50 protein-coding genes and 1 tRNA gene (2 of these 51 running past the window's edge) are annotated in these 56961 nt (G+C 65.7%); 13 read left to right on the forward strand and 38 right to left on the reverse strand.

The window, feature by feature from the left end; genetic code table 11:
* Both mfd and ACLNGM_RS16000 read right to left on the reverse strand, forming a co-directional pair.
* Positions 1 to 640 carry the start of a transcription-repair coupling factor gene (gene mfd / locus ACLNGM_RS15995; protein WP_416355699.1) on the reverse strand. It extends 2873 nt beyond the left edge of the window, so the window shows 640 of its 3513 coding nt (coding positions 1-640); its start codon is at positions 638 to 640; its stop codon lies beyond the left edge, outside the window.
* On the reverse strand, positions 637 to 933 hold the full coding sequence (locus tag ACLNGM_RS16000) for a succinate dehydrogenase assembly factor 2 (RefSeq protein ID WP_090964568.1): 297 nt from the start codon (positions 931 to 933) through the stop codon (positions 637 to 639). The genes mfd and ACLNGM_RS16000 overlap by 4 nt, the downstream gene beginning before the upstream one ends.
* Positions 934 to 1065: 132 nt before the next feature.
* Here ACLNGM_RS16000 and recG point away from each other — a divergent pair, with 132 nt between their 5' ends.
* Positions 1066 to 3174 (forward strand): ATP-dependent DNA helicase RecG, encoded by a 2109-nt coding sequence (gene recG, locus ACLNGM_RS16005; protein ID WP_416355700.1) that lies wholly within the window; start codon positions 1066 to 1068, stop codon positions 3172 to 3174.
* A 3-nt stretch (positions 3175 to 3177) separates the two neighbouring features.
* Here the strand turns inward: recG and glmS are convergent, their stop codons facing one another.
* The 3 genes from glmS to ACLNGM_RS16020 all read right to left on the reverse strand — a co-directional run bounded on the left by glmS (position 3178) and on the right by ACLNGM_RS16020 (position 7231).
* Positions 3178 to 5004 (reverse strand): glutamine--fructose-6-phosphate transaminase (isomerizing), encoded by a 1827-nt coding sequence (gene glmS / locus ACLNGM_RS16010; protein WP_416355701.1) that lies wholly within the window; start codon positions 5002 to 5004, stop codon positions 3178 to 3180.
* Positions 5005 to 5094: 90 nt separating this feature from the next.
* Entirely contained in the window at positions 5095 to 6447 is a 1353-nt protein-coding gene (glmU, locus tag ACLNGM_RS16015) for a bifunctional UDP-N-acetylglucosamine diphosphorylase/glucosamine-1-phosphate N-acetyltransferase GlmU (RefSeq protein ID WP_416355702.1), read from the reverse strand.
* 43 nt (positions 6448 to 6490) lie between these two features.
* Positions 6491 to 7231 (reverse strand): cytochrome c biogenesis CcdA family protein, encoded by a 741-nt coding sequence (locus ACLNGM_RS16020; protein WP_416355703.1) that lies wholly within the window; start codon positions 7229 to 7231, stop codon positions 6491 to 6493.
* 151 nt (positions 7232 to 7382) lie between these two features.
* Between ACLNGM_RS16020 and ACLNGM_RS16025 the strand changes: the two genes are divergently transcribed.
* Positions 7383 to 7458, forward strand: a tRNA-Lys gene (locus tag ACLNGM_RS16025).
* 19 nt (positions 7459 to 7477) lie between these two features.
* Complete coding sequence (gene mazG, locus ACLNGM_RS16030; RefSeq protein WP_416355704.1) at positions 7478 to 8356, forward strand: nucleoside triphosphate pyrophosphohydrolase; 879 nt, start codon at positions 7478 to 7480, stop codon at positions 8354 to 8356.
* A gap of 33 nt (positions 8357 to 8389) precedes the next feature.
* Here mazG and hflX read toward each other — a convergent pair whose 3' ends face one another.
* The 8 genes from hflX to dusB all read right to left on the reverse strand — a co-directional run bounded on the left by hflX (position 8390) and on the right by dusB (position 18969).
* Positions 8390 to 9721 carry a GTPase HflX gene (gene hflX, locus ACLNGM_RS16035; protein ID WP_416358467.1) on the reverse strand — a complete coding sequence of 444 codons (1332 nt, stop codon included), beginning with the start codon at positions 9719 to 9721 and terminating at the stop codon, positions 8390 to 8392.
* An 84-nt stretch (positions 9722 to 9805) separates the two neighbouring features.
* On the reverse strand, positions 9806 to 10054 hold the full coding sequence (hfq, locus tag ACLNGM_RS16040; protein WP_055885716.1) for an RNA chaperone Hfq: 249 nt from the start codon (positions 10052 to 10054) through the stop codon (positions 9806 to 9808).
* A 183-nt stretch (positions 10055 to 10237) separates the two neighbouring features.
* Positions 10238 to 11614 (reverse strand): Trk system potassium transporter TrkA, encoded by a 1377-nt coding sequence (gene trkA, locus ACLNGM_RS16045; RefSeq protein WP_416358468.1) that lies wholly within the window; start codon positions 11612 to 11614, stop codon positions 10238 to 10240.
* 19 nt (positions 11615 to 11633) lie between these two features.
* Positions 11634 to 12995 carry a sigma-54-dependent transcriptional regulator gene (locus ACLNGM_RS16050; protein WP_294644071.1) on the reverse strand — a complete coding sequence of 454 codons (1362 nt, stop codon included), beginning with the start codon at positions 12993 to 12995 and terminating at the stop codon, positions 11634 to 11636.
* Entirely contained in the window at positions 12995 to 15226 is a 2232-nt protein-coding gene (locus ACLNGM_RS16055; RefSeq protein WP_416355705.1) for an ATP-binding protein, read from the reverse strand. Before ACLNGM_RS16055 ends, ACLNGM_RS16050 begins: the two co-directional genes overlap by 1 nt.
* A gap of 75 nt (positions 15227 to 15301) precedes the next feature.
* Entirely contained in the window at positions 15302 to 16750 is a 1449-nt protein-coding gene (gene ntrC / locus ACLNGM_RS16060; RefSeq protein ID WP_416355706.1) for a nitrogen regulation protein NR(I), read from the reverse strand.
* Positions 16750 to 17892: a two-component system sensor histidine kinase NtrB gene (locus tag ACLNGM_RS16065; RefSeq protein ID WP_090964548.1), complete on the reverse strand. Its 1143-nt coding sequence runs from the start codon at positions 17890 to 17892 to the stop codon at positions 16750 to 16752. Before ACLNGM_RS16065 ends, ntrC begins: the two co-directional genes overlap by 1 nt.
* A gap of 3 nt (positions 17893 to 17895) precedes the next feature.
* Entirely contained in the window at positions 17896 to 18969 is a 1074-nt protein-coding gene (gene dusB / locus ACLNGM_RS16070; protein WP_416355707.1) for a tRNA dihydrouridine synthase DusB, read from the reverse strand.
* A gap of 155 nt (positions 18970 to 19124) precedes the next feature.
* Between dusB and ACLNGM_RS16075 the strand changes: the two genes are divergently transcribed.
* Both ACLNGM_RS16075 and ACLNGM_RS16080 read left to right on the forward strand, forming a co-directional pair.
* Positions 19125 to 20300: a bifunctional 2-C-methyl-D-erythritol 4-phosphate cytidylyltransferase/2-C-methyl-D-erythritol 2,4-cyclodiphosphate synthase gene (locus tag ACLNGM_RS16075; RefSeq protein ID WP_416355708.1), complete on the forward strand. Its 1176-nt coding sequence runs from the start codon at positions 19125 to 19127 to the stop codon at positions 20298 to 20300.
* Positions 20290 to 20817 (forward strand): CinA family protein, encoded by a 528-nt coding sequence (locus ACLNGM_RS16080; RefSeq protein WP_416355709.1) that lies wholly within the window; start codon positions 20290 to 20292, stop codon positions 20815 to 20817. The genes ACLNGM_RS16075 and ACLNGM_RS16080 overlap by 11 nt, the downstream gene beginning before the upstream one ends.
* On the opposite strand, the gene ACLNGM_RS16085 is transcribed toward ACLNGM_RS16080, so the two are convergent.
* From ACLNGM_RS16085 to tpiA, 14 genes are all read right to left on the reverse strand, one after another.
* Complete coding sequence (locus ACLNGM_RS16085) at positions 20799 to 21251, reverse strand: type II toxin-antitoxin system RatA family toxin (protein ID WP_055885700.1); 453 nt, start codon at positions 21249 to 21251, stop codon at positions 20799 to 20801. The two genes, ACLNGM_RS16080 and ACLNGM_RS16085, sit on opposite strands and share 19 nt — an antisense overlap.
* Positions 21252 to 21254: 3 nt before the next feature.
* Positions 21255 to 22220, reverse strand: a complete 966-nt coding sequence (gene lipA, locus ACLNGM_RS16090; RefSeq protein ID WP_416355710.1) for a lipoyl synthase — start codon at positions 22218 to 22220, stop codon at positions 21255 to 21257.
* 43 nt (positions 22221 to 22263) lie between these two features.
* The gene (locus ACLNGM_RS16095; RefSeq protein WP_090964537.1) at positions 22264 to 22524 is read right to left on the reverse strand and encodes a GlsB/YeaQ/YmgE family stress response membrane protein; all 261 of its coding nucleotides are present in this window, start codon (positions 22522 to 22524) and stop codon (positions 22264 to 22266) included.
* A gap of 95 nt (positions 22525 to 22619) precedes the next feature.
* Positions 22620 to 24071, reverse strand: coding sequence for a dihydrolipoyl dehydrogenase (lpdA, locus tag ACLNGM_RS16100; RefSeq protein ID WP_416355711.1), 1452 nt, complete (start codon positions 24069 to 24071; stop codon positions 22620 to 22622).
* A 27-nt stretch (positions 24072 to 24098) separates the two neighbouring features.
* Complete coding sequence (locus ACLNGM_RS16105) at positions 24099 to 24734, reverse strand: SGNH/GDSL hydrolase family protein (protein WP_416355712.1); 636 nt, start codon at positions 24732 to 24734, stop codon at positions 24099 to 24101.
* Positions 24735 to 24756: 22 nt separating this feature from the next.
* Complete coding sequence (locus tag ACLNGM_RS16110) at positions 24757 to 26163, reverse strand: pyruvate dehydrogenase complex dihydrolipoamide acetyltransferase (protein ID WP_416355713.1); 1407 nt, start codon at positions 26161 to 26163, stop codon at positions 24757 to 24759.
* Between the two features lie 215 nt (positions 26164 to 26378).
* Complete coding sequence (locus tag ACLNGM_RS16115; RefSeq protein ID WP_090964529.1) at positions 26379 to 27797, reverse strand: pyruvate dehydrogenase complex E1 component subunit beta; 1419 nt, start codon at positions 27795 to 27797, stop codon at positions 26379 to 26381.
* A gap of 12 nt (positions 27798 to 27809) precedes the next feature.
* On the reverse strand, positions 27810 to 28754 hold the full coding sequence (pdhA, locus tag ACLNGM_RS16120) for a pyruvate dehydrogenase (acetyl-transferring) E1 component subunit alpha (protein WP_244546032.1): 945 nt from the start codon (positions 28752 to 28754) through the stop codon (positions 27810 to 27812).
* 294 nt (positions 28755 to 29048) lie between these two features.
* Positions 29049 to 29375, reverse strand: coding sequence for an FtsB family cell division protein (locus tag ACLNGM_RS16125; protein ID WP_090964525.1), 327 nt, complete (start codon positions 29373 to 29375; stop codon positions 29049 to 29051).
* A gap of 110 nt (positions 29376 to 29485) precedes the next feature.
* On the reverse strand, positions 29486 to 30763 hold the full coding sequence (gene eno / locus ACLNGM_RS16130) for a phosphopyruvate hydratase (protein ID WP_416355714.1): 1278 nt from the start codon (positions 30761 to 30763) through the stop codon (positions 29486 to 29488).
* Between the two features lie 76 nt (positions 30764 to 30839).
* Positions 30840 to 31673, reverse strand: a complete 834-nt coding sequence (kdsA, locus tag ACLNGM_RS16135) for a 3-deoxy-8-phosphooctulonate synthase (protein WP_416355715.1) — start codon at positions 31671 to 31673, stop codon at positions 30840 to 30842.
* 20 nt (positions 31674 to 31693) lie between these two features.
* On the reverse strand, positions 31694 to 33322 hold the full coding sequence (locus ACLNGM_RS16140; RefSeq protein ID WP_416355716.1) for a CTP synthase: 1629 nt from the start codon (positions 33320 to 33322) through the stop codon (positions 31694 to 31696).
* A gap of 108 nt (positions 33323 to 33430) precedes the next feature.
* Positions 33431 to 34042 (reverse strand): preprotein translocase subunit SecG, encoded by a 612-nt coding sequence (gene secG, locus ACLNGM_RS16145; protein WP_416355717.1) that lies wholly within the window; start codon positions 34040 to 34042, stop codon positions 33431 to 33433.
* Positions 34043 to 34128: 86 nt separating this feature from the next.
* On the reverse strand, positions 34129 to 34884 hold the full coding sequence (gene tpiA / locus ACLNGM_RS16150) for a triose-phosphate isomerase (protein WP_416355718.1): 756 nt from the start codon (positions 34882 to 34884) through the stop codon (positions 34129 to 34131).
* A gap of 167 nt (positions 34885 to 35051) precedes the next feature.
* Between tpiA and ACLNGM_RS16155 the strand changes: the two genes are divergently transcribed.
* From ACLNGM_RS16155 to lexA, 6 genes are all read left to right on the forward strand, one after another.
* Positions 35052 to 36938 (forward strand): SurA N-terminal domain-containing protein, encoded by a 1887-nt coding sequence (locus tag ACLNGM_RS16155; protein ID WP_416355719.1) that lies wholly within the window; start codon positions 35052 to 35054, stop codon positions 36936 to 36938.
* Entirely contained in the window at positions 36935 to 37960 is a 1026-nt protein-coding gene (trpD, locus tag ACLNGM_RS16160) for an anthranilate phosphoribosyltransferase (protein ID WP_416355720.1), read from the forward strand. Before ACLNGM_RS16155 ends, trpD begins: the two co-directional genes overlap by 4 nt.
* 2 nt (positions 37961 to 37962) lie before the next feature.
* A complete protein-coding gene (gene trpC / locus ACLNGM_RS16165) occupies positions 37963 to 38763 on the forward strand; it encodes an indole-3-glycerol phosphate synthase TrpC (RefSeq protein ID WP_416355721.1) in 801 nt (266 codons plus the stop codon).
* Positions 38760 to 39242 (forward strand): cyclic pyranopterin monophosphate synthase MoaC, encoded by a 483-nt coding sequence (gene moaC / locus ACLNGM_RS16170; protein ID WP_416355722.1) that lies wholly within the window; start codon positions 38760 to 38762, stop codon positions 39240 to 39242. The genes trpC and moaC overlap by 4 nt, the downstream gene beginning before the upstream one ends.
* A complete protein-coding gene (gene glp / locus ACLNGM_RS16175; RefSeq protein WP_416355723.1) occupies positions 39239 to 40459 on the forward strand; it encodes a gephyrin-like molybdotransferase Glp in 1221 nt (406 codons plus the stop codon). Before moaC ends, glp begins: the two co-directional genes overlap by 4 nt.
* Positions 40460 to 40551: 92 nt before the next feature.
* Positions 40552 to 41208, forward strand: a complete 657-nt coding sequence (gene lexA / locus ACLNGM_RS16180; RefSeq protein WP_416358469.1) for a transcriptional repressor LexA — start codon at positions 40552 to 40554, stop codon at positions 41206 to 41208.
* Here the strand turns inward: lexA and ACLNGM_RS16185 are convergent.
* Positions 41162 to 43420, reverse strand: coding sequence for a ComEC/Rec2 family competence protein (locus tag ACLNGM_RS16185; RefSeq protein WP_416358470.1), 2259 nt, complete (start codon positions 43418 to 43420; stop codon positions 41162 to 41164). The two genes, lexA and ACLNGM_RS16185, sit on opposite strands and share 47 nt — an antisense overlap.
* Positions 43421 to 43655: 235 nt before the next feature.
* Here ACLNGM_RS16185 and gltX point away from each other — a divergent pair, with 235 nt between their 5' ends.
* Together gltX and gltA are read left to right on the forward strand one after the other, a co-directional pair.
* Entirely contained in the window at positions 43656 to 45077 is a 1422-nt protein-coding gene (gene gltX, locus ACLNGM_RS16190) for a glutamate--tRNA ligase (RefSeq protein ID WP_416355724.1), read from the forward strand.
* A gap of 139 nt (positions 45078 to 45216) precedes the next feature.
* Positions 45217 to 46506, forward strand: coding sequence for a citrate synthase (gltA, locus tag ACLNGM_RS16195; RefSeq protein WP_090964504.1), 1290 nt, complete (start codon positions 45217 to 45219; stop codon positions 46504 to 46506).
* Between the two features lie 21 nt (positions 46507 to 46527).
* Here the strand turns inward: gltA and lpxB are convergent, their stop codons facing one another.
* The 10 genes from lpxB to frr form a co-directional block, all read right to left on the reverse strand.
* Positions 46528 to 47703, reverse strand: a complete 1176-nt coding sequence (gene lpxB, locus ACLNGM_RS16200) for a lipid-A-disaccharide synthase (RefSeq protein ID WP_416355725.1) — start codon at positions 47701 to 47703, stop codon at positions 46528 to 46530.
* Positions 47700 to 48569, reverse strand: coding sequence for an LpxI family protein (locus ACLNGM_RS16205; RefSeq protein WP_416355726.1), 870 nt, complete (start codon positions 48567 to 48569; stop codon positions 47700 to 47702). Before ACLNGM_RS16205 ends, lpxB begins: the two co-directional genes overlap by 4 nt.
* A 5-nt stretch (positions 48570 to 48574) precedes the next feature.
* Entirely contained in the window at positions 48575 to 49384 is an 810-nt protein-coding gene (lpxA, locus tag ACLNGM_RS16210) for an acyl-ACP--UDP-N-acetylglucosamine O-acyltransferase (RefSeq protein ID WP_416355727.1), read from the reverse strand.
* Positions 49381 to 49845 (reverse strand): 3-hydroxyacyl-ACP dehydratase FabZ, encoded by a 465-nt coding sequence (gene fabZ, locus ACLNGM_RS16215; RefSeq protein ID WP_090964498.1) that lies wholly within the window; start codon positions 49843 to 49845, stop codon positions 49381 to 49383. The genes lpxA and fabZ overlap by 4 nt, the downstream gene beginning before the upstream one ends.
* Positions 49823 to 50890: a UDP-3-O-(3-hydroxymyristoyl)glucosamine N-acyltransferase gene (gene lpxD / locus ACLNGM_RS16220; RefSeq protein WP_416355728.1), complete on the reverse strand. Its 1068-nt coding sequence runs from the start codon at positions 50888 to 50890 to the stop codon at positions 49823 to 49825. Before lpxD ends, fabZ begins: the two co-directional genes overlap by 23 nt.
* A gap of 19 nt (positions 50891 to 50909) precedes the next feature.
* Entirely contained in the window at positions 50910 to 53327 is a 2418-nt protein-coding gene (gene bamA, locus ACLNGM_RS16225; protein ID WP_416358471.1) for an outer membrane protein assembly factor BamA, read from the reverse strand.
* A gap of 201 nt (positions 53328 to 53528) precedes the next feature.
* Positions 53529 to 54668 (reverse strand): RIP metalloprotease RseP, encoded by a 1140-nt coding sequence (gene rseP, locus ACLNGM_RS16230; protein ID WP_416355729.1) that lies wholly within the window; start codon positions 54666 to 54668, stop codon positions 53529 to 53531.
* A gap of 160 nt (positions 54669 to 54828) precedes the next feature.
* Positions 54829 to 55680, reverse strand: a complete 852-nt coding sequence (locus tag ACLNGM_RS16235) for a phosphatidate cytidylyltransferase (protein WP_416355730.1) — start codon at positions 55678 to 55680, stop codon at positions 54829 to 54831.
* 4 nt (positions 55681 to 55684) lie between these two features.
* Positions 55685 to 56413, reverse strand: coding sequence for an isoprenyl transferase (locus ACLNGM_RS16240; protein WP_416355731.1), 729 nt, complete (start codon positions 56411 to 56413; stop codon positions 55685 to 55687).
* A 44-nt stretch (positions 56414 to 56457) separates the two neighbouring features.
* Positions 56458 to 56961, reverse strand: partial view of a ribosome recycling factor gene (gene frr / locus ACLNGM_RS16245; protein ID WP_055885618.1) — the 3' portion only. Its footprint extends 54 nt past the window's final position; only the last 504 of its 558 coding nucleotides appear in the window; its start codon lies beyond the right edge, outside the window; its stop codon occupies positions 56458 to 56460.

Raw genomic sequence — 56961 nt, forward strand, 5'->3', positions numbered from 1 at the left:
TGCGCTGGCCGGTGGTCCGCTGGCTGGCCGGATCGAAGCTGCGGATCGATTCCAGCGTATCGCCGAAGAAATCGAGCCGCAGCGGCTCGTCGTCGCCCGGCGCGAACAGGTCAAGGATGCCGCCACGTACCGCGAATTCGCCGCGTTCGCGGACCGTGGTCTGCCGCTCGAAGCCGCCACGCTGCAGGACGCGGACGATGTGATCCATCGAGATGCGGCCGCTCGCCTTGGCCGAGATCGTCTCGTCCTGCAGCACCTTCAACGGCGGCATCTTCTGAAGCAGCGCGTTGGCGCTCGTCAGGATGATCGCGCGATGCGGGTCCTCCCGCAAGGCGCCGATCGCTGACATGGCCGACAGGCGACGTGCGGCCGCTTCCGACGACGGGCCCACCCGATCGTAGGGCAGACAGTCCCAGGCCGGCAGCGTCAGCACGGGCAGATCGGGCGCCACGAAGCGCAGCGCGTCTTCCAGTTCGCCCATCCGGTTGCCGTCGCGCATGACGAAGACGATGGGCTTCGAACCGCCGCGGTGGCGCGCGATTTCGGCCAGCAGGAACGGCTCGTAGCCATCCAGCACGTTGCCGATGCGAAGGCCGCCGCCCTTCTTCAGCTGCTTCTGAAGGACCGCCGCCGAACTCACGCCTGCGCCTCATCGTTCAACTCGTAGTACGATCGGATGCGGCGGAAGACCGGCGTGTCGTAGTTCGCCGGCGTCTCGGACGAGCCGGTCAGCCACGAGAAGAGATCGCGGTCGGGCGCCTCCATCAGGTGTTCGAACACGCCGAGCTCCTCGTCATCGAGCTTGTCGATCTCGGCATCGGCGAAGCGGCCGAGGACGAGGTCCATCTCGCGCGTGCCCCGGTGCCAGGACCGGAACAGCGCCTTGCGGCGGCGCGGGTCGAGGTCGGAGGAGGATCGCGTCGTGCCGGTCATCGCATCAGCCCGTCTTGTGAACAGAGATCGGGCCGGACGCCTGTCGCGCCCTTCCCGCTGCGATCCGATATAGGCGCCGGAGCGGGCGGTGTCAGCCTATGCGAGCGGGAGAACAGACGATAAACACCGCCCATGCGCCCTGCCGAACTCGATCCGCTTTTTGCCTCGGTCTCCACCGTTCAGGGTGTGGGCCCCAAACTGTCGAAGCTTCTCGACGGGCTTGTCTCGCCGCCAGGGGCTCAGGACGGCGCAAAGGTGCGCGATCTCCTGTTCCATCTGCCGAGCGGCGTCATCGACCGCCGCCGACGCGAGACGATCCGCGGCGCGCCGGATGGCACGCTGGTGACGCTTGAGTTGAGGATCGACCGCTACCAGTTTCCATCGCGCGAGGCGCGCAACCAGCCGACGCGCGTCATCGCCTTCGACGCGACGGACGAGATCGCCCTCACCTACTTCCGCGCCCAGCCGCAGTGGCTGGAGAAGCTCCTACCGCTCGGCGAAACGCTGCTCGTCTCGGGCAAGGTCGAGCGCTTCAACGGCCGCGCTTCGATGGTGCATCCCGATTTCGTCGGGCGGGCGGAGGATGCGGCCTCTCTGCCGCTGGTCGAGCCGGTCTATCCGCTCACCGCGGGCCTCTCGGGCAAGGTGCTGCGTCGGAGCGTCGACAGCGCGCTCGAGCGGCTGCCGACGTTGGCGGAATGGATCGAACCCGGCGTCTTCAAACGTGAAGGGTTCCCGACGTTCGCCGACGCCCTCGTCCAGCTTCACCGACCCACCGATCCAGCCGATCTCGCGTCTGACAGACCGGCTTTTCGCCGCCTCGCCTATGACGAACTTCTGGCCAGCCAGATGGCATTGGCGCTCGCGCGGGAGCGCGCACGTCGTAAGCCCGGACGCTCGCTGGGGGACGGCGGCGCGGTACGGGCGAGAGCCGACGCGGCCCTGCCCTTCGCGCTAACCGAAGGTCAGCGGCAGGTGCTGGCCGAAATCCACGCCGACATGGCCAAACCCGTGCGCATGCTCCGCCTTCTCCAGGGGGACGTCGGCGCCGGCAAGACCGTGGTTGCGCTCTTGGCGATGGCAGCGGCCAAGGAGTCCGGCGCGCAGTCGGCCCTGCTGGCGCCGACCGAAATCCTTGCGCGTCAGCATTTCGCCGGTCTCGCCCGCTACTGCGAGGCAGCCGGCCTGTCGATCGTCCTCCTGACGGGTCGTGACAACGGTAGGGTGCGCACGGCCAAGCTCGAAGCCATCGCCAACGGCGAGGCCGATATCATTGTCGGCACGCATGCTCTGTTCCAGGACGATGTCGCCTACCACGATCTCGGCCTCGTGGTCGTGGACGAACAGCACCGCTTCGGCGTCCACCAGCGCCTCAGCCTGACGCGAAAGGGCCGCGCGCCGGACCTTCTCGTCATGACCGCGACGCCGATCCCGCGCACGCTGGTGCTCGCCGCCTTCGGCGACATGGACGTCTCGCGCCTTCACGGAAAGCCGGCCGGCCGCAAGCCGATCACGACGGTTGCCGTTCCCTTCGAGCGGCTGGACGACATCGTCTCGCGTGCCCGCCAGGCGATCGAGGAAGGCGACAAGCTCTACTGGGTCTGCCCGCTGGTCGAGGAAAGCGACAAGAGTGAACTGACGGCGGCGGAAGAGCGCGCCGAAGTGCTGCGCCAGTTCTTCGGCGATCGCGTCGGCCTCGTTCATGGCCGGATGAACGCCGAGGAGAAGGACCGCGTGATGGCCGACTTCAAGTCGGGCGCGACGCGGATCGTCGTCGCGACGACGGTCATCGAGGTTGGCGTCGACGTTCCTGACGCCTCGATCATCGTGATCGAGCATGCCGAACGGTTTGGCCTGTCGCAGCTTCACCAGCTCCGCGGGCGGGTCGGGCGTGGCGACAAGGCCTCGTCCTGCGTGCTTCTCTACAAGGCGCCTCTCGGCGAAACGGCCAAGGCTCGCCTCGCCGTCATGCGCGAGAGCAACGACGGGTTCCGCATCGCGGAGGAAGACCTGCGCCTGCGCGGCGAAGGCGACCTCCTCGGCACTCGGCAGTCGGGCGTCCAGAGCTTTCGCATCGCCCGGTTGGAGGAGCACGCCGATCTTCTGGAGATCGCACGCGACGACGCGCGGCTGCTTCTTGCGACCGACAAGGACCTTGCCTCGCCCCGCGGCCAGGCGATCCGCAACCTCCTCTACCTCTTCGGCAAGGACGACGCGATCCGCCTCCTGCGCGCAGGGTAGGCGCTACTCGACGGTCACCGACTTTGCGAGATTGCGCGGCTGATCGACGTCCGTCCCCATCTGCACGGCCGTGTGGTAGGCGAGCAGCTGCAGCGGCACGCTGTAGACGATCGGCGTCAGGATTTCCGGCATTTCCGGCAACAGGATCGTGTGAGCGTTGACGCCCTTGCCGGCATCCGCACCACGCTCGTCGGTGAAGAGAATGATCCGCCCGCCGCGCGCGGCGACCTCCTGCATGTTGGAGACCGTCTTCTCGAACACGCGATCGTAGGGCGCAACGACGATCACCGGCATCGTCTCGTCGATCAGCGCGATCGGCCCGTGCTTCAGCTCACCTGCCGCATAACCTTCCGCGTGTATGTAGCTGATTTCCTTGAGCTTCAGCGCACCCTCCATTGCTAGCGGGAAGGAGAAGCCCCGGCCGAGGAAAAGCGCATGACGATAGGTCGTCATCTCGCGTGCCAACGCCTCGATCTCGTGCTCGACATGCAGCGCAGCGTTGACCATCCGCGGCGCCTCGGCCAGCGCCTGCGTGAGTTCCGCCTCCTGCTCGACCGACAGGACGCCGCGCTGCACGCCCGCGCGAACAGACAGGGCCGCCAGCGCGGTCAGCTGGCAGGTGAAGGCCTTGGTCGAGGCGACGCCGATTTCGGGCCCCGCCAGCGTCGGGAGTGCCGCGTCGGCCTCGCGCGCGATCGTCGACCCTTGCACGTTGACGATCGCCGCCGTCTTCAAGCCCTCGGCCTTGGCATAACGCAGCGAGGCCAGCGTATCGGCCGTCTCACCCGACTGGGATACGAAGAGCGACAGATCGACGTCGCCAAGCGGGCTTTCGCGATAACGGAACTCCGACGCCACATCGAGGTCGCAGGCGATCCGGCCGTAGCGCTCGAAATAGTAGCGTCCGACCATGCCGGCGTAGTACCCCGTGCCGCAGGCCGAGATCGCCATGCGACGGACGTCGGCGAAGTCGAGGTCGGCGCCGGCGGGTATGCGCGTGCGCCCCGTCGTCATGTCGACGAAGGCCCCGAGCGTGTGACCGATCACCTCGGGCTGCTCGTAGATTTCCTTCTGCATGAAATGGCGATGATTGCCCTTGTCGACATAGTGCTGCTTGCCGACCGATCGGCGACGCGGGCGCTCCACCGGACGGTTGTCGGCATCGAAGATCTGGGCGCCCTCGCGCCCGATCACGGCCCAGTCACCATCTTCGAGATAGCTCACCTCGTCGGTGAAGGGCGAAAGCGCGATGGCGTCCGAGCCGAGGAACATCTCGCCCTCGCCATAGCCGATCGCGAGCGGCGGGCCCGAGCGGGCGGCCATGACGGTGGACGGATCGTCCTCGAACATCACGGCGAGCGCATAGGCGCCGGTGATGGACTTCAGGAGCTTCTCCATCGCCTCACGGCGACCGACGCCCTCGCGCCGGTAGCGCGCGAGGAGATGCGCAACGACCTCGGTATCGGTCTGGCTTGCGAAATGCGCGCCCTCGGCCTGAATGTCGCGCTTCAGTTCGGCGAAGTTCTCGATGATGCCGTTGTGGACGACAGCAACCCCATCGGCGAAATGTGGATGGGCGTTGGTCTCGTTGGGCACACCATGCGTCGCCCAACGAGTATGGCCGATGCCGATTGTGCCGGCCAGCGGATCATCGGCCAGCCTGGCCTCGAGGTTGCGCAGCTTGCCCTCGGCGCGTCGACGATCGAGCGTCCCGCCATCGAGCGTCGCGATCCCTGCCGAATCGTACCCGCGGTACTCCAGCCGCTTCAGCGCCTCGACGAGCCGCAGCGCCACGGGCTCCCGACTGACGATCCCGATGATGCCGCACATTGTCAAAGCCCTCGATTCGATCAAGCCCGGAGCTTAGCACGCTGGGCTCATCGCCATGTTAATGCTTTGGTTGAAGTCGACGACGGCCCGTCAGGTGCGGCCTGCCTTGCGAGCCGCGTTGCGCGCGTTGATCTCCGCGCCGCGCCCGGCCTTCGTCACCTGCCGCCCTCGCCCGATGGCCAAAGCCTCGTCCGGCACATCCTCCGTGACGACGCTGCCCGAGCCGACATAAGCGCCGTCGCCAATCACGATCGGCGCCACCAGCGACGAGTTCGATCCAATGAACGCGTCCGCGCCGATCGCCGTTCGGTACTTATTGAAGCCATCGTAGTTACAGGTGATCGTTCCCGCACCGATGTTGGACCGCGGCCCGACCGACGCGTCGCCGAGATAGGTCAGATGGTTCACCTTCGCGCCCTCTGCGAGCTTGGTGTTCTTGGTCTCGACGAAGTTACCCACCCGAGCCTTGGGTTCGATCTCCGTGCCCGGTCGCAGACGTGCGAAGGGTCCGATCGAGACATCCGCACCGATCCGCGCCCCTTCGACATGCGAGAAGGCATGAATCACGGTGCCCGCAGCGATCGAGACGCCCGGACCGAAGACGACGTTCGGCTCCACCACGACATCGGCCTCGATCTCCGTATCCGCCGAGAAGAACACGGTCTGCGGCGCGACCAGCGTGACGCCGGCCGCCATCATCTCGGCGCGGCGTCGCTCCTGGAAGAGGTGTTCGATGCGAGCGAGGTCGGCTCGCGTGTTGACGCCCAGCGTCTCGACCTCGTCGGCCAACACCACGCGCACACCGAGACCATCGGCCCGCGCGATCTCGACCACATCGGTCAGATAGAACTCGCCCTTGGCATTCGCATTTCCGACGCGCTCGAGAAGCGAGAGCGCATGCCGTCCGTCGAGCGCCATGACGCCGCTGTTGCAGAGGCGCACGCGCCGCTCCTCGGCGGTAGCATCCTTATCCTCTCGGATCGCCAAGAGCTGGCCGCCATCGAGAAGCAGCCGCCCGTAGCCGGCGGGATCGTCGGCCTCGAAACCAACGACGCAGACGGCAGCGCCATCGGCCAGCTGGATGCGCGCGCGGCGCAGCGTCTCGGCCGACAGGAGCGGTGTGTCGCCGAACAGGACGAGCACGTCGTCGTAGCCTTCCGCGATCGCCGCGCGCGCGGCCAGCACGGCGTGAGCGGTGCCGAGGCGCTCCGTCTGCTCGAAGCTTTGCGCGGGATGGCCAAGGGCGTTGCCGAGCTTGGTGACGGCCTTGGCGTCGCGGCCAACCACGAGGGCCACGGCGTCCGAGCCCGCATCTGCCGCGCTCGCCAGCACGTGAGCGACCAGCGCCCGCCCCGCGACCTCGTGCAGGACCTTGGTCCGACGTGACTTCATGCGGGTGCCTTCGCCAGCCGCCAGGACCACGGAAAGACAGGTTCTTGTCATGGATCGTTCTCCGGCCGGCTCCCAGGGCTCGGCGTCGATGGGGTCAGCCGATTTGCTGGAAGGCAGGGAAAGTCTCGAGGAGCCAGAAGGCCATGGCCTGCATACCCCCGGTCAAGAACAGGATGCCGGTGAGGACGAGGAGACCGCCCATCACCTTTTCGACGGTTCCCAGATGCGACCGGAAACCCTGCAGCGCACGCAGGAAGGCGCCCGAGAACATCGCCGCGAGAAGAAACGGAATGCCAAGCCCGAGCGAATAGACCGCAAGGAGACCGGCACCGCTGCCGATGGTCTGCGTCGAGCCGGCGACACCGAGGATCGCTCCGAGGACGGGCCCGATGCAGGGCGTCCAGCCGAAGGCGAACGCCAGGCCCATCGCGTAGGCGCCGAGGAGACTGCCGCGCTCGGAAGGCGCCTGAAACCGTGCCTCGCGCGAAAGGAAGGCGATGCGGAAGACGCCGAGGAAGTTGAGACCCATGGCGATGATCGCAAGCCCGGCGACGATGCTCAACCAGTCGAGATTGGTCCGCAGGAGATAGCCGATCGAGCTGGCTCCCGCCCCAAGCGCCACGAATACGGTCGAGAAGCCGAGCACGAAAAGCGCGGAAGCTGCAACGATCCGCCCCTGCCCTCGTACGGACACCCGCGAGGTCTGGCGCAGATCGTCCACGGAGACGCCGGCCATATAGCAGAGATACGGCGGCACCAGCGGAAGAACGCATGGGGACAGGAACGACAGGGCGCCTGCCACGAGTGCTGCCGAGAATGTCGGATCGGGAAGCAAGGTCGGCGGTACTCGTCTCGTGTTGCGGCGTCGATTTGTCCTGTCCTATCGCAGCGTCGAAATGCGGGCAAATGCGGGTTCGGCCGGTTGACCCGCCGGGTTCACCTTTCTATGGTCCGCCAGCTTTCAGCCGCGATCCTCGATCGCGTGCGAGCGCGTAGCTCAGTTGGTAGAGCAACGGACTTTTAATCTGTAGGTCCTGGGTTCGAGTCCCAGCGCGCTCACCATTCTCTGCCCGGTGATCCCATGCAGCCCTCCCGCGATATCGCGCGCCTCGTCGAGATCATGGCCGCCCTGCGGGACCCGACGACAGGCTGTCCCTGGGACATCGAGCAGTCCTTCGATACGATCATCCCCTACACGATCGAGGAAACCTACGAGGTCGTCGACGCGATCGAGCGGCGCGACGCACAGGATCTCAAGGAGGAACTGGGCGATCTTCTGCTTCAGGTCGTCTACTACGCGCAGATGGCATCGGAACTTGACCTCTTCCGCTTCGAGGACGTGGTCGAGGGAATCACGAACAAGATGATCCGACGGCATCCGCATGTGTTCGGCGACGCCGAGGCGCGCTCGGCCCGCTCCGCGAAGGGGCAATGGGAACGGATCAAGGCGGAGGAGAAGCGGGAGCGACGCGAAGCCCGCGAGAAGGCTCGTGCGGCGTTTCCGGCTGACGCAGCTTTCGGTGAATGGACGCCGGGTCGCGAAGAGACCCTGAACGGGCTCTTGGATTCGGTGCCAGGCGCCCTGCCCGCCTTGGCGCTTTCCCGCAAGATTCAGGAAAAGGCTGCGACCGTCGGCTTCGACTGGACCGAAGCCGCGCCGATCCTTGCCAAACTGCGCGAGGAGACGGACGAGTTCGAGGAGGCGGTTGCAGGCGACGATCCCGATGCGCGTGAGGCGGAACTCGGCGACATCCTCTTCACCGTGGTCAATCTCGCCCGTCGCTACGACATCGACCCCGATGCCGCGCTTCGCCGCACGGCGGCAAAGTTCCGCGCACGCTTTGCTGCGATGGAAGCCGAGGCCGTGCGGGAGGGACGAACCCTCGCCGAAATGAGTCTCGACGATCAGGAAACGCTGTGGCAACGCGCCAAGGGCTCGGAGAACCGCGGAAAACGCTAGGGACGAAAGGCCGCCGCCTCTCGTCCCTTCTCTTCAGTCCTCGACCTCTTCCATCATCGGCAGACCCTCGATCTGCACGTCCGGGTGTCGGTGCTTCAGACGCAGGAGATCGGAGCGAGCCGCCCGGGTGAGATCGATCGACAGCTGGACGCTGCCGTCTTCCAGGTCCTCGCGCTCGCGCACGACGCTGTTGTCGTAGATCCAGGGCAGGATGCCCAGCGCATCGGCGGGCACCGTCAGCGACACCGGCTCGGCAAGACCCGCAATCCGGCCCTCGATGTCGGCCAAGAGCGCCGACACGTTCTCACCCGTCAGCGCCGAAACGATGTGAACCGCCTGCCCGCGCGGATGCGACGCGGCCGAAAGCTCCACCTGCGCACGTGCCTGCTCGTCCAGCTGATCGGCCTTGTTCCAGACCTCGATGACGTGTTCCGGGTCGTCGGCGTCGATCTCGAGATCGGCGAGGATCTTGCGCACGTCCGCCGCCTGGGCCCCGGTATCGGGGTTGGCGATGTCGCGAACGTGCAGCACGATGTCGGCCTCGACCACCTCCTCGAGCGTCGCACGGAACGCGGCCACGAGGTGCGTCGGCAGATCGGAGATGAAGCCGACCGTGTCGGAGAAGATGACCTCGGTACCGTGCGGCAGGTTGATCCGACGAAGGGTCGGATCGAGCGTCGCGAACAGAAGGTCCTTCGCCAGCACCTCGGCGCCCGTCACCTTGTTGAAGAGCGTCGACTTGCCGGCGTTGGTGTAGCCGACGAGCGCGATGATCGGGTGCGGCGCCTTCTTGCGCTTGGCGCGATGCAGCGAGCGCGTGCGGCGAACCTGATCTAGCTCCTTCTCCAGGCGCTTGATCTTCTCCTGCAGCTGACGCCGGTCGGACTCGATCTGCGTTTCGCCGGGGCCGCCGAGGAAGCCGGCACCACCGCGCTGACGCTCGAGGTGAGTCCATGAGCGGACGAGGCGGCCACGCTGGTAGTTGAGGTGCGCGAGTTCGACCTGAAGTCGGCCCTCCTTCGTCCGCGCGCGCCGGCCGAAGATCTCGAGAATGAGGCCCGTCCGGTCGAGAACCTTGGCGTTCAGTTCCTTCTCGAGATTACGCTGCTGCACGGGCGTCAGCGGATGGTCGACGATGACGAGACCGATCTTCTCGGCCGCGATCAGACCGGCGAGTTCCTCGACCTTGCCCGAGCCGATGAGTGTCGCGGGCTGGATCTTCGAGACGGGCACGATGCCGCGGGCGACGACGTCGAGTTCGATCGCCAGCGCAAGGCCTTCCGCCTCGACCAGCCGCTCCTCGTCACCGCGTCGGACGGCCTCCGACGCGTCGTCGGCCGGATTGCGCTGTCGTACGACCGGCACGAAGACGGCGGCACGTGTGGGGACGCGCTCATGCTCGATCGGCGTGCGGGGTTCGTGCTCGTGTTCTTCGGTGTATTCGGTCAATCAGACCTTCCTGTCCTCGTCCCCGCCGTCGTTCATGTTGACGGGCTGGGACGGCATGATCGTGGAGATGGCGTGCTTGTAGACGAGCTGCGAGTGGCCGTCGCGACGCAGGAGCACGCAGAAATTGTCGAACGAGGTCACGACCCCGGTCAGCTTGACGCCGTTCACGAGGAAGATCGTCAGCGAGATCTTCTGCTTGCGGACGGTGTTGAGGAAGAGATCCTGAAGGTTCTGCGCGCGTTCGGCCATCGGGCTGTCCTGTTCTTGTTCTTGCCGTGCCCGCGCCACCAAGGCGCGAACGGACGGAAATCGCGGTCCACGAGGACGCGCCGCCGCCGAAGGTTGTCCTTCAGCAGGACGACGCGTTCAATACGGCTTGATCGTTCGTGTGAACCGAGACGGAGATAGGTACCGCGGCGTTGCATCGCCACATCAGAAGAACTCAAGGCTGACGCGAAAAAACTGTTCGACCTGCCGCACGGTGTCGGATCGCACGAACAGGACCACGCGATCCTTCGGCCGGATGCGCGTCTGGCCGGTCGGACGGATGAAGACGCCGTTTCGGGTGATCGCGCCGATTCGCATGCCGTCGGGGATGTCGAGATCGCGCAGCGGCTGCCCGACCAGCGGAGACGTCTCGAGCGCCTCGGCCTCGATGGCCTCGGCCATGCCGTTCTGCACCGAGTGCACGGCGCGAATGCGACCCCGGCGAACATGCTGGAGGATGCGCGAGGTCGTGACGGATCGCGGGTTCAGCACCGCATCGATCCCGAGGTGCTTGGCGAGATCCTGAAAGGTCGGGCTGTTGATCAAGGCCAGATTCGATTTTGCCCCGAGGCGCTTGGCCATGGCGGAGCTCAGCACGTTGATCTGATCGTCGTTGGTCAGCGAGACCATGAGATCGGCGTCGCCGATCTCGGCCTCCCGCAGGATCGCCGGGTCGAGCGCGCTGCCCTGGAGGACGATCGTGCGTTTCAGCTTGTCGGCGACGTTGAGCGCCCGGCCCGGGTCGGCTTCCACAAGGCGCAAACGCGACGCGAGATTGCGGCTTTCCATCTCCATCGCGACGGTCATGCCGACATTGCCGCCACCGGCGATCACGATGCGGCCGACGTCCGGCTCCTCGTGGCCGAAGATCGTCAACGTCCGACGGACCTGCGACTGCTCGACGATGACATAGGCAAGATCGCCCGCGTAGAGAATGTCGACGGCGTTGGGGACGAAGATCGCCCCGTCCCGCAGAATGCCGACGACGGTCGCGCCGAGATCCGGGAAAAGCTCCGACAGTTGGCCGAGCGGCGTCCCGAGCACGGGGCATTCCTCGCCGCATTCGATCGCGATCAGCGAGATCGCACCTTCCGAGAAGCGCACCGTATCGACCGCGCCCGGCAGCGCGATGCGCCGGAGCACCATCTGCGCGACCTCGACCTCGGGCGAGATCACGACGTCGATCGGCATGTGGTCCGTCGAGAACAGGTCCTGCCAGTGCGGTTGGAGATAGGCCTGACTGCGGATGCGGGCGATCTTGGTCGGCACGTTGAAGAGAGAGTGGGCCACCTGGCAGGCAACCATGTTGACCTCGTCATGGAGCGTCACGGCAATCAGCATGTCGGCTTCCGCCGCGCCGGCCTCCGCCAGCGTATCCGGGAACGCGCCGTGCCCGACGATGCCCTTGGCGTCAAGGTTCTCACGGATGTTGGCGATGAGCGCCTGCGACGTGTCGATCACCGACACGTCGTTCCTCTCGGCCGAAAGGCTCTCGGCGATGCCGTAGCCGACCTGACCGGCGCCGCAGATCACGATCTTCATGGGCATGGTCGGCGCCCGCCTAGATGCCGAGCGACTTCAACTTCCGATGCAGCGCCGAGCGCTCCATGCCGACGAACTCGGCCGTACGCGAGATGTTGCCGCCGAAGCGGTTGATCTGGGCGACGAGATACTCCTTCTCGAACACCTCGCGCGCGTCGCGCAGCGGCAGCGCCAGGATGCGCCCGTCCGACTGGCTCGGCGTGCGCGGCAGCATGTCGCTCACCTCGTGCGGCAGCATGTCGGCGGAGATCGCCTCGGCGCCGTCCTGCCGCGACAGGATCATCAGCCGCTCGATATTGTTGCGAAGCTGCCGGATATTGCCCGGCCAGTCGCTCGACTGGAGGACGGCCAGCGCCTCCGGGCTGAGGGCCTTCGGGCGGATGCCCGTCTGCTCGCCGATCTGCTTCATGAAGGCGTCGATCAGAATCGGGATGTCCGAACGCCGGTCCGCCAGCGGCGGCACGGAAATCGGCACCACCGCGAGGCGGTGGAACAGATCCTCTCGGAACGAGCCTTCGGCCATGAGCGATTCAAGGTTCTGCGAGGTCGAGGAGATGATCCGCACGTCGACCTTGACGCGCTTGGCCCCGCCGACGCGCTCGAACGTCTGCTCGGTGAGGACGCGCAGGATCTTGTTCTGCGTTTCGCGCGGCATATCGCCGACTTCGTCGAGATACAGAACGCCGCCATGCGCCTCTTCCAGAGCGCCGACCTTGCGCTCCATACCGGGCGGGGTCTCGGTGCCGAAGAGTTCGACCTCCATCCGGTCCGGCGTGATGGCAGCCGCGTTCAAAGCGATGAACGGACCCTTGGCGCGGGCGGACGCGGCATGGATGGCGCGCGCGACCATCTCCTTGCCGGAACCGGAAGGCCCGAGGATCATCACGCGGCTGTTGGTCGGCGCGACCCGCTCGATCGTCGCGCGCAGCTGGTTCATCGGGTGTGACTTGCCGAGAAGGTCCGGCGAGTCGCTGGAGCGGCGCTTCAGTTCCGAAACCTCGCGCTTCAGCTTAGAGGTCTCCAGCGCGCGCTCCGCGATCAGCACCAGACGGTCCGCCTTGAAAGGCTTCTCGATGTAGTCGTAGGCACCGCGCCGAATGGCCGAGACGGCGGTCTCGATGTTGCCATGGCCGGAAATCATGACGACCGGGACCTCCGGGTGCTGGGCGCGGATCGCATCAAGCACGTCCAACCCATCGAGACGGCTCCCCTGCAGCCAGATGTCGAGGAAGATCAGGCGCGGCACGCGGTCGGCGATCGCCTGCAGCGCCGCGTCCGAGTTGCTCGCCATGCGTGTCTCGTAGCCCTCGTCGTCGAGAAGGCCGGCGACGAGCTCGCGGATGTCGGCTTCGTCGTCAACGATGAGGATATCCGCTGCCATCAGTGTTCACCGTGTTCTTCTGAGTTCGTCGTCGGGGCGGTCTTGGACGTGTCGTCGGCAGGAAGGCGGATGCGGACCAAGGCGCCGTGGTCGAAGTTCGGCGCATCGTCGAGCGCGATCGTGCCGCCGTGCTCCTCCACGATCTTGCGCACGATCGCCAGACCGAGCCCCGTCCCCTTTTCGCGGGTCGTCATATAGGGCTCGAGAAGGCGATCTCGATCCTCTTTCGGGAAACCGAGGCCATTATCTTCGATCTCCACGACGTTGGTTCCGTCGCTATCGAAGGCGTGCACGACGATGCGGCCCGCATGGTTCTCCATCGGCTCCATCGCCTCGACGGCGTTCTTCACGAGATTGCCGAAGGCCTGGGACAGGAGGCGAAGGTCGTAGGAGCCCATCAGCGGCTTGTCGCCGAAGTCGCCCTCGATCGTGATGCCCTGCGCGGCGAGTTCGCGCATGAAAACGGCTTCCCGAAGCGCTTCGCGCAGGTCCCGATCCTCGAGCGTCGGCTTCGGCATACGCGCGAACTGCGAGAACTCGTCCACCATGCGACCGATGTCGGCGACCTGCCGGATGATCGTGTCGACGCAGCGGTCGAAAATCTCGCGGTCGGTCTCGATGAACTTGCCGTAGCGGCGACGGATGCGCTCAGCCGAAAGCTGAATCGGGGTCAGCGGGTTCTTGATCTCGTGCGCGATGCGCCGCGCGACATCGGCCCAGGCCGAGGAACGCTGGGCGTCGACGAGATCCGTGATGTCGTCGATCGTCACGACGCTCGCGCTGACGCCGGCCTCCTCCTCTTCAGAGGTCACGCGAACGTCGAGCGTGCGCTCGCGGTCGCGCACCCGCTGCTTGATCTGCTCCTGATGCTCGCGACGGCGCGAATGACGTGCCGCGGCATAGACCTCGCTGAGCGCCGGCAGAACCTCCTCTAGCGGCCGTCCGACGACGTCGCTTCCGCGGATCGACAGGATGCGCTCGGCAGACGGGTTCAACATCGAAATCTCACCGCGCCGGTCGACGCCCATGACGCCCGCCGTGACGCCCGACAGCACAGCCTCGGTGAAGCGGCGCCGCTCGTCGATCACGTCTTTCGCGTTGACGAGTTCATGTCGCTGGCTGCGCAGCTGCCGGATCATGTTGTTGAACGTGTTTGACAGCGAACCGACGTCGCCGTCCGAGATGCGCACCGGCACGGACACGCCGAGATTGCCCTCGCTGACCTCGTCGGCCGCCGAAATCAGAAGGCGGATGGGGCGAACCAGGCGGTCGGCCACACCGATGCCGGTCCAGATCGCCGAGAGGAGCACGATCAGCGTGATACCGAGGTAAAGGAGGGCGAAGGCGATCTGCAGGCCGAAACGGTTGTCGGCGAGGCTGGAATATTCCGCGGTGCGCTCGCGCATCAGCCGCAGCGCGCCGATCACCTCCGGATCCACGACACGGATCGTGTAGAGGTAGACGTCGCCGAACTCCCGCAGGCGCATCACCGCGCCGACAAGGTTCGTGACGCCGGGCGGAATGAAGACGAGGTTGCCTTCGGCCGCCTGCTGCAGCGCGTCCGTCGGCGGCACCGGCAGCGGACGCTCCACGGGAATATCGGCCCGCAGGAACGGCGTGCCGTCGCCATTCAGGAGTTGCGCCCCGAGAAGCGAGCGCCCCCGCGCCTGCTCGGTCAGGAGGTCCTGGAACCCGGTCCGGTCGAGATTGAAGAGTTGCCGCTGTCCGCGCAGTTCCTGCGCCATCGACAGGGTCGAGCCCTGCAGGTTGCGGGCGTTCTCGTTGACGTAGGCTTCGGCGACGTTGATCGACGAGTCGATGATGGTGCGGGTGCGGATCTCGAACCAGCGGTCGAGGCCGAGATCGAGGGTGATGCCTGCCACGATCGCGACGAGCAGCGCGGGCAATGCCGCGACGATCGAGAAGAGCAGCACGATGCGCACATGGAGGCGTGACGCTGCCTTGCCGTGGCGTCGCGCCTTCGTCATCCGCACGACCTCGCGCGCGATGAGGACGCAGAGAAGCAGGACGAAGACGCCGTTGACGAGGGTCGCCGTCTTGACCACCGCGGCAGTCGGCGCAATCGGCGTCAGCCCCATGAGGACGACGAAGGAGATCGCGCCCGTCACGAGAGCGCCGATCACTGCAAGGATGCCCGGCACGAGCATGAACCGACGGCGTTCGCCGAGTGCGGGAATCTCCCCGTCCATCGTGGTCGTCTGCGCTGCCATCAGCCACCCGTGATCAGATCACGTGGCAGTCTTGCAACGCAATGTGTCTAGAATGCAACGAGCATTTGCAGAAAATTAGCGGATCGATCGAACGATCGAGATGTCGAGATCGCGAATCTTCTTGCGCAGCGTGTTGCGGTTCACGCCGAGGAGATCAGCCGCCTTCACTTGATTACCCCGCGTGGCCGCGAGGGCCGCTGCGATCAGCGGATACTCGACCTCGCGCAGAATGCGGCCGTGCAGCCCGGGTGGCGGGAGCTCGTTGCCGAACGAGCCGAAATACTCGAACAGATAGCGCTCGACGGCGGCCGAAAGGTCGATCGGCTTCGAACTGTCGCCATCGCCACCGATGGGCCTCGACTGCTCGCTGGCCAGCTCGTGCTCGGTGATCTCGGCGGTAATCTCGTCCTGCGGGTAGAGGGCACTGAGGCGCCGCACGAGGTTTTCGAGCTCGCGCACGTTTCCCGGCCACGAATAGCGCCGCATCACGTCGAGGGCCCCGGAGGTCAACGTCTTGCGCGACAGGCCTTCCTTCTGGACGAGGCCGAAGAAGTGGTTCGTCAGATCAACGAGATCCTCGATACGCTCGCGCAGCGGCGGCAGACGCAGCGGTACCACGTTCAGCCGATAGAACAGATCCTCGCGGAACAGACCGCGCTGGATCAGCTGACGGAGGTCCTTGTTCGTCGCAGACACGATACGCACGTCCGTCGCGATCGGCGTGCGCCCGCCGACGACCGTATATTCGCCCTGCTGCAACACGCGCAGAAGCCGTGTCTGCGCTTCCATCGGCATGTCGCCGATCTCGTCGAGAAAGAGCGTCCCACCCTCGGCCTGCTCGAAACGGCCGCTTGCCCGCGCCTGAGCCCCCGTGAACGCACCCTTCTCGTGCCCGAAGAGCTCCGACTCGATCAGATCGCGCGGGATTGCCGCCATGTTGATCGCGACGAAGGGACCTTTGCGACGCCGGCCGTAATCATGGAGCGCGCGCGCGACGAGCTCCTTGCCGGTGCCCGACTCGCCGGTGATCGTCACCGTCAGATCCGTCTGCATCATGCGCGCGAGCGCGCGGTAGATGTCCTGCATGGCTGGCGAGCGACCGATCAGCGGGATCGTCTCGCCACCGTCGTCCATCGCCTTGTTGCGCGCCTCGGCCTTCGGCTCGGCCAGCGCCCGACGCACGATGCTGACGAGTTCGGTCAGGTCGAACGGCTTTGGAATGTAGTCGTAGGCGCCCTTCTCCGACGCCTGGATCGCCGTCATGAACGTGTTCTGCGCGCTCATGACGATGACCGGCAGATCGGGCCGCGTGTTGCGGATCTTCGGCAGGACATCGAACACGTTGCCGTCAGGCATCAGGACGTCGGTGACGACGAGATCGCCGTCCCCGGCGCTGATCCAGCGCCAGAGCGTCGCGATGTTCGACGTGACGCGCACCTCGAAACCCGCCCGCATCAGGGCCTGCGAGATGACCGTGCGGATCGCCGCATCGTCGTCTGCAACGAGAATCTGGGAGGTGGCCATCAGCGCGTTCGCCTGCGTTTCGGGGTCGTTCCGTCGGTGTCGGGAGCATCCGGCTCCGTCCAGGCCGGCATCAGCACGCGGAAGATCGTGTGTCCGGGATACGAGTCGCACTCGATCACGCCGCCGTGGTCGCGCACGATCTTCGCGACCAGCGCGAGACCGAGGCCGGTGCCGTTTGGCTTGGTCGTGATGAACGGATCGAAGATATTCTCGCGGATGTCGTCCGGCACGCCGCCGCCATTGTCCTCGACGACGAACTCGAGCGGCAGCGTCATGCGGGTGCGCGCGCCCGGCACCGACAGGCGCACGCCGGGTTTGAAGGCCGTCGACAGCTTGATTTCGCCGTCCGGCCGCCCACCCACCGCCTCACTCGCGTTCTTCACGAGGTTGATGAAGACCTGGACCAGCTGGTCGCGATTGGCGAACACCGAGGGCAGCGAAGGGTCGTAGGCTTCCGTGATGCGGATGTCGCGCGCAAAGCCGCTCTTGGCCAGCGTCTTCACGTGCTCCAGCACCGAATGGATGTTGACGGCCGACCGCTCGACCGGTCGCTCGTCAGAGAAAACCTCCATCCGGTCGACGAGCTTCACGATCCGCTCGCTCTCGTCCTGGATGAGCTGCGTGAGAATGCGGTCCTCGTCGCTCGCTTCCGCCTCCAGAAGCTGCGCCGCGCCCTTGATACCCGACAACGGGTTGCGGATCTCGTGCGCGAGCATCGCGGCAAGCCCCGTCACCGTGCGGGCCGCGGAACGATGGGTCAGCTGCCGGTCCATCTTGTCCGCCATCGACCGCAACTGGAACATGACGAGCACGTGGCCGGGCGGATCGCTGAGGCCGGAGACATAGACGTCCACCAGCCGATCCATGCCGAGGCGCGGCGAGGACACGTCGACGCGATACTCGCTGATCCGCGAATTCTCGCTCTTCACCTGCTCGATCAGACCGAGCACCGGGCTGTCGTGCGGGACGAAATCCGCAAGACGGCGCTTGGCGAGATGCGAGGCGCTCGCCGAAAAGAACTGCTCGGCGTCAGAGTTGGCAAAGGTGAAGCGGCCGCTTTCGTCAAGCGCGACGACCGGATGCGGCAACGCGTTCAGAAGCGCGAACTGATCGAGCGGCGGGGCGGATGCAGAGGACGTCATCGATCAGGCAGCCTGGCGGAGGGACGCGGAAAGATCCGGCTCGACGTCGCTGAGGGTCGCAGCGCCGAGGAGGCTTCGCAGGCGAGCGCGGACGAGCGCCGGGTCGGTCGCCCGCATCAACTCGGCCCGGTCGCTCGCAAGACGCGACGCAGCGGCCGCCTCCCATCGATCGAGATACCAGCCGAGATGCTTGCGGGCATGGCGCAGGCCGGCCTGCTCCCCGTAGAATTCGAGCATCGAGTCGTAATGCGAGACCGCGAGATCGGCGAAGCTTTGCTGCATCTGGTTGCAGTCAAGGTGACCGCCGACGAGGGCGGGAAACCACGGCCGCCCGCAGACGCCCCGTCCGATCATCGCGGCATCGGCCTCGCTTGCGTGCAGCATCGAAGAGAGATCGGCGACGGACTGTAGGTCGCCGTTCGCCACCACAGGGATCGTCACGGCGCGAGAGACGGCGGCGATCGCCGGCCAGTCCGCCTCCCCGGTATAGAACTGGTCTCTTGTCCGCCCGTGGACCGTCACCAGCCTGACGCCTGCCCCCTCGGCACGCACGGCGAGATCGGGTGCGTTGAGGCTCGATCGATCCCAGCCCAGACGCATCTTGAGGGTCACGGGCACCGAGCCGGCACCCGCGACCGTCGCCTCGATCAAACGCAGCGCTTGATCGAGATCGCGCATCAGCGCGGAGCCCGACAGCCCGCCGACGACCTTCTTCGCCGGACACCCCATGTTGATGTCGATGACGTCGGCCCCTTCGGCCGCCACGATCTCGGCGGCCTTGCGCATCGCGGACGCCTCGCGGCCCGCCAACTGAACGGCATGAAGTCCGAGGCCATCGGCGCCTGCGCGCTGCCGGCTGTCGGCATCGTTGCGGATCAGTTCCCCGCTCGCCACCATCTCCGAATACACCACTTCCGTTCCGAACGAACGGACGAGACGTCGAAACGGGACGTCAGTGATACCCGACAACGGCGCGAGAAAAACGCGCGAGCGAATCGAGAGCCTGCCTAGCGACAGGTCACCGGGATGCGCCGCAAGGCGACGGTTCGAGATCGGAAGATCATCCGGACAGCACATTGAAACAGCATATCGCCATGTGCTCAAAAGACAATCAAAATGAGTGTGCAAAGCAACGCCATGCTGCATTGCAAATCCGACGGTGCTGCGCTCTTGCCCCCTGCTGGCGGATGTGCTGACCACTGTCGGTGGAACGGTTCGAATTCGGGTGGTTAATGAAAGTCGCAGCGATCCTTGTTGCCGCTGGCCGCGGGTCGCGCGCGGGGCTGACGCCCTATGGACCGAAACAGTATTTCGACCTCGGCGGACGCCCCGTCCTGTGGCGAACCGCGGAGCGTTTCCTTTCGACGCCCGGCATCGGGCCGGTGATCGTCGTAATCCACCCCGACGATCACGCCATGGCCGGCCGCGCTCTCGACGGGCTACTCGATCGCGTTCTTCTCGTGGAAGGCGGTGCGACACGGCAGGCATCGGTGCGTTGCGGTCTCGAGGCCCTCGCCGAGGTCGCTCCCGAGATCGTCCTGATCCATGACGCCGTTCGCCCCTTCGTTTCCTCCGATGCGATCCAGCGGGTGGTCGCGGACATCGATCCGAAGACCGGGGCGATCCTCGCCCTCCCCGTTGTCGATACGCTGAAGCGCTCGGACGGCGATCTCATCGACGTCACGGTCGACCGGTCGGGTCTGTTTGGAGCCCAGACGCCGCAAGGGTTTCCTTACGGCCTGATTCGCGAGGCGCATACGAAGGCCTCGCGTGACACGAGGACGGCCTTCACGGACGATGCCTCGATCGCCGAGTGGGCCGGCATCCCGGTCCGCCTAGTCCCGGGGGACCCGGAGAACGTCAAGCTGACCCTGGCGCGCGAGTTGACTCTGGCCGCCGAGCGATTCCGAGGAGAACCCGCGATGATCGATGTGCGTACCGGCAACGGATACGACGTCCACAAGTTGGTGCCGGGCGATGGGGTGACGCTGTGTGGCGTCTTTATCGAGCACGATCAGGCTCTTCTCGGACATTCCGATGCCGATGTCGGCTTCCATGCGCTGACTGACGCGCTGCTTGCGACCTGCGGCGCAGGCGACATCGGCACCCACTTTCCACCGAGCGATCCGCAGTGGCGCGGTGTCGCCTCGCGCATCTTCCTCAAACGCGCGGTCGAGATCGTGGAGGGGCACAAGGGACGCATCTGCAACGTCGACGTCACCCTTATCTGCGAGGCACCGAAGGTCGGCCCCCACCGCTCCGCCATGGTCGAGGTCATCGCCGATGTGACCGGGCTCGAGGCCGAACGGATCTCGATCAAGGCGACCACCAACGAGACGATCGGCTTCATCGGCCGGCGCGAGGGGATCGCCGCGATCGCAACGGCGAGTGTCGTCTATGGCCGATGAGAACGAGTTCCGTGACCGGCTGGATGCCGTCGCTGCGCGCATCGTCGAGAAGGCGCTGGCGCACAGTCTGACGATCGCGACGGCAGAATCCTGCACCGGCGGGATGGTCGCTGCCGCGATCACCGAGATCGCCGGATCGTCCGCCGTATTCGGGACGGGCTTCGTCACCTACTCGAACGCGGCGAAGGCGCGTCTTCTGAAGGTGCCGACCGATCGGCTGGAGAGATTCGGCGCCGTTTCGCGCGAAGTCGCCGAGGCCATGGCGGAAGGTGCCCGGCGCGAGGCTGGGTCCGATATCGCCGTGTCCATCACAGGCATCGCCGGACCGGGCGGCGGCTCGGACCTCAAGCCGGTCGGGCTCGTCCATTTCGCCTGCGCATCGAAGCTTGGGACGGTCCACGTCGAACGACGGTTCGGGCCGCTCGGTCGCAGCGTGGTACGCCAGGCTAGCGCGGCCACGGCGCTGGAACTGATCGAGGAAACCCTCGATCGCCTGGCTCAGGCCGAAGCCGGATAGACCTTGTTCGCCCGCTCTTCGAAGGCTGTGGCAAAGCGCCGGAAGGCGTAATCGAACATCGAGCCCATCAGGAGACCGAGTGTGCGGCTCTTGAACTCGTAGTCGATGAAGAACCGCACCTCGCATCCATCCGGATGGGGCTCGAAGTTCCAGCGGTTCTCGAGATAGCGGAACGGGCCGTCGACATATTTCACGTCGATCTGCCGCTCGGCCGGCTTCAAAAGAACCTGCGATGCGAAGGTCTCGCGGATCAGCTTGTAGGCGACGGTCATGTCGGCGATCAGCAGCGTCTTGCCGTCGCGCTCGCGGCGCGAGCGAACGACAAGGCTCTGGCAGAGTGGCAGAAACTCCGGATAGCGCTCGACGTCGGCCACAAGGGCGAACATCTCGTCGGGAGAGTGCCGGACGACGCGGGCGTTTTCGAACTTCGGCATCGTTCAGGCTGCGACCTTCGCAAGACGCGCCGCCTTGAGGCGCTCAAAGTCCTCGCCCGCATGGTGCGACGAACGCGTCAGCGGGCTAGAAGCGACGACGAGGAACCCCTTCGTGAGACCGACGGTCTCGAACGACTTGAACTCTTCGGGCGTCACGTAGCGGATCACCGGGTGATGCTTGCGCGTCGGCTGCAGGTATTGGCCGATGGTCATGAAGTCGACGTCCGCGGATCGCAGGTCGTCCATCAGCTGCAGAACCTCGTTCCGCTCCTCGCCGAGACCGACCATGATGCCGGACTTGGTGAAGATCGTCGGATCGAGTTCCTTGACCCGCTGCAGGAGCCGGATCGAGTGGAAGTAGCGCGCGCCGGGGCGAACCGTCAGATAGTTCGACGGCACGGTCTCGAGATTGTGGTTGAACACGTCCGGCCGAGCCGCCACGACCTTCTCCAACGCGCCGGGCTTGCGCAGAAAGTCCGGCGTCAGGATTTCGATCGTCGTGCCCGGCGCCGCGGCTCGGATGGCCTCGATTGTCTCGACGAAATGCTGCGCCCCGCCGTCGGCAAGATCGTCGCGATCGACCGACGTGATGACGACGTGCGAAAGCCCCATGCTGGCGACGGCACGTCCGACGCTCGCCGGCTCGTCCTTATCGAGAGCATGCGGCAGGCCGGTGGCGACGTTGCAGAACGCGCAGGCGCGCGTGCAGATGCCGCCCATGATCATGAAGGTTGCGTGCTTCTTCTCCCAGCACCCGCCGATGTTGGGACAACCCGCCTCCTCACACACGGTGACGAGGCGGTTGGATTTCACGATCTCGCGCGTTTCCTGGTAGCCGGCCGATACAGGCGCCTTGACGCGGATCCAGTCTGGTTTGGGGAGCACCGCCGTATCAGGGCGATGCGCCTTTTCGGGATGCCGAGGCCTTGCGGCGCCGGCGGGGCTACGTGCGTCGAGGATCGTGACCATTGACCGTCATTTAAGCTCGGTTCGACGGTCACGCAATCGCGCGTTAGATGCGACGACCGCGAACCGCCCGGAAGATAAAGATCAGCAGGCAGGCGCCGATGAAACCGACGATCAGGTACTGGATCGAGAAGCTCGCACCAGCCTGAAGGTCGAAAGCGCCGAGAATACCCAGCAGGAAGTTCAGGAAGACGGCCCCGACGATCCCGAGGATGATGTTCAGGAAGACGCCCATGTTGCTCTTCATGACCATCTCTGCGAGCCATCCGGCGATACCGCCAACGATAATTGCAGCGAGCCAACCCATACGTATCTCCTACGGTACAAATACCGAGAGTTGAGATAGTGCGGCGAAAATGTGGACAAGACCTCTTGTCGCAGCTCGCTGCAATTTTCGCGCAATTACATATGGATTACCTTTCCGTAGGCATCGAGAACGCTCTCGTGCATCATTTCCGACAGCGTCGGATGCGGGAACACCGTGTGCATCAGCTCTTCCTCGGTGGTCTCGAGACCCATCGCGATCACGAAGCCCTGGATGAGTTCGGTCACCTCGGCGCCCACCATGTGCGCGCCGAGAAGCTCGCCGGTCTTGGCGTCGAACACGGTCTTCACCATGCCGTCCGGCTCACCGAGCGCGATCGCCTTGCCGTTGGCGAGAAAGCGGAACCGACCGACCTTGACCTCGCGTCCCTCCTCCTTCGCCTTCGCCTCCGTCAGGCCCACCGAGGCGATCTGCGGCTGGCAGTACGTGCAGCCGGGAATCTGGGTGCGCTTCATCGGATGCGCGTCCATGCCCTTGATCTTCTCGATGCAGATCGTGCCTTCGTGCTCGGCCTTGTGGGCGAGCATCGGGGCGCCGGCGACGTCACCGATCGCATAGACGCCTTCGACATTGGTTCGGCCGTAGGGGTCGGTCTTGACAAGGCCGCGCTCGACGGTGACGCCGACGCCCTCAAGGTTGAGCCCTTCCGTGTTGCCCTGCACGCCGACCGCCGAGATCAGCTTCTCGGCCTTCAGGACCTGGCTCTTGCCGCCCTGCTCCACCGTGACCTCCACGCCGTCCGCGGTCTTGGAGACCTTCGCCACTTTCGCGTCCGAAAGGATCTTCATCCCCTGCTTTTCAAACTGCTTGCGTGCGACCGCCGCGATCTCGGCATCCTCGACTGGCAGGATCTGTGGGAGCAGCTCCACCACCGTCACGTCCGCCCCCATCGTGCGGTAGAAGGATGCGAACTCGATGCCGATCGCGCCCGAGCCCATGACGATCAGGGACTTGGGCATCGCCTGCGGCTTCATCGCCTCGAAATAGGTCCAGATGCGCTCGCCGTCGGCCTCGATGCCCGGCAGGACGCGCGGCCGGGCGCCGGTCGCGACGATCACGTGCTTGGCTTTGTAGGTCCCATGCCCGAGGACGCCCTTCGGCACCGGGTTCTGCGGCTGAACAGCCGGCTTCGTCGGCTCTCCGACCTCGACCTCGACCGGGCCACCCTTGCCGGCCTTCGTCAGCTTGGCCTGGCCCCAGATCACGTCGATCTTGTTCTTCTTCATCAATCCGGCGACGCCGCCGTTCAGCTGAGCGGACACGCCGCGAGAACGCTTCACCACCGCCGCGATGTCGAAATCGGGCTTCTGGATCTTCAGGCCGTAGTTGTCGCCATGCTCGGCGTAATGGAACACCTCGGCCGAGCGAAGCAGCGCCTTGGTCGGGATGCAGCCCCAGTTGAGGCAGATGCCACCAAGATGCTCGCGCTCGACGACAGCCGTCTTGAAGCCCAGCTGCGCGGCACGGATCGCCGCCACGTAGCCGCCCGGCCCACCGCCGATGATCAGGATGTCATAGGTATCGGCCATCGTGGTTCTCCGTCGAAAAGGTTGGCGCTAGATCAGCGACGTCAGCGTCTGCGCGATTGCCTCGCCGAGCGCTCGGGTGTTTGCAGCGTCCAGATGCACCCCGTCGAGCGGAGTGGCGACGCAATGATCGGATGCGGCGACGTGATGGCACCCGGTCGCAGATGCGACGCGGGCGTAGGCGTCCTTAAACCGGCGCGATTCGTCGATCGCATGTCCAAACATCGCGTCGAAGTCGGCATCCGGCGTCGCGACCAGCGTTGGCGGCGAGACCAGAACGATCTCCCGGACCCGGAAGCCGAACGAGGACGGAAAGCTGCGGGCGACCTCAACCAGTCGTCCGATACCGAACGCGGCCTCTGCTGCACGGCCGCCGCCCGTGTGCTTCTTCAGATCGTTCGAGCCGAGCGCGATCACGAGGACGTCGACCGGCTCATGCGTCGCAAGGACGGTCGGCAGGATGCGGGCGCCATTCCGGTCCGCCGGCGCCAAGTGGTCGTCATAGGCCGTCGTGCGTCCGTTCAGTCCCTCGGCGATGACGCGAACCGCATCGCCTAGCCGCGCGCCGACGACGCTCGGCCACCTGTCCTCGAACCGATGACGGCCGGGGCCGGCCGCGTCGTAGCCCCAGGTCAGGCTGTCGCCGTAACAGAGAACGGTCTTCACGGGCGCGTCTCCCGAGGCGCGCTCAGACGAGCATGCTCATCGGGTTCTCGATGAAGCGCTTGAAGGCCGAGATGAGCTCGGCTCCGAGCGCGCCGTCCACCGCACGATGGTCGGTCGAGAGCGTTACGGTCATGACGTTGGCAACCGTCACTGCGCCGTTCTTGACGACCGCTCGCTCCTCGCCCGCGCCGACCGCAAGGATCGTCGCATGCGGCGGATTGATCACGGCGGAGAAGTCCTTGATGCCGAACATACCGAGGTTCGACACGGCGGTCGTGCCGCCCTGATACTCCTCGGGCTTCAGCTTGCGGGCACGAGCACGCTTGGCGAGGTCCTTCATCTCGTTGGAGATGGTCGACAGCGTCTTTTCGTCGGCCTTGCGGATGATCGGAGTGATCAGGCCGCCCTCGATCGACACGGCGACACCGACGTCGGCGTTGCGGTGCTTCAGCATGGCGCTCTCGGTCCACGAGACGTTGGCGTCCGGCACGGCGACGAGCGCGCAGGCCATCGCCTTGATCACCATATCGTTGACCGAGAGCTTGTAGGCCGGACGCTCGCCCGCATCGGTCTTCACGTTCGGCGCCGCGCCGTTCAGCTGCTTGCGCAGCGCCAGGAGTGCGTCGAGCTCACAGTCCACCGACAGGTAGAAGTGCGGCACGGTCTGCTTCGATTCCACCAGCCGCTTGGCGATGGTCTTGCGCATCCCGTCGTGCGGAATCCTCTCGTATGAGCCCTCGGCAAAGAGCTTGAGGATCGCATCGTCGTTCGCCGGCTTCGGTGCGGCCGGAGCGGGTGCCGGCGCGGCGGCGCTGGGAGCCGATGCGGTCTGTGCGGATGCCGGCTTCTGGGCGCCTCCCTTGGCCACGCTCTCGATATCGGCCTTCACGATCCGGCCGTGCGGACCGCTGCCCTGCACGGAGGACAGTTCGACTCCCTGCTCCTTGGCCAGACGCCGGGCCAGCGGCGACGCGAACACGCGGCCGCCCTGCGTTGCCCGCGAACCGCCGGGCGATTTGGCAGACGATCCGCCCTCGCTTGCCGATGCGGTCTCGGCCGCGCGCTCGTAGCCGCGCTTGTCCGCATCCTTGGCCTCGTCCGTCGAGCCCTTCACGGCGGCATCGGCCGAAGGCGAACCGGAAGCCGCGGCGCTCTGCCCGCCCGAGGCGGCGGCCGATGCATCTTCGCCTTCGGCTGCGAGGATCGCGATGACCGCGTTGACCTTCACGCCTTCGGTGCCCGCCGGCACCACGATCTTGGCGACCGTCCCCTCGTCGACCGCCTCGACTTCCATCGTGGCCTTGTCGGTCTCGATCTCCGCGATGACGTCGCCGGAGGAGACCTTGTCGCCCTCCTTCACAAGCCACTTCGCGAGGTTGCCCTCTTCCATCGTCGGCGAGAGGGCCGGCATCGTGACGTTGATCGGCATCGGCGAACGTCTCCTCAGTCGCCCATTCGACGGGCATCGATAGGTCTCGGCGCCATGACCCACTGCGCGAGCGGGCGTACGGCCGGCATCAAGGTTGCCTGTGCGGCTGCCACGTCAAGCGGCCATGTATGCCGCAGCGCGGCAGAGGGGACGGGCAACGGGTCCGTCCCGATGGGTGAAAAGCCCGGCACCCGCGGCACCGGGCACCGACCGCCTCAGCGGTAGCAGACGGCCTTCACCGCCTCGACGACTTCCTTGGCCGACGGCAGCGCGAGCTTCTCGAGGTTTGCCGCGTACGGCATCGGTACGTCCTTGCCGCAGACCTTGAGCACGGGCGCGTCGAGATGATCGAACGCACGCACCATCAGTTCCGAGGCGATGTGCGAGCCAACCGACCCCTGCGGCCAGCCTTCCTCGACCGTGACGCAGCGGTTGGTCTTCTTCACCGAGCGGACGATCGCATCGATATCCATCGGACGGATCGTGCGAAGGTCGATGACCTCGGCGTCGATGCCTTCCTTGGCCAGTTGTTCGGCCGCCGCGACGGCATAGGTCATGCCGATGCCGAAGGAGACGATCGTGACGTCCTTGCCCTTGCGGTGAACGCGGGCCTTGCCGATCGGAACGGTCCAGTCGTCGGTATCGGGCACCTCGAACGAGTGACCGTAAAGGATCTCGTTCTCGAGGAAGACGATCGGGTTGGGATCGCGGATCGCCGACTTCATCAGACCCTTGGCATCGGCCGCCGAGTAGGGCTGGATGACCTTGAGACCCGGAATCTGGCTGTACCAGGCGGCGTAGTCCTGGCTGTGCTGCGCCGCGACGCGCGCTGCCGCGCCATTCGGGCCGCGGAACACGATCGGGCATCCCATCTGGCCGCCCGCCATGTAGAGCGTCTTGGCCGCCGAATTGATGATCTGGTCGATCGCCTGCATGGCGAAGTTGAACGTCATGAACTCGACGATCGGCTTCAGGCCGGCGAACGCCGCGCCGACGCCCATGCCGGCGAAGCCGTGCTCGGTGATCGGCGTGTCGACGATGCGACGCGCGCCGAACTCGTCGAGAAGGCCTTGGCTGATCTTGTAGGCGCCCTGATACTCGGCGACCTCCTCACCCATCAGGAAGACGGTATCGTCGCGGCGCATCTCCTCGGCCATCGCCTCGCGGAGCGCTTCGCGCACGGTCTTCGTCACCATCTTGGTGCCGGCCGGGATTTCCTCGGCGAACTCGCCGTCGACATCCTCGGGCTCCGGGTGCGACATGCCCTGCGCGGGCACGGGAGCTGGCTTCGACTTGTCGCCATCGGACGATTCCGGCTTCGCCTCTGCGGGCGCGGCTTCGGCGGCCGGTGCGGCCTTCGGCGCGGACGCCACGGCGTCGTCGGCGCTCTCGCCGTCAGCCAGGAGGATCGCGATCGGGGTGTTGACCTTTACGCCCTCGGTTCCGGCCGCGATCAGGATCTTCCCGATCTTGCCCTCGTCGATGGCCTCGACCTCCATGGTCGCCTTGTCGGTCTCGATCTCGGCGATCACGTCACCGGGGGCGACGCTGTCGCCTTCCTGCTTGACCCACTTCGAGAGGGTGCCCTCCTCCATCGTCGGAGACAGGGCGGGCATCAAGATTTCGGTCGGCATGCGCCCCTCCCCTTACTTCGAAGCCTGCGGAACGGCGTCCGCATAGATGTCGGTCCACAGTTCCGAGACATCCGGCTCGGGATCGTTCTGGGCGAATTCGGCAGCGTCGGCCACGATGTCACGCACTTCGCGATCGACGGCCTTCAGATCGTCCTCGGAGGCGTTGTGCGCCTCCATCAGCCGCTGACGGACCTGCTCGATCGGATCAGACTCGGCACGCATCTTCTGCACCTCGTCGCGGGTGCGGTACTTCGCGGGATCCGACATCGAGTGGCCGCGGTAGCGGTAGGTCAGCATCTCGAGGATCATCGGCCCCTCGCCGCTGCGGCAATGCTGGATCGCGAGGTCGCCGGCCGCCTTCACGGCGCGAACGTCCATGCCGTCGACCTGGATGCCCGGAATCTTGAACGACAGGCCGCGGTGCGCGAAGTTCGTTTCGGCCGAAGCGCGGTTGACGGACGTGCCCATCGCGTAGCGGTTGTTCTCGATCACGTAAATGACCGGGAGCTTCCAGAGCGAGGCCATGTTGAAGCTCTCGTAGACCTGGCCCTGGTTGGCCGCGCCGTCGCCGAAATAGGCAATCGCGACCGAATCGTTGCCGCGGTAGCGGTTGGCGAAGGCGAGACCCGTTCCGAGAGAAACCTGCGCTCCGACGATGCCGTGGCCGCCGTAGAAGTGCTTCTCCTTCGAGAACATATGCATCGAGCCGCCCTTGCCCTTCGAGTAGCCGGAGCGGCGACCCGTGAGCTCGGCCATGACGCCGCGCGATTCCATGCCAGTGGCCAACATGTGACCGTGGTCGCGGTAACCGGTGATGACCTGGTCGCCCTCCTTCATCGACATCTGCATGCCGACGACCACGGCCTCCTGGCCGATGTAGAGATGGCAGAAGCCGCCGATGAAGCCCATGCCGTAGAGCTGGCCGGCCTTCTCTTCGAAGCGGCGGATCAGGAGCATGTCGCGATACGCGCGAACGTCCTCATCCTTGGTGAAGTCGACGGGCGCTGGCGCGGTGTACTGCTTCAGCGTCTTCTCGATCTCGCCAGCGCCGGGAGCCTTCGCTTCGCCGTCGCCGCCGATCCCTGATTTCTTGAGTGCGGCCATTTCGACTCCCATCCCTTGACGCCCCGAGTCCGGCGGGCAAGTTTTGGGCAAGTATATGGACAAGATGCAGGCACGCAAGACGCGGCCCGCTCCTTAACCAGCGTGACGTTAATTCGCGCCGCGGTGTCTCAATTAACCTGTTACAAGTTAATCCTCGACGCCTGTTTTGAGGAGGATCGTCACTTCGTCCCCGTTCGACAAGTTCAGGGAGCGTCGGGCACGTTCGTCGATCATGTCGCGTTCGAGCGTGCCGTCGCTGAGAAGACGAACCCGGGTCTCCAGCGCTTCCCGGGTGTCGACGATTTCCACGTAGACCGCCTGCTTGCGGGCCAGTTCCTCCTTCAAAACGACACTGGCTTCCGTTCCGTAACGTCCGCTCTGCGCGTGGAATACGAAGTAGGCGAGGCACGGCAGGGTGATAGCGGGGACGATCAGCTGGGACAGACGCGATCTGCGCTTTTGCTTCGTATGCATGACGAGGGTCTCCGGAACGGAGCGACCCTAGACCTCAGCGATTTACATCTCGTTAAGCGTAACGATTGCGAGAGACGAAAAGGGGCGCCGGAGCGCCCCTCGATGATCACTCAACGGTGCCGCAGGATCGAGCGGCCGGCGTAGACCGCTTGGTCGCCGAGCTCCTCCTCGATGCGCAGGAGCTGGTTGTACTTGGCGAGCCGGTCCGAGCGCGCCAGCGAACCGGTCTTGATCTGCCCGCAGTTGGTGGCGACCGCGAGGTCGGCGATCGTCGAGTCCTCGGTCTCGCCCGAGCGATGGGACATGACCGCCGTATATCCAGCGCGATGCGCGACGCTGACGGCGTCGAGCGTCTCGGTGAGCGTGCCGATCTGGTTGACCTTCACCAGGATCGAATTGGCGACGCGCTTCTCGATGCCCTCGCGCAGGCGAGCCGAATTGGTAACGAACAGATCGTCGCCGACCAGCTGGACGCTGCCGCCCACCTTGTCGGTCAGGCTCTTCCAGCCAGCCCAGTCGTCCTCCGCCATGCCGTCCTCGATCGAGATGATCGGATAGGCCGCCGAGAGTTCGGCGAGGTAGCCGGCCATCTCGTCGGCCGACAGCTTCCGCTTCTCGCCTTCGAGGTCGTAGACACCGTTCTTGAAGAACTCGGTCGAGGCGCAGTCGAGGGCGAGATAGATGTCTTCGCCCGGACGGAAGCCGGCCTTCTCGATCGAGGCCATCACGAAGTCGAGGCCGGCCTTCGCCGACTCGAGGTTCGGCGCGAAACCGCCCTCGTCGCCGACATTGGTGTTGTGACCGGCAGACTTCAGCGCCTTCTTCAGCGTGTGGAACACCTCGGCGCCCATGCGCAGGCCTTCGGCGAAGGTCTCCGCGCCGACCGGCATGATCATGAATTCCTGGAAGTCGATCGGGTTGTCCGCATGCGCGCCGCCGTTGATGATGTTCATCATCGGAACCGGCAGGACGTGGGCGCTGGCACCGCCGACATAGCGGTAGAGCGGCAGGCCGGCGGCGTCCGCCGCGGCCTTGGCGGTGGCGAGCGAGACGCCGAGGATGGCGTTGGCGCCGAGGCGGCTCTTGTTCGGCGTGCCGTCGAGCGACTTCAGGACGGCGTCGATGCGGATCTGGTTCTCGGCCTCGAAGCCGACCAGTGCCTCAAGAATGTCGGTGTTGACGGCCTGCACGGCCTGCTGCACGCCCTTGCCCCCATAACGCTCGTCGCCGTCGCGCAGCTCGACCGCCTCGTGCGCGCCGGTGGAGGCGCCGGAGGGTACCGCCGCACGGCCCATCGAGCCGTCTTCCAGCACCACGTCGACCTCGACGGTCGGGTTGCCGCGGCTGTCGAGAATCTCGCGCGCGATGATATCGATGATGGCGGTCATGTTCCGTCCCTTGGCTCTGGCAAAACGCCGGGTTGAGACGGCCGGCCCGAACAGGCGCCGGCCGGAATGCTTTGTGTCAGGAGTTCTTGGCGACCGCGTCGAGATCGCGCAGCCGCTTCAGGAGCTCGGGCATGTCGTCGAGCGCGACCATGTTCGGCCCGTCGGACGGCGCGTTGTCTGGATCCTCGTGCGTCTCGATGAAAAGACCGCCGACGCCGACCGCGACGGCCGCGCGCGCAAGGGTCGCCACGAAACGGCGCTCGCCGCCCGACGAGCCGCCCTGCCCGCCCGGCTGCTGCACCGAATGCGTTGCGTCGAAGACGACGGGCGCCCCGGTCTCGGCCATGATCGGCAGAGCCCGGAAGTCGCTGACGAGCGTGTTGTAGCCGAACGACGATCCGCGCTCGGTCAGGAGCACGTTGGCGTTGCCGCTGCCCGTCACCTTTTCGATCGCATGGCGCATGTCCCAAGGCGCAAGGAACTGGCCCTTCTTGATGTTCACGACACGGCCGGTGTGGGCCGCTGCCACGAGAAGGTCGGTCTGGCGCGATAGGAAGGCCGGGATTTGCAGCACGTCGCAGATCTCGCCGACCGGTTCGCACTGCTCGGCCGTGTGAACGTCGGTCAGGACCGCCACGTCGAACTGTGCCTGGATCTCTTCGAACACCGGCAGCGCCCCTTCGAGGCCGATGCCGCGCCGGCCCTCCCGGCTCGTCCGGTTTGCCTTGTCGAAGCTTGCCTTGAACACGTAGCCGATCCCGAGATCGCCGGTGATCCGCTTCATGCGTTCGGCGATCATCAGCGCATGATCGCGGCTTTCCATCTGGCAGGGACCGGCGATCAGCGAGAACGGCTTGTCCTGCGCGAACTCGGCGCCCCGAAGACGGATGGTGGAGTTCGGAGCCAGCATGGTCGGCCTTTCGATCGGGGTCAGAGCAGACGCGAGCGTTCGATCGCCGCGGCGATGAACGAGGCGAACAGCGGGTGCGGCTCGAACGGACGCGACTTCAGCTCGGGGTGATACTGCACGCCGATGAACCACGGATGATCGGGCAGTTCCACCGTTTCCGGCAGCAATCCGTCCGGCGACATGCCGGCGAAGATCATGCCCGCACCCTCCAGCCGATCACGATAGGTGCGGTTGACCTCGTAGCGATGACGATGGCGCTCGGTGATCGTGGTTGCGCCGTAGATGTCGGCGATGCGCGAGCCGGGCGCCAGCGACGCCTCGTAGGCGCCGAGACGCATCGTGCCGCCGAGATCGCCCTCGGACGCCCGCTGCTCCAACTCGTTGCCGCGCATCCACTCGGTCATGATGCCGACGACCGGCTCCGAGGTGGGCCCAAACTCGGTCGACCCGGCTTCGGCGACGCCGGCCAGCGAACGCGCCGCCTCGATCACCGCCATCTGCATGCCGAAGCAGATGCCAAAGTAAGGAACGTCACGCTCGCGGGCGAAGCGCGCCGCGCTGATTTTGCCCTCCGAGCCGCGCTCGCCGAAGCCGCCGGGAACCAGGATACCGCCGACCTTTTCAAGGTAGGGCGTCGGGTCTTCCTTCTCGAAGACCTCCGATTCGATCCAGTCGAGATTGACCTTCACGCGGTTGGCGATGCCGCCGTGCTGAAGCGCCTCGATCAGCGACTTGTAGGCGTCCTTCAGCCCTGTGTACTTGCCGACCACGGCGATCGTCACTTCGCCCTCGGGGCGCGCGACGTTCTCGACCACCTGCAGCCAGCGCTCGAGCTTCGGCTTCGGCGCCGGGTCGATGCCGAAGGCGGCCAGCACCTCGGTGTCGAGGCCCTCGTTGTGATAGGCGATCGGCACGTCGTAGATCGTCGCGACGTCCAGCGCCTGAATGACTGCGCTCTCCCGGACGTTGCAGAAGAGGCTCATCTTCCGACGCTCCTCCTTCGGGATCGGACGATCGGCGCGCACGAGGAGGATGTCCGGCTGAATGCCGATCGAGCGCAGTTCCTTGACGGAATGCTGCGTCGGCTTGGTCTTCAGCTCACCGGCCGTTGGAATGTAAGGCATCAGCGTCAGGTGCACGTAGACGGCGCCGTTGCGCGGCAGATCGTTGCCGAGCTGGCGGATCGCCTCCATGAACGGCATCGCTTCGATATCGCCGACCGTGCCGCCGATCTCGCAGAGCACGAAATCGTACTCCTCGTTGCCTTCCAGAACGAAGTTCTTGATCGCGTCCGTGACGTGGGGAATCACCTGGACGGTCGCGCCGAGGTAGTCGCCGCGGCGTTCCTTGGCGATGATTTCCTGGTAGATCCGGCCCGTCGTGATGTTGTCCATCCGGTTCGCGGAGCGACCGGTGAAACGCTCGTAGTGGCCGAGGTCGAGGTCCGTCTCCGCGCCGTCGTCGGTCACGAAGACCTCGCCATGCTGCGTCGGGCTCATCGTGCCCGGATCGACGTTCAGGTAGGGATCGAGCTTGCGGAGCCGAACCCTGTAGCCACGTGCCTGCAGCAACGCGCCGAGGGCCGCCGATGCGATCCCCTTCCCCAAGGATGAAACCACGCCGCCGGTGATGAAAATGTATCGCGCCATGGGCCTTCCCGATACTCGCTCAAGCAGGATTCGACCAGTCCCCTTGTGGTCGAAATGAAAAAGGGGCGCCGCAGCGCCCCTTGGGGTGTTGCCGTGCAGAGCCCAGCACTACTGCGCGGGCTGGGCCGGCGCCGTCGTCGCAGGAGCCGACTGATCGGTCGCGGTCGCACCGGCCGGCGGCGTCTCGACGGGCGGGACCGTCGGCACCTCGGCAGCAGCCGGCGACTGCGGAGCCGGGTTCGCCGGGATCGTCGCCGAAGCCGCGCCGGTCGGCACGCCCTCAGTGTTGGCCGGGGCTGCGGGCGTCGTCGCGGGCGCGGTCGTCGTCGGTGCGGTCTGAGACGCGCCCGACGGCACGTCGACCGGGGCGCCGTCCTGCTGCTCCGGCAGTCCGCCGAGCTGGTCGAGCAGCGAACCGCCCGCCGCTCCGCCCGCAGCTCCCGGAACCGCCGGAGCCGTCTGCGAGGGAACGCGGTCGAGGATGTCGAGGCCGTTCGAGCCGTAGCGAGCCAGAAGCGCAAGGGACAGCGACGTGATGAAGAAGCCCGTCGCCAGGATCGCGGTCGTGCGCGTCAGCATGTTGGCTGCGCCACGGGCCGTCATCAGCCCGCCGCCGCCGCCGCCCATGCCGAGCGCACCGCCTTCGGAGCGCTGCAGCAGCACGACGACCACGAGGGCCAAGACAATCAGGAGGTGGATGACGATCAGAACGGTCTGCATGGCCTCGAGGCGCAATCTCTCACAAGTTGCGCGTCTTCTATAGGAGGCTTTCGCGTATTCCAACCGCTTTCGGCAGCGGCGGAGCGTCAGCCTCGCGCGGCACGGCAGATGGGCAGGAAGTCCGAAGCCTTGAGGCTGGCGCCACCGACGAGCGCTCCGTCGACATCGCCAAGCGCGAGTAGCTCGGCCGCGTTGAACGCCTTCACCGACCCGCCGTAGAGAATTCGCATGCCATCCGCAGTCTCGGGATCGAAGCGATCGGCGATCCGACCGCGGATGAAGGCATGGGTCTCGCCGATCTCGGCTACCGTCGGTGTGCGGCCGGTGCCGATCGCCCAGACCGGCTCGTAGGCCACGACGGTGTTCGCCGGCGTGACGCCGACGGGCAGCGAGCGCTCGATCTGGTCGGCGAGTACGTCGAGAGTCCGGCCTGCGTTCTTTTCCGCTTCGGTCTCGCCGATGCAGATGACCGCGACGAGGCCCGACGCCCAGGCGGCCTCCGCCTTGCGCGCCACGAGTTCGCTCGCCTCGCCATGGTCGGTCCGACGCTCGGAATGCCCGAGGATGACGTGGCTGGCGCCTGCGTCCTTCATCATGGCCGCCGAGACGTCGCCGGTATGGGCGCCGCTTTCCTTCGCATGCGCGTCCTGGCCGCCGATCGCGACCGTCTCGCCGGCGAGTTCTGCAGCCCTCGCAACGAGGATCGCCGGCGGGCAGATCAGGACCTGCACCCCGTCGACCGGGTTGGCGGCGAGATCGGCCACCATCGCGGACAGTTCATCCAGTGCCGCGCGCGAGCCGTTCATCTTCCAGTTTCCCGCGATCAGCGGCGTTCGGCTCATGTGTTCTCCCGATTCGTTGGCACGGATCGTTTCCGCTGCGCTCGTGACGAAGGTGCTAGCGGCACGCGCGAGGCGAAATCAAGCGCGACGTCACCGGCGCCACGCTTTCCTTCCTCTGCCAAAATGCCTATTGCCCTGACGCAAAGAACAAATTCGGGAGACGGGTGATGATGAGTCAGATGCGGCGCGGCGCGTCGAGCTGGGTGGCCAGACTGTTTCTGGGCGCGTTGGCCGTCAGCTTCGTCGGCTGGGGCATCACGGACGTCCTGCGCAATCGCGATGGCGGCAGCACGATCCTGACCGCCGGCGACACGCGCGTTTCCGTTCCCGATTTCCAGCTCGCCTATCGCCAGGGCCTCAACCGCCTTTCGCAGCAGTTGCAGCGTCGCCCGAGCACCGAAGAAGCGGAAGCGTTCGGCCTCGATCAGGCGGTGCTGTCACAGCTGACCGCCGGTGCCCTTCTCGACGAGCAGGCCCGCCGCCTCGGCGTCGGCGTCTCCGACGACGGATTGATCCAGCTCATCCAGAACGAGCCGGCATTCAAGGACCAGTCCGGAAATTTCTCGCGCAACACGATGCGCGCAGTGCTGGCGAACGCGCAGATCACCGAGCAGTCCTACCTCGAGGACCTGCGCGGCAGCGCGACGCGTAACCAGCTGATCGCGCCGCTCTCCGACGGCGCGTCCGTTCCCGCCGCGTTCGTCGAGGCGCTCGGTGCCTATAACGGCGAGCGTCGCACCGTGAACTTCATGCGCCTGACGCCCCCGCCGGTCGACAGCGTCGAGGCGCCGACCGACGAAGCGCTCGACGACTTCTATACGCAAGGCCAGGACGCCTACCGCGCCCCCGAGTATCGCGGCTTCTCCTTCCTGTCGCTTTCGCCCGCCGCGCTCGCCGATCCTGCCGCCATCACGGACGACGCGATCGCTGCGAGCTACGAGGCCAACCGCGCGCGCTACACGACGCCGGAGCGCCGTCAGGTCGAGCAGATCGTGTTCGCCGACCGCGCGTCCGCAGATCGTGCCATGCAGGCGATGGCGTCCGGCACGAGCTTCGCGGATGCGGCCACCGCGGAAGGGCGTCAGGTCGCCGACCTCGGCCTTGTGCCACGCTCCGCCATTCCCAATGCGACGCTCGCCGATGCAGCTTTCTCGGCCACCCTGAATACGCCGACCGCCGTGGTCGACGGTCCCTTCGGCCCCGTCATCATGCAGGTCCGGGAGATCGCGCCGGAAGTCGTGCGTCCGCTCGACGAGGTGCGTGACGAGGTGCGAAACGCCCTCGCGCTGGAGGCGGCGAACTCGAAGGTTACAGACGCCTACAACGCGATTTCGGAGGCGATGCAGAACGGCGCGCCGCTGGCCGAGGCCGCGCAGCAGGCCGGCTATGCGCTACAGACGGTGGCGCCGGTCGACGCCTCCGGCAACCCGGCCGACGCGTCCGCTGCCCCGGATCTTCCGGCAAAACCCCAGCTTCTCGCGGCCGTGTTCGCGGCCCAGCCCGGCATGCCGCCGCAGCCGGTCAACTACCAGGGCAACAACTACGTCTTCATCGAACTCGGTGACGTCGTGCCCGCACGAGACCGCCCCTTGGCCGAAGTGCGCGATCGCGTCGTGGCGGACTGGAAGGTCGACGAAGCGGAGCGTCTGATGACCGACCGGGCCGAGGCGTTGGCGGAGCGGGTCCGAGGTGGGCAGTCGCTTGCCGACGTCGCAGCGGCGGAAGGCCTCACGGTGGAAACGGCAGCTGCCATCACGCGTGAGAGCGGCCGCGCCGAGATCGGCGAGGCGGCGACACGCGCCGCCTTCTCCGGTCCGCAGGGTACGGTCGCCGAAGCGCCCGCGCTCGAGTCCGGTCAGGCGGTCGTCCTACAGGTCACGGAGGTCGCCGACGCCGCTGACCCCGCTGCGAACGTCCCCGCGCAGGCGCGCCAGTCGCTGGACGAGACGATGCGCGAGGATCTCTTCCAGAGCTACGTCGCCTACCTCCAGGGATCGATTCCGGTGTCGCTGAACAACGCCGCCCTCCAGCAGGCGAAGGTGGCAGTGCGATGAGCGCCGGCCTGAAGCCGCTGATCGGAAAGGTCGCGGGTGGCGAGGCGCTCTCGCGCGAAGAGGCGCGCGAGGCGTTTGGCATCCTCATGTCCGGCGAGGCGACACCCTCGCAGATCGGCGGTTTCCTGATGGCCCTGCGGGTTCGCGGCGAGACCGTCGATGAGATCGCCGGTGCCGTCGACGTCATGCGCGCCAACATGGCGCGAGTGCGCGCGCCGGCCGAGGCGGTCGACATCGTCGGCACCGGGGGCGATCGTGCTGGCACCTACAACGTCTCGACCTGTGCGGCCTTCGTGGTGGCCGGATGCGGCGTGCCTGTCGCCAAGCACGGGAACCGGGCCCTGTCGTCGCGCTCGGGTTCGGCCGATGTCCTCGCGGCGCTTGGCGTTGACGTCGACCTGACGCCCGGGGAGATTTCGAAGGTCGCCGAGCGCGCCAACCTATGTTTCATGTTCGCGCCGACCCATCATGCGGCGATGCGCTTCGTCGGCCCGTCGCGCGTCGAACTCGGCACGCGCACCATTTTCAACATGCTTGGACCGCTTGCCAATCCCGCCGGCGTTCGCCGCCTTCTGGTAGGTGTCTATGCCGCCGAGTGGGTTCGGCCGATCGCCGAAGCCCTTCTGGCGCTCGGCACGCAGGCTGCATGGGTCGTGCACGGCAACGGTCTCGACGAGATCACGAATTGCGGTCCGACGACCGTCTGCGAGATCCGTGACGGGTCGATCCGCGAGTTCACGATCGAACCGGAAGCGTTCGGCTTCGAACGCCGCCGCCTCGCCGATATCGTCGGCGGCGATGCCATTGAGAACGCCGCCGCACTTCGATCCGTCCTAGCGGACGAGCCAAGCGCCTATCGAGACATCGTGCTTCTGAACGCGGGGGCTGCACTTGTCGTCGCAGACCGCGTTGCGAATCTGGCAGAAGGGCTGGTCATGGCGCGGGACTCGTTGGCGAGCGGGCAGGCGCGGGATGCACTTGACCGGCTGGTCTCCGCAACGGGCAGCGCGAAGGGAGCCTGACGATGTCCGATATCCTGGCGAAGATCGAAGCCTACAAGCGCGAGGAGATCGCAAAGGCAAAGGCGAGCGTTTCGGCTAGCGAACTCACCCGACGCATCGCCGCCGGCCAGCCGCCGCGCGATTTCACGTCGGCCATCCGCAGGAAGCACCAGGCCGGGGACTTCGCGCTGATCGCAGAGGTGAAGAAGGCCAGCCCCTCGAAAGGACTGATCCGGGAGGATTTCGATCCCGTTTCACTCGCGGAAGCCTACGAGCGGGCTGGCGCCGCCTGCCTCAGCGTGCTGACGGATGCACCGTCCTTTCAAGGTGCTCCGGAGTTTCTGACCGCCGCCCGGAACGCGACCACCCTGCCCGCCCTGCGCAAGGATTTCCTGTTCGACACCTACCAGGTGCTGGAAGCGCGAGCGTGGGACGCGGACGCGATCCTGATCATCATGGCGTCGGTCGACGACGCCCTGGCTGCCGATCTGGAGGCTGCGGCCGACGATCTCGGCATGGCGGCGCTGATCGAAGTGCATGACGAGGCCGAGACGGAGCGGGCCTTGAAGCTCCGCTCGCCGTTGATCGGCGTCAACAACCGCAACCTGCGAACCTTTGCGGTCGATCTCGCTGTGAGCGAGAGGCTGGCGGGCATGGTGGGTAGCGACCGGATTTTGGTGGGCGAGAGCGGCATCGGTGGCCACGAGGATTGCCGTCGGCTGCATCGCTCGGGAATTTCCACCTTCCTGATCGGCGAGAGCCTGATGCGACAGGCGGACGTCGAGGGTGCCACGCAGGCGCTTCTGACGGGCGCTGCGGCATGAGCGGCGATCGCCTGACCCATCTGGACGAAGCCGGCAACGCGGCGATGGTCGATGTCGGCGCGAAGGATGCGACAGTCCGCGAAGCCACCGCCGAAGGGTTGGTGCTGATGGCGGCCGAGACGCTGGACATGATCCGCTCCGGCTCGGCAAAGAAGGGCGATGTTCTCTCGATCGCGCGCATCGCCGGCATCATGGCGGCCAAGCGCACGCACGAACTCATTCCCCTCTGCCATCAGCTGCTGCTCGAGAAGGTGTCCGTCGATCTGGAGATTCAGGCAGCGCTTCCCGGCATCCGCGTTACGGCGAGCGCACGCGTGACCGGCAAGACCGGCATCGAGATGGAGGCGCTTACCGCTGTCTCCATAGCGTGCCTCACGATCTACGACATGGCCAAGGCCGTCGATCGGGGCATGTCGATCACGGCCATCCGTCTCATCGAGAAGACGGGCGGGCGTTCGGGACACTGGTCGGCCTCATGACGCTGGTTCCGTTCGACGAGGCCGTTGAACGGCTGCTTCGCAATGTCAGCCCTGTCGACGGTATCGAAGCCATCGCGATCGAAGACGCGTGTGGACGCGTCCTACCCGCCGACCTCCACGCGCGCCGAACCCAACCTGCGTTCGATGCTTCCGCGATGGATGGGTACGCGGTGCGTGCGGCGGACCTGACCGGCCCCTCTCCGGTTCTGAAGGTCGTCGGGGAATCGGCGGCGGGGCATGCCTTCTCCGGCAGTCTGTCGACGGACGAGGCGGTGCGCATCTTCACCGGCGCGCCGGTCCCCGATGGTGCGGATGCAGTGGTCATTCAGGAGAATACGGATCGACCCGCTGAGTCTAAGGTCCGCATTCTGGAACGCGTCGAGCCCGGGGCGCACATTCGCCGCGCTGGCAACGATTTCCGCCTCTCCGACGTCCTCGCGCCAGCCGCGTCCCGGCTGACACCCGCTGCCTGCGCCCTCGCGGCAAGCGGCGGCTATGGAACGATCGAAGTCCGGCGACGGGTGCGTGTCGCCATCGCGGCCACGGGCGACGAACTGGTTCCTCCGGGCACGCCGGCGGGACCCTCGCAGACCGTCGCATCCAACACGCTGGCCATCTCGATGATCGTTCGCGTGATCGGTGGCTCTGTCATCGACCTCGGGATCATCCCCGATCGCCGGGACGATCTCGCGTCGGCCATCGAGCGGGCCCAGAACGCAAGGGCCGACATCCTGGTGACCGTCGGCGGCGCATCGGTGGGCGACCACGATCTCGTCGGACCGGTCCTCACCGAAGCCGGTGCCACGCTCGATTTCTGGCGGGTCGCAATGCGGCCGGGAAAACCGTTGATGGCTGGCTCGCTGGGCCCTATGCGCATCCTTGGTCTACCGGGAAACCCAGCGTCCAGCCTCGTCACCGCCGAACTGTTCCTGCGCCCGCTGATCGAGAAACTGTCCGGCGCCGCTCCCGTCAGTCGCCGGAGACGCGGCATCCTTGGGCTCGACGTCAAGGCCAACGACAAGCGGACGGACTTCCTGCGCGCCCACATCCAAATCGACCCCGCCGGCTCGCCATGCCGCGTCGTGCCGCTGCCTCGGCAGGACTCCTCGCTTCTCTCGGTTTTCGCGCGTGCCGACGCTCTCCTCGTTCGCCCGGCCTTCGCGCCGGCTGCCGTCGCAGGCGAGCCGTGCGAGTACGTTATGCTGACCACCGGATGATCCTTGCAGAACACAAACGGAACAGCTAGGTTTGTTCAGGTTTTGTTTCGAGGAATCGTCCCATGCTGACGCGCAAGCAGCACGAGCTTCTGATGTTCATTCATGAGCGTCTGCAATCGGTGGGCGTCCCTCCGTCCTTCGACGAGATGAAGGACGCCTTGGATCTCCGTTCGAAGTCCGGCATCCACCGCTTGATCACGGCGCTCGAGGAGCGCGGCTTCATCCGGCGCCTACCAAATCGGGCGCGGGCGCTGGAGGTGGTGAAGCTGCCGGAGTCCGCAGCCAAGGCGGCGGCCGCGCCGCCTGCCTCCCGTCCGTCCAACGTGGAGCCCTTGTTCAAGACACCGCGAGCCGTCGAACGCGACGTTTCCTCCGTGCCGGTCATGGGCCGCATCGCAGCCGGTGTTCCGATCTCGGCCATTCAGCAGAACACGCACGACATCGTCGTGCCGCCCGAGATGCTTGGATCCGGCGAACATTACGCGCTGGAGGTCAAGGGCGACTCGATGATCGAAGCCGGCATCCTGGATGGGGATACCGTCGTGATTCAGCGCAGCGAGTCGGCGAGCGCTGGAGAAATCGTGGTCGCGCTCGTCGATGATGAGGAAGCCACGCTGAAACGATTTCGCCGCAAGGGCGGCATGGTGGCGCTCGAGGCCGCCAATCCGGCTTACGAGACGCGTCTGCTGGGCGCTGATCGGGTCAAGGTCCAGGGGAAACTGGTGGGGCTGATCCGGCGCTATCACTGACAGCGCGACGATCCTCGGCGCGGCCTGTCGTTTCGGCCGTCGCGCTGTCCGATTTGCGCCAGTACTCAGGCCATGCCGCGAAGCGATGGCGGTTCCAGGCCTGCGGCTCGGTCGGTATGGAGTGGCGCATTTCGATCGTTGCGTCAGAGGCGCGGGAGATCGCGAGAGAGCCGGTTCGGCGCAGGGTCCTCAACGTGACCAGTCGGGCATCGCCGGTCCGGCAGGCGTTCGCCCGGACAGCCCGCGCCATGATGGCGATATCGCTGTCGCGGCAGACGTCGTCGAGCTTCTGATAATCATCGCTCCACGCGATCCGCAGTCCGGACCGGGTTAGTCCGCGACAGATGCCGTCTTCGCATCGGAATGCTCCGGCGCTGGAAAGATTGGACGTCACGGCGCCGTCCGTCGTTGGGGCGGACACCAAGCTAGTCCGGCTGTGACTTGCCCGCTGTCCCGGCTCGGTTTGCAACGCGCGTCGCCACTGGTCCCAGACGAAGGTGGATGGTCGTGGCTGGACGGAGTGCAGTTGCCCGTCCCTATCGATCAAAGCGAGTTCGCGACCGTCCTCGAAGAGCAAGAGCTCCGGAGCAGGTCCGGGACGCAAGAGCGCAAAGCCGATGGCAATCGGCGCAAGCGCGAACCAGCGAAGTCCGCTGGCGGAAAAGGAGACGATGAGGATCGCGGCCGAAAAGCAGATGAGTGCTGGGCCGCTGATCAGGCCGGTCGGATAGTCCGGAAACGCGTCGGCGAGATAGGCAGCCAGGGCGAAGACGAGGTCGAGGCCCCACCCCATCGCCTTGAGGGGAAGAACGTGAAGGCCGAACGGCATGGCCAGCACGGCCAGCATCGCAAACGGCATGATCCAAAAGCTGAAGAAAGGCGTCGCCACGATGTTGGCGATGAGCGAGAACGGAGCGCCGCGCTGGAAGTGGTAGATCGCGTACGGCGCGGTAGCGGCGCCGGCAATCAGCGACGACATCGCCATCCCCAGAAGAATGAGGCTCAGCCATCGGATCGACAGGCCTTCCCTACGCTGGCCCTCGTTCCGCCGGGACTGCCATCGAGCGTAGGCGCCATATGCGCCGATCAATGCTGCCGTTGCCGCGAAGGACATCTGAAAGGTGGCTGTCGGTACGACATGAGGCGACAGCGCGATGACCACGACCGCAGCGATGCAGACGTTTCGCAGGGTCAGTGCAGGCTGATCGAGAAGCACCGCGCCCAGCATGACCGCGATCATGACGAAGGAGCGCTCCGTTGCGGCGTTGTCGCCGGCGAGAAGGAAGTAGAAGCCGGTCCCTACGAGGGCAACGACCGCCGCCAGTTTCTTGATCGGCCAACGGAGAGCCATCGGCACGACGGTCGCGAGGCCGAGGCGCGTGACGAGAAGGAAGAAACCGGCGACGAGCGCCATGTGAAAGCCGCTGATCGACAGCACATGCGCCAACCCCGTGACGCGCAGATCCTCGTTGATCTCCTCCGGGATTCCGGCTCGCTCCCCGGTCACGAGGGCCGAGGCGACCGCACCTGTCGCGCCCGGAAGGACGGCCCGAATTGTCTCCCCCATAGCAAGTCGCAGCGTCGCGATGCGGTCCGAGATCGACGGGTCGCGCAATGCGCCCGGTGGTGCCGGCGCGCCGAGCGAGAACCCGTAGGCGCCCAGCCCCCCGAAGTATGACCCGAAGGCGAAATCGTGCGCACCGGGATAGGCCGGCCCCGAAGGTGGACGCAGGCGCACGAGCCCTCGATAGGTCGAGCCGATGGGCAAGGGCTCGTGTCGGCTCGAAACAACGATCCGCGCGCGCTCCGGCGGTCGTGAGAGGACCGGGCGTTCTGTCGATTCGATTTCGACGATGTATCGATAGCGACCGCGGTCGTCCTGCTCCCGCGCCAACACCGGCCCGGCGATCCGCACCGTCGCCTCGCCCGAGAAAAGCGTCGTCTCGGTGCGGGCGCGCTCCGCGATACAGGCGGCGAAGCCCGCCGCAAGACCGAGCCCGACGACGCCGCCGACACGGAACGAGCGTGCCATTCCTGGCAGAGCGAGCGAAAGGGCACCGACGCCCGCGAGAAGCGCGATCGCCGCGAGACCCGGCTGGAACGTCGTTCGGTAAAACGTCGCCGCTGCTGCGATCATCGCGATCGGAAAGAGCGCGAACGCCGTGCGCGAACGCTCCTCCAGCGCGACCTGACGTGCCAGCCACGCGCGCATCGCGGCAAGGAGGGGCAGCGAGGACGGACCGCTCTTGCCGACCCGGCTGCCGAGCGATGGTGTCGTGACGCTATGTCCCTTGGTCGTCACATCGGTTCGCTTCGCTTGTCTCGCCTTCCCGCTATGCTACACCACGGGCCGAGAAAGACAGGCATCGTCCAGCCGGCTCTGCACAGACCATTTCGGACCTCGTGTCCGACGGCTGGCGCGATTCTTCCACCTTCGAGGACCTTCCATGACCGACCGCGTCGTAACCCGGTTCGCACCGTCGCCGACGGGCTATCTTCATATCGGTGGCGCGCGTACGGCGCTCTTCAACTGGCTGTACGCTCGCAAGACGGGCGGCAAGATGCTGCTGCGCATCGAGGATACCGACCGCGAGCGTTCCACCGAACCCGCTGTGAAGGCGATCATCGACGGTCTGCATTGGCTCGGTCTCGACGCCGACGAGCCGCCGGTTTCCCAGTTCGAGCGCGCGCCGCGTCACCGTGAGGTGGCCGAGGAGCTGGTTGCGGCCGGAAAGGCCTATTACTGCTACGCCTCCCCGGCCGAACTCGACGAGATGCGCGAGAAGGCCAAGGCGGAGAAGCGCCCTCCGCGCTACGACGGGCGCTGGCGCGACCGCGACCCGTCCGAGGCGCCGGCGGGTGTCAAACCGGTGATCCGCATCAAGGCTCCGATGGACGGCGAGACTGTGGTGCACGACCGTGTCCAGGGTGAAGTCCGCTTTCCCAACAAGGACCTCGACGACTTCATTCTCCTTCGCTCGGACGGGACGCCGACCTACATGCACGCGGTCGTCGTCGACGACCACGACATGGGCGTCACGCATATCATTCGCGGTGACGATCACCTGACCAACGCCGGTCGCCAGACGTTGATCTACAAGGCGTTGGACTGGGACGTTCCCGTCTTCGCCCATATCCCGCTCATCCACGGGGCGGACGGGGCGAAGCTGTCGAAGCGACATGGTGCCCTGGGCGTCGAGGCCTATCGCGAGATGGGTTATCTCCCCGTCGGCCTGAAGAATTACCTCGTGCGTCTCGGCTGGAGCCATGGGGACGAGGAGATCATCTCGCCCGAGGACATGATCGCCTGGTTCGACATCGACGATGTGAATCGTGGCGCGGCGCGTTTCGATTTCGCCAAGCTCGATGCCGTAAACGGTCACTGGATCCGTATGAGCGTGGATGCCGATCTCGTCGATCACCTGATGGACGTGCGCGAGCACCTGCCGAACGGCGCTATCCTGCGCTCGGCGCCCGACGACGTGGTGCGTGACCGTCTGCTGCGCGCGATGCCGGGCCTCAAGGAGCGCGCCAAGACGCTGGTCGAGCTGACGGAGAGCGCTGCCTATCTCTTTGCCTCGCGCCCCCTGCCCATCGACCCGAAGGCGGAGGAGATCTTGGCCGGCGGCGGGCGGGAGGTCGTCTCGGGGCTGCTGCCGGCCCTCGAAGCCCTGACCGAGTGGAATGCCGGCTCCATTGAAGCCGTCGTCCGCGACTATGCGGAGCGCGAAGGCTTGAAGCTCGGTAAGGCGGCGCAGCCGCTGCGCGCCGCCCTCACCGGCAAGACGACCTCTCCGGGCGTCTTCGACGTGCTCGACGTCCTCGGGCGTGATGAAACATTGGCCAGGCTGCGCGATCAGGCTGCATGAACCCTTGGCCTGCACTGGCGCTTAACAGAGTGCGGTGCAATAATTCCGTACGATATCGGCATCGAACGTGCGCTCGGCGCATTCCCTGCCGATCGGCTCTCGCCGGGCGCTGCCCGGCGGACATCCAGAAGGGGAACGAATGACCGATTCGGCGAAACTGACCTTAGGCCCGAAGGAAACCGAGCTTAAGCTGCGCCACGGGACGATCGGTCCCGATGTTGTCGACATCGCGGCGCTTTACAAGGATACTGGGCTCTTCACCTACGACCCAGGCTTTACGTCCACCGCTTCCTGCGAATCAAAGATCACCTTCATCGACGGCGACGAAGGTGTGCTGCTGCACCGCGGCTATCCGATCGATCAGCTCGCCGAGCGCGGCAACTTCCTTGAGACCTGCTATCTCCTGCTCTACGGCGAACTGCCGACCGCCGCCGAGATGAACGACTTCACCTACCGCGTGACGCGCCACACCATGGTGCATGAGCAGATGTCGCGCTTCTACACTGGCTTCCGTCGCGACGCGCATCCGATGGCCGTGATGGTCGGTTCGGTCGGCGCACTCTCGGCCTTCTACCACGACTCGACCGACATCGCGGACCCGCACCAGCGGATGGTCGCTTCGATCCGCATGATCGCCAAGACGCCGACGCTGGCGGCCATGGCTTACAAGTATCACATCGGCCAGCCGTTCGTTTACCCGCGCAACGACCTCTCCTACGCGGAAAACTTCCTGCATATGTGCTTTGCGGTGCCCTGCGAGCCGTATCAGATCAACCCGGTGCTGGCCCGCGCCATGGACCGTATCTTCACGCTCCATGCCGACCACGAACAGAACGCCTCGACCTCGACGGTGCGTCTCGCCGGTTCGTCCGGCGCCAACCCGTTCGCCTGCATTGCGGCCGGCATCGCCTGCCTGTGGGGTCCGGCGCATGGCGGCGCCAACGAGGCGGCGCTCAACATGCTGGCCGAGATCGGCAGCAAGGACCGCATTCCGGAGTTCATCGCGCGGGCCAAGGACAAGAACGATCCGTTCCGCCTGATGGGCTTCGGCCATCGCGTGTACAAGAACTACGATCCGCGCGCGAAGATCATGCAGCAAACCTGCCACGAGGTGCTGACCGAGCTCGGCATCAAGGACGATCCGCTGCTCGAGGTCGCGATGGAACTCGAACAGATCGCGCTGCACGATCCGTACTTCATCGAGAAGAAGCTCTACCCGAACGTCGATTTCTACTCCGGAATCACGCTGAAGGCGCTCGGCTTCCCGACCGAGATGTTCACCGTGCTCTTCGCGGTCGCCCGCACCGTCGGCTGGATCGCGCAATGGAAAGAGATGATCGAGGATCCGCATCAGCGTATCGGCCGCCCTCGCCAGCTCTACACCGGCGCGGCCCAGCGCGATTACACCCCGGTCGACGCCCGCGGCTGACCTCGGGCAACATGAGATCGATCAGACGGGCGCTTCGGCGCCCGTTTTCTTTGCGGCCTGCATGTCGAGGATGATCCGGGCAGCGGCAACTCCCGGCGCCTCCGGCACGGTCATCGCCGCTCGGATCGCTTCGAAACCTGCTATCTGCGCCGCTCGCTCGGGCGTCCGCGTCATCAATCTTTCGAGCCGTCGCGCCAGATGCTCCGGCTGGATTGTCTCATGAAAATGCTCGGGCACCAGCGGGTGTCCCGCCACGAAATTCGGCAGGGCGGCCGTCCAACCGGTCATCAGGTGACGCAGGCGATAGGATATGGGGTCCAGCCGATAGGCCAGAACCATCGGCACCGCTGCGAGCGCCAACTCCAGCGCGACCGTGCCGGAAGCCGCGATCGCCGCGTCGGCTTCGGAAAAGGCCTGCCATTTGGCATCCTCGCCTTCGACCAACTCCGGACGAATCGGCCAGGATCGTAGCTTCTCCTCGATCAGCGGGCGCACGCGGGAAACGGCGGGCAGCATGCCGCGCAGGTTCGGCACCCGCTCGGACAAATCCGCGAAGGTCCGGCCGAAATCGTCCATCAGTCGCGTGATTTCGCCGCGGCGCGAGCCGGGTAGTATCAGGAGCGTCGGGCGCGTCGCCGGCTGGCGCGAGCCAATCGCCGCATCCCGCTCGAGAATGGTGCGAAGGTGCGAATCCGCCATGATCGGATGGCCGATATAGGATGCCGGCGGCCCGCCGTGGCGCTGCAGTGCCTCCGGTTCGAACGGAAACAGGCACAGCGTCCGGTCGACCGCGGACGACAGCTTGCGAGCACGCTCCGGGCGATAGGCCCAGATCGCAGGCGGCACCACGTTCACGAACACCGTCTCAGGGAGGCTCGGTCGAAGCTTCGCTGCCACGCGGTTGGAGAAGGTGAAACTGTCGATCGTGACGATGACATCGGGGCGCTGCGCCCGCAGGAACGCGATGGTCTGATTGAGCCGTCCCAGAAGCTTCGGCAGTCGAGCGACGATGGCTCCGATGCCGATGATCGACAATTCCTCGATGTCGAACAGCGACTCGAGCCCCTCGGCGCGCATCGACGGACCGCCCAACCCGATCGCCGAGATCGTCTCGGGCGCCATACGCTTGAGATGACGCAGGAGATCGGCACCGATCCGGTCCGCCGACTCCTCCCCCAAGATGAACGCCACCTTCATGTCGCCGCGCCCCCGTCCTCGGCTGATGCCCCGGTCACAAAGAGACCTTTGGCATTGGCGGCGTCCACGACGCGTCCCACTTCGAGAATCAGGGAACGGCCAGGCGTGAGACCGATGCCGCGCAGCCCGGCGGCGCCAGCCTGCTCGATCGTCTCGGTCCCGATGCTCGGAAGATCGAAGCGCTCGTCCTGTTGTGGCTTGAAGGCCTTGAAGAGGACGCAGGGCTCCCCTCGTCCGATCCGCCCGTTCGCGCGCAACTCGCCGACCCGCTCCAGCATGGCGCGCGTCCCTTCGATCCCCTCGACCGCAATGATGCGATCGGGCGAAGCGACGACCGCCTGCCCGATATCGAGGCGTCCGATCTCCGTTGCCGCCGCGGACGCACGCTGGAGAGCCAGCCGGTCGGATTTGTCCGGCGTCTGCTGTGTCAGCGTTCCCAAGGGGGTCAGGACATTGCGGAGTATCGAATGGACCGAGACGACCTCGAACCCTCGGCGCTCGAAGAGTCCGGCGACGGCTCGCAGCAGGCTGTCGTCGCCGCCGCGCACCATGCGGAGCAACTCCGGCATCAACTTCAGCGTCCGAAGACTCGGGATCATCGAGCGATAGTCCGGCCGGACGGAGATCGTGCCGCAGAACACGACGCGGCTGACCCCATGTTCCGACAACCGACTGAAAACGTCGCCGGTCTTAGACCAGGGCAACCGGACAACGCAGTAGCCGGGCCATTCCTGTCTCAGGCCGTCGGCGATCGCGATGATGACCGGTGTCAGCCCCGCATCGCGCGCTGCCTCGGCGACCAGCCGGGGCAGGACACCGCCGGCGGCGATGATCCCGAGCCGCGTTTCGGTCGGCCCCGTTCCCATTGGGTTCAGTTCGGTCGAACGCTACGGGGGAAGCAGATGGCGCGGTCGCCCCCCGCGCGGATGAAACCAAGGAGGTCCTGCACCAGCGGATCGTTGGGATATTCCGACTCGACCTCGTCGAGATTCTCCCGGAATGTCAGATCGTCCGAGAACAACATCCGGTAGGCCTTCCGGACATTGCGGATCGCGTCGCGGTTGAACCCGGCGCGCTTCATGCCGATCACATTGAGGCCGCTGAGATAGGCACGGTTGCCGAGCACCATCCCAAAGGGAATGACGTCGCCTTCCACGGCGGCGAGACCGCCCACATAGGCGTGGTGCCCGATGCGGGTGAACTGATGGATGCCGGACCCGCCCGCGATCGTCGCAAAGTCCCCCACGACGCAGTGACCAGCGAGCATGACGTTGTTGATCAGCGTGACGTTGTTGCCGATCACGCAGTCATGCGCGACATGAGCGCCGGTGAAGAAGGCGCAATTGTCGCCGACCTTCGTCTCGGACAGGCCCTGGATCGTTCCGGGATTCATCGTGACATGCTCGCGGATCAGACAGTTCCTGCCGATCACCAGTCGCGTGTCCTCGCCCATATACTTGAGGTGCTGGGGCTCGTTTCCGATCGATGCGAATGGATGGATCCGCGCGCCCTCGCCGATCGTCGTGTTTCCCGCGAGGACGACATGCGACTTCAGACGAGCGCCGGCTCCGAGTACGACGTTCGGCCCGATGACGCAGAACGGGCCGATCTCGCATCCGTCGCCGATCTGTGCGCCGTCCTCAACGATCGAGGACGCATGAATCGTGGACGTGCTGCTCACTTTGCGTCGCCGGGCACGAGCATCGCGCTGATCGACGCTTCCGCAACCTTCGAACCGCCGACGATGCCAGCGCAGTCGAACTTCCAGATGTTGCCGCGCTTCTTCGTCTGGGTCACGTGGTACTCGAGCAGATCACCCGGTACGACGGGCTTGCGGAACTTCGCGCCGTCGATCGTCATGAAGTAAACAATCGAATTCGCGTCGCCGCCTGTCGCCTTCTGGCAGATCGCGCCCGCGGTCTGCGCCATGCCTTCGATAATCAGGACGCCCGGCATGACCGGGTAATCCGGAAAATGCCCCTGAAAATGCGGCTCGTTCGCCGTGACATTCTTCAGCCCGCGCGCGCTGCGATCGCCGTCGATATCGACGATCCGGTCGACCAGCAGAAAGGGATAGCGATGCGGAAGGAGCTTCAGGATGCCGAGGATATCCAGGCTTTCAAGCGTCGTCGTTTCCGTCATCCCCACCCGCCGTCTTTTGCTTTTCCCTTGGCGACCCCCGCAGGGATGCCATGTGCCGCAACCAATCCTTCACCGGCCGAGCCGGCACTCCGCCCCAACGCGCGCCTGCCGGAACATCCGACGCCACGACGCTGACGCCAGCGATTTGCGCGCCGTCTCCCACGGTCACGTGACCGTTGAAACCCGTCTGCCCGCCGATCGAAACCCCATTGCCGATCGTCACGCTGCCCGCGATGCCGACCTGGCCGACGATTACGCAATGACGGCCGATCACCACGTTGTGCGCGACCTGCACGAGATTGTCGATCTTCGTGCCCTCGCCCACGACCGTATCACGAACCGCGCCACGGTCGATCGTGGTGTTGGCACCCACTTCGACGTGATCCTGCAGGATCACGCGCCCGACCTGGACCTGCTTCGTCAGACCTTGAGGCCCCGGCACGTAGCCAAAACCATCCTGCCCGACCCGCACGCCCGGATGAAGGATCACATGGTTGCCGATCAACGCATGCTGGATGCTGACGTGGCTTCCGATGCTGCAATCGCGGCCGATCTGGCATCCGGCCGCGATGACCGCCCCGCTCGAAACAACCGTCCCCGCTCCAATTGCCACGTCAGGACCGATGACCGCGAACGGTTCGACCGTCACGCCAGCCTCTAGATGCGCGGACGGATGCACGCTCGCCTGATCGGAAACCGAGCCGGCCTCGAAGTTCGATCGTGGCCTCATGGCATCGGGATAGAGTTCACGGCCCACTTGCGCGAACGCGATGACCGGCCTCTTGGCAATGATCGCGACCACGCCCTCCGGCACCAGCGCGGCGAAGCGAGGCGCCGTGATCACAGCGCTCGCGCGCGTCGACCGAAGGGCCGCCTCGTAGCGAAGGGTATCGAAGAAGCTGACGTCGTCCGGGCCGGCCTGGTCGAGCGACGCGATGCCGTTGACCGTGCGGTCTGCGAACTGCGGCTCCACGGACGCGCCGCAGACGGAACAAAGCTCGGCAAGGGTCAGACCCTTGCCGAGCTTGAAAAAGGGATGGGCCATCCGAGCCTTGTCTCGCCGCTCAGAAGCGCGACGAGAAGCCGAACGAGAACTCCTGCGTGCGGTCGTAATCTTCCTTCGCCAACGGCACGGCGTAGTTGACGCGCAGCGGTCCGAACGGCGACGCCCAGATGAGGCCGACACCGGCGGAGGCGCGCAGAGCGAAGTCGTCGCCCTGGATGCCGAACTGGTTTTCGACGTTGTCGACGCCCCAGAGCGAACCGGCATCCGCGAAGGCCGCACCGCGGAAGCCGAAATCGCGCGAGACCAGCGGGAGCGGGAAGGTCGCTTCCGCCGAGGCATTCACGTAGTTCGTGCCGCCAATCGCCACGCCGTTCTGGCGCGGGCCGAGGCCCTGATACTTGAAGCCGCGGACGATGTCCTGCCCCTTGAAGAAGTTATCGAACACACGCAGATCATCCCCGAGCGACGCGACATTGCCGCCGCCACCGCTCAGCTGACCGATCACGTCGTACTCTTCCGACAGAAGGCTGAACCAGGACGCCCGCGCCGTGGTGCGGATGAACTGCGCATCGCCACCGAGACCGGCGACTTCCTGACCGACCTGCGCGAACAGACCGTCACGCGGGTCCTGCTGATTGTCGAGCGTGTTGTAGGTCAGCGCGTAGGAGATCGAAGAGGTGGTGTACGGGCTATCGCAAATCGCCTGGTTGATGATCGGCGACAGCGTGTAGAGCGGTGCGACGACAGAGTTGGCGCAGGTCGAGAACTGCTGGACCCCGTTGATCACGAGCGGGAAACCGTTCGCGTCGCGCAGAGCGATGCCCTGCTTGTCGCCGAACGTCTCTTCCTTGTAGTTGTAGGCGATCTGCGCCGTGAGATCCTCGGTGATCGGCGCCGCCAGACGCAGCGAACCGCCCGTGCGCGTGATGTCGTAGGCCGTCGAGGACGAGTTTTCGGTGCGGTAGATATCAAAGCCGGCCGCGAGGCGGCGACCGAGGAAATAGGGCTCGGTGAACGACAGGTTGTAGCTGCGCGTCTCCTCGCCGAAACCGGCCGAAACCTTCACGAACTGGCCGCGACCGAGGAAGTTGCGCTCGGTGATGCTGACTTCGGCCACCGGACCGGCGTTCTCGCCGCCGGTCGTGTAGCCGCCGCCCACCGAGAACTCGCCCGTCGACTGCTCGTCGACCTGCACGATCACGACGACACGGTCGGGCTGGCTGCCGGGTGCGGTCGAGACGTTGACGGTCTTGAAGAAGCGCAGGCCCTCGAGGCGCTTCTTGGCGCGCTGCACGAGAACCTGATTGAAGGCGTCGCCTTCTGACACGTCGAACTCGCGGCGGATAACGTAGTCACGGGTCTTCGTGTTGCCGCGCACCTCGATGCGCTCGACATAGGCGCGCGGACCCTGGTCGATGACGTAGTCGATCGAGATCGTGTTGTTGGCGAAGTCGCGATTGCCGCGCGGGGTGACCTGCGCGAACGCGTAGCCCCGGTTCGCGACGGCGTTGGTCAAGGAGACGAGCGACTCCTCGATCTGCTCGGCGCTGTAGACATCGCCGGTCTTGGTCTTCAGCTCGCCACGGAGCGTCTCGCCATCGATGCCGGGAACGGTCGAATCGATGTTGATGTTGCCGTAGGCGTAGCGCTCGCCCTCATCCACCGTGATGGTGATGAAGTACTGGTTCTTCGCGGCGTCGAGTTCTGCGACAGACGACACGATGCGGAAGTCCGCATAGCCGCGATTGAAGTAGAAGCGACGCAGCGCCTCCTCGTCGGCGCGCAGGCGGTCCTCGTCGTAGATGTCGTTGCGCTGCAGGAAGCTGAAGATGCCCGACTCGCGCAGCGAGATCACTTCCTTCAGCCGACCGTCGCCGAAAGCGTTGTTGCCGACGAAGTTGATGCTCTCGACGCGGGTGCGGTCGCCTTCCTGGATGTCGTAGACGACGTTGACGCGATTGCCCTCGGCCGGAACCGTGCGAACAGAGACGACCGCGTCGGAACGTCCGATGCGGGTGTAAGCAGCGCGGATCGCCTCGACGTCGGCCTGGGCCGTGGAGGCGTTGTACGGCTCGCGAGTTGCGGTCTGGACCGTCGCGGCCAGCTGCTCGTTCTTGATCTTGTTGTTGCCCTGGAAGATCACCTCGCCGACGATCTGGTTCTCGTCGACCTCGATGATCAGGGAGCCGCCGGACTGGCGAGCGCGAACATCCGAGAAAAGGCCTGTGCCGAAGAGGCGCGTCACGGCGGCGTCGACGTCGGCGTCCGAGACGTTCTGGCCTGCCCGGATCTGCGCAACGTTGCGCACGGTCTCGGCATCCACGCGCTGATTGCCGCGCACCTCGATCCGGTTGACCACGGCGGCGAAAGCTTGGGACATGGTCCCCAGCTCAAGGGTGATGACCGAAGCTGCCAGAACCGTGGACGAAAGAGCCGCCGCCGACAGGGCGTTCAAAAGCTTCGATCCAGCCTGCATAGGGCTACTACCTTTTCTCATTCCGCCGATGGCACGAGTGCTAGACTCGGCATGCCCGTGCGTTTCTATCGGCTTTACGGAGCCGTTCAACCAAACTGGACGGATTCCGTTTAGGAATCACAAAACCGTTGCACGGTCGCCACGCCGGCCACCGTTATGGTTAACGAACCGCAAACCCCCTCGAATGTCCCCAAATCGACCTCAGCCAAGGCTGGATAGGTCGTTCCAGAATGCGAATACCATAAGCATCAGCACCAGTGCGAGGCCTATCCTGAAGCCGAACTCCTGAACACGCTCGCTGAGCGGTCTCCCGCGTACGGCTTCAGCCGCGTAGAACATGAGATGGCCCCCATCGAGCATCGGGATCGGCAGCAGGTTCAGAAGGCCGATCGAAACCGAAAGAAGCGCCGCGAGGTTGAGGAGCGGGGCGATGCCGAGCGTCGCAACCTGGCTGGAGACCTGCGCGATGCGGATCGGACCACCGATCTGGTCGCTCGACTGCGAACCCTTGAAGATGCCACCGATAAACGAGACGGTCTGCTCGGTCACGAACCAAGTCTGGGAAACGCCATAGCGCAACGACTCGAGCGGCCCGAGTTCCCTAGTGCGGAAGCCGCTTTGCTCGGCATTGGCGACGACGCCGATGACGGCCGTCTTGAACTCGTTGCCGAAGCCGTCCGTCTGCGCCTGTTCCTGAGGTGTCACGGTCAGCGCGATCACCTGTCCGGCGCGGTCGATTCCGAGCTGCACGGGCAGGCCGGCTCGTGTCGAAACATAGCGCTGGAGGTCGCCGAAATACTCGATCGCCTCACCGTCCGCGCTTACGATGCGATCGCCCGGCTGAAGGCCTGCAGATTGCGCCGGGGAGCCCGGCCGCACTTCGGACACCACCGGATCACCCACGACGATACCTGTGGAGAATGCCGTGAGCGCGAAGATCGCGATCGCCAAAATGAAGTTTGCGATCGGCCCGGCGGCAACGGTCGCGGCCCGCCGTCCGACGCTGGCGGTATGGAATGCCCCGCCCCGCTCCTCCTCGCTCATCCGGCCAAGCGCTGCATGGTCGGGAACGCTGGCGGCATTCTCGTCGCCGAAGAACTTGACGTAGCCGCCGAGCGGGATGGCGCAGAGTTTCCAGCGGGTGCCGCGCCGGTCGTTGAAGCCGACGATCTCCGGGCCGAAGCCGACGGAGAACGCAAGGATGCGGATGCCCGACCAGCGGCCCACGAGATAGTGGCCGAGTTCATGGAAGAAGACGATCACGGTCAGCACGAACAGGAAGGGGACGATCCGGATCAGCGCCGTGTCCCAGATCGTCGTCCACCAGCCTTCGAGGCCCATTCCATTCACCTAACGTCGTTCCCGGGGCGACCGGATGCGCCTCGTCGGGGAAATGCGCATGCTGCACGCGCCGAATTGACGTCGGCGCACCGGAATGCACGCAACTGTCCGTATCACCGCATCTGCGGGCAACGCCATGCCTTGCGGGATCACGATGGATCTAGAGACGGAATATGGCTCTTGCGGGATGTTCTGCGCCCGCGACCAGCATCCCGAACACCCAGGCGGCACCCGCCGCGAAGATGAGCGCGTCGATCCGGTCCATCAGGCCACCGTGACCGGGAATCAGACGGCCGGAGTCCTTGACCCCGAAACGGCGCTTGACCCAGGACTCGTAGAGATCGCCCGCCTGCCCGACGATCGAAAGGATGACGCTGAGCACGATGACCAGCCCGCCGACCGATCCGACCAGCCAGTACGAATAGAGGGCGCCGAACCCGACGCCGGCCGCAAGGCCGCCGAGAGCGCCGGAGATCGTCTTCTTCGGGGACACCATCGGCAGCAGCTTCGGGCCGCCGACCATGCGGCCGGTGAAGTAGGCGAAGACGTCGGTCGCCCAGACGACGCAGATGATCAGGCCGAGAACCGCGAGCCCCTCGGCGCCATCGTCGCGCAGCAGCCCGGGCGCCAGTCCGGCGAGGGCCGCGTAGCCGAGGCCCGTCATCACCCAGTCGGCCTTTCGCTCGCCCCGGTCGACCAGCGCGATGAACCCGATCGAGAGGACCACGATCCCGACGGCGATGGCATGGAAACCGAAGAAGAACGCGACCAGACTGACGAACAGCGCGCGGCGCGCGAAGAGATAGATGTCGCCGGCGCGCTTGCCGCGCGTCATCCGCATCCATTCGTCGAAGACGATGATGCAGGTCGCGACGCACAGGATCCGGAACGCCGCGCCACCGGCGAAGGTCAGAAGCAGGATCGCGATGCCGAGGATCAGCGCGGAGATCAGCCGAGATTTGAGGTCGGTCCAGGTCGCGTTGGCGACGAGTCGTCCGAGGCCCAATCCCATCGCGTCAGGACGCGATCTCTTGCGAGAGGCCGCCGAAGCGGCGATCCCTCAAGGAATATTCACGCACGGTCTCCGAGAAGATCGCCTCGTCGAAATCCGGCCAGTAGCAGGGCAGGAACGCGAACTCGGAATAGGCCGCCTGCCAGAGCAGGAAGTTCGACAGGCGCAGTTCGCCGCTCGTGCGGATGATAAGGTCGGGGTCGGGGATTCCGGCCGTATCGAGATGCGCATCCAGAAGCTCGGGCGTCACCGCTTCAACCGTCGTCTCGCCGGCGACGAGCTTCTCGGCGATACGGCGCATGGCGCGGGCGATCTCGTCCCGCGCGCCGTAGTTGAAGGCGACGAGCAGCGTGTTGCGGTCATTGCCGACCGTCAGTTCCTCGGCTTCCTCGAGGAGTCCTCGCACGTCGGGCGGCAGGTTGTCCCGCTCGCCGATGACGCGCACGCGCACGCCTTCGCGGTGAAGCTCGGCGAGGTCGCGGCGGATGAAGAACTTAAGGAGGCGCAGAATCTCGCCCACCTCTTCCTGCGGTCGCTTCCAGTTCTCCGAAGAGAAGGCGAACAGGGTCAGATACTCGATGCCCATCTCGCGGGCCGTGCGGACGGCTTGGCGGACGGCTTCCACGCCGCGCCTGTGTCCCATGGTTCGCGGCAGGCCGCGAGCCTTCGCCCAGCGGCCATTTCCGTCCATGATGATGGCGACATGCCTGGGATGCCGCACCTGATCAGCCATCGTCTCCGCCTGTCCTGAATCCGCCGCCGCCGAATCCGGACAGCCTAGACCTGCATGATTTCCGCTTCCTTCACCGAAAGCGCCTTGTCGATCTCGACGATGGTCTCGTCGGTCATCTTCTGGATCTTTTCGGCGATGACGCGGCTGTCGTCCTGGCTGGTATCGCCGTCCTTCTCGGACTTCTTCAGCGTGTCCATACCATCGCGACGCACGTGACGGGCCGCCACGCGGGCGTTCTCGCCATAGGTATGCGCGACCTTGACCAGCTCCTTGCGGCGCTGCTCGTTCAGCTCGGGCAGCGGGATGCGCAGCGTGGTGCCGTCGGTGATCGGGTTGAGGCCGAGGCTGGACTCGCGGATCGCACGTTCGACCGCACCGACCATCGATTTGTCCCACACGGAGACGGACACCATGCGCGGCTCCGGGACCGACACATTGGCGACCTGCGTCAGCGGCATGGACGAGCCGTAGGCCTGCACGACGATCGGATCCAGAAGGTTCGCCGACGCGCGGCCGGTGCGAAGGCCCGCGAGATCGCCCTTGAACGA

This window comes from Aureimonas phyllosphaerae (assembly GCF_047943035.1).
In the GTDB taxonomy this organism is placed as follows: domain Bacteria; phylum Pseudomonadota; class Alphaproteobacteria; order Rhizobiales; family Rhizobiaceae; genus Aureimonas; species Aureimonas phyllosphaerae.

Excerpts from the sequence above, each read along its gene's own strand:
- ACLNGM_RS16185 (WP_416358470.1), bottom strand. The coding sequence starts at position 43,420 with ATGCGCGCGTGGCTGGCACGTCAGGTCGCGCTGGAGGAGCGTTCGCGC.
- ACLNGM_RS16125 (WP_090964525.1), bottom strand. The coding sequence starts at position 29,375 with ATGCATACGAAGCAAAAGCGCAGATCGCGTCTGTCCCAGCTGATCGTC.
- ACLNGM_RS16115 (WP_090964529.1), bottom strand. The coding sequence starts at position 27,797 with ATGCCGACCGAAATCTTGATGCCCGCCCTGTCTCCGACGATGGAGGAG.
- ACLNGM_RS16110 (WP_416355713.1), bottom strand. The coding sequence starts at position 26,163 with ATGCCGATCAACGTCACGATGCCGGCCCTCTCGCCGACGATGGAAGAG.
- ACLNGM_RS16050 (WP_294644071.1), bottom strand. The coding sequence starts at position 12,995 with ATGGCAGCGGATATCCTCATCGTTGACGACGAAGCCGACATCCGCGAG.
- ntrC (WP_416355706.1), bottom strand. The coding sequence starts at position 16,750 with ATGGCCACCTCCCAGATTCTCGTTGCAGACGACGATGCGGCGATCCGC.
- glp (WP_416355723.1), top strand. The coding sequence starts at position 39,239 with ATGACGCTGGTTCCGTTCGACGAGGCCGTTGAACGGCTGCTTCGCAAT.
- ACLNGM_RS16085 (WP_055885700.1), bottom strand. The coding sequence starts at position 21,251 with ATGCCGAAGTTCGAAAACGCCCGCGTCGTCCGGCACTCTCCCGACGAG.
- ACLNGM_RS16065 (WP_090964548.1), bottom strand. The coding sequence starts at position 17,892 with ATGACGTCCTCTGCATCCGCCCCGCCGCTCGATCAGTTCGCGCTTCTG.
- trkA (WP_416358468.1), bottom strand. The coding sequence starts at position 11,614 with ATGAAGATCGTGATCTGCGGCGCCGGTCAGGTCGGCTACGGCATCGCC.
- fabZ (WP_090964498.1), bottom strand. The coding sequence starts at position 49,845 with ATGACGGAAACGACGACGCTTGAAAGCCTGGATATCCTCGGCATCCTG.
- gltX (WP_416355724.1), top strand. The coding sequence starts at position 43,656 with ATGACCGACCGCGTCGTAACCCGGTTCGCACCGTCGCCGACGGGCTAT.
- kdsA (WP_416355715.1), bottom strand. The coding sequence starts at position 31,673 with ATGCTGGCTCCGAACTCCACCATCCGTCTTCGGGGCGCCGAGTTCGCG.
- glmU (WP_416355702.1), bottom strand. The coding sequence starts at position 6,447 with ATGACAAGAACCTGTCTTTCCGTGGTCCTGGCGGCTGGCGAAGGCACC.
- moaC (WP_416355722.1), top strand. The coding sequence starts at position 38,760 with ATGAGCGGCGATCGCCTGACCCATCTGGACGAAGCCGGCAACGCGGCG.
- mazG (WP_416355704.1), top strand. The coding sequence starts at position 7,478 with ATGCAGCCCTCCCGCGATATCGCGCGCCTCGTCGAGATCATGGCCGCC.
- secG (WP_416355717.1), bottom strand. The coding sequence starts at position 34,042 with ATGCAGACCGTTCTGATCGTCATCCACCTCCTGATTGTCTTGGCCCTC.
- gltA (WP_090964504.1), top strand. The coding sequence starts at position 45,217 with ATGACCGATTCGGCGAAACTGACCTTAGGCCCGAAGGAAACCGAGCTT.
- ACLNGM_RS16140 (WP_416355716.1), bottom strand. The coding sequence starts at position 33,322 with ATGGCGCGATACATTTTCATCACCGGCGGCGTGGTTTCATCCTTGGGG.
- lpxD (WP_416355728.1), bottom strand. The coding sequence starts at position 50,890 with ATGGCCCATCCCTTTTTCAAGCTCGGCAAGGGTCTGACCCTTGCCGAG.
- ACLNGM_RS16055 (WP_416355705.1), bottom strand. The coding sequence starts at position 15,226 with ATGGCAGCGCAGACGACCACGATGGACGGGGAGATTCCCGCACTCGGC.
- pdhA (WP_244546032.1), bottom strand. The coding sequence starts at position 28,754 with ATGCTCCTGATCCGCCGCTTCGAAGAGAAGGCCGGCCAGCTCTACGGC.
- bamA (WP_416358471.1), bottom strand. The coding sequence starts at position 53,327 with ATGCAGGCTGGATCGAAGCTTTTGAACGCCCTGTCGGCGGCGGCTCTT.
- eno (WP_416355714.1), bottom strand. The coding sequence starts at position 30,763 with ATGACCGCCATCATCGATATCATCGCGCGCGAGATTCTCGACAGCCGC.
- rseP (WP_416355729.1), bottom strand. The coding sequence starts at position 54,668 with ATGGGCCTCGAAGGCTGGTGGACGACGATCTGGGACACGGCGCTGATC.
- dusB (WP_416355707.1), bottom strand. The coding sequence starts at position 18,969 with ATGTGCTGTCCGGATGATCTTCCGATCTCGAACCGTCGCCTTGCGGCG.
- ACLNGM_RS16240 (WP_416355731.1), bottom strand. The coding sequence starts at position 56,413 with ATGGCTGATCAGGTGCGGCATCCCAGGCATGTCGCCATCATCATGGAC.
- trpD (WP_416355720.1), top strand. The coding sequence starts at position 36,935 with ATGAGCGCCGGCCTGAAGCCGCTGATCGGAAAGGTCGCGGGTGGCGAG.
- ACLNGM_RS16075 (WP_416355708.1), top strand. The coding sequence starts at position 19,125 with ATGAAAGTCGCAGCGATCCTTGTTGCCGCTGGCCGCGGGTCGCGCGCG.
- trpC (WP_416355721.1), top strand. The coding sequence starts at position 37,963 with ATGTCCGATATCCTGGCGAAGATCGAAGCCTACAAGCGCGAGGAGATC.
- ACLNGM_RS16235 (WP_416355730.1), bottom strand. The coding sequence starts at position 55,680 with ATGGGATTGGGCCTCGGACGACTCGTCGCCAACGCGACCTGGACCGAC.
- ACLNGM_RS16205 (WP_416355726.1), bottom strand. The coding sequence starts at position 48,569 with ATGGGAACGGGGCCGACCGAAACGCGGCTCGGGATCATCGCCGCCGGC.
- lpdA (WP_416355711.1), bottom strand. The coding sequence starts at position 24,071 with ATGGCCGATACCTATGACATCCTGATCATCGGCGGTGGGCCGGGCGGC.
- lipA (WP_416355710.1), bottom strand. The coding sequence starts at position 22,220 with ATGGTCACGATCCTCGACGCACGTAGCCCCGCCGGCGCCGCAAGGCCT.
- glmS (WP_416355701.1), bottom strand. The coding sequence starts at position 5,004 with ATGTGCGGCATCATCGGGATCGTCAGTCGGGAGCCCGTGGCGCTGCGG.
- ACLNGM_RS16095 (WP_090964537.1), bottom strand. The coding sequence starts at position 22,524 with ATGGGTTGGCTCGCTGCAATTATCGTTGGCGGTATCGCCGGATGGCTC.
- ACLNGM_RS16080 (WP_416355709.1), top strand. The coding sequence starts at position 20,290 with ATGGCCGATGAGAACGAGTTCCGTGACCGGCTGGATGCCGTCGCTGCG.
- ACLNGM_RS16155 (WP_416355719.1), top strand. The coding sequence starts at position 35,052 with ATGATGAGTCAGATGCGGCGCGGCGCGTCGAGCTGGGTGGCCAGACTG.
- lexA (WP_416358469.1), top strand. The coding sequence starts at position 40,552 with ATGTTCATTCATGAGCGTCTGCAATCGGTGGGCGTCCCTCCGTCCTTC.
- recG (WP_416355700.1), top strand. The coding sequence starts at position 1,066 with ATGCGCCCTGCCGAACTCGATCCGCTTTTTGCCTCGGTCTCCACCGTT.
- lpxB (WP_416355725.1), bottom strand. The coding sequence starts at position 47,703 with ATGAAGGTGGCGTTCATCTTGGGGGAGGAGTCGGCGGACCGGATCGGT.
- ACLNGM_RS16000 (WP_090964568.1), bottom strand. The coding sequence starts at position 933 with ATGACCGGCACGACGCGATCCTCCTCCGACCTCGACCCGCGCCGCCGC.
- tpiA (WP_416355718.1), bottom strand. The coding sequence starts at position 34,884 with ATGAGCCGAACGCCGCTGATCGCGGGAAACTGGAAGATGAACGGCTCG.
- hfq (WP_055885716.1), bottom strand. The coding sequence starts at position 10,054 with ATGGCCGAACGCGCGCAGAACCTTCAGGATCTCTTCCTCAACACCGTC.